At 44.1% G+C, this 57,671-nt stretch carries 46 protein-coding genes, 4 CRISPR repeat arrays and 1 riboswitch (1 of these 51 cut by a window edge); of the genes, 31 read left to right on the top strand and 15 right to left on the bottom strand.

Going from position 1 to position 57,671, the window contains the following annotated elements:
- The 8 genes from ACWXW9_RS12470 to ACWXW9_RS12435 form a co-directional block, all read left to right on the top strand.
- On the top strand, nt 1-932 hold the 3' portion of the coding sequence (locus ACWXW9_RS12470; protein ID WP_494929652.1) for an aspartate aminotransferase family protein. 427 nt of this gene lie to the left of the window's left edge; only the last 932 of its 1,359 coding nucleotides appear in the window; its start codon lies off the left edge, out of view; its stop codon occupies nt 930-932.
- A 150-nt stretch (nt 933-1,082) separates the two neighbouring features.
- A complete protein-coding gene (locus ACWXW9_RS12465) occupies nt 1,083-2,450 on the top strand; it encodes a hypothetical protein (protein ID WP_494929651.1) in 1,368 nt (455 codons plus the stop codon).
- Between the two features lie 82 nt (nt 2,451-2,532).
- Complete coding sequence (locus ACWXW9_RS12460) at nt 2,533-3,471, top strand: carbohydrate ABC transporter permease (protein WP_494929650.1); 939 nt, start codon at nt 2,533-2,535, stop codon at nt 3,469-3,471.
- 10 nt (nt 3,472-3,481) lie between these two features.
- Entirely contained in the window at nt 3,482-4,312 is an 831-nt protein-coding gene (locus ACWXW9_RS12455; RefSeq protein WP_494929649.1) for a carbohydrate ABC transporter permease, read from the top strand.
- A complete protein-coding gene (locus ACWXW9_RS12450) occupies nt 4,309-5,424 on the top strand; it encodes an ABC transporter ATP-binding protein (protein ID WP_494929648.1) in 1,116 nt (371 codons plus the stop codon). Before ACWXW9_RS12455 ends, ACWXW9_RS12450 begins: the two co-directional genes overlap by 4 nt.
- Before the next feature lie 18 nt (nt 5,425-5,442).
- A complete protein-coding gene (locus ACWXW9_RS12445; protein ID WP_494929647.1) occupies nt 5,443-6,246 on the top strand; it encodes a histidinol-phosphatase HisJ family protein in 804 nt (267 codons plus the stop codon).
- 566 nt (nt 6,247-6,812) lie between these two features.
- A complete protein-coding gene (locus tag ACWXW9_RS12440; protein WP_494929646.1) occupies nt 6,813-7,571 on the top strand; it encodes an AraC family transcriptional regulator in 759 nt (252 codons plus the stop codon).
- Nucleotides 7,572-7,672: 101 nt separating this feature from the next.
- The gene (locus tag ACWXW9_RS12435; protein WP_494929645.1) at nt 7,673-8,998 is read left to right on the top strand and encodes a prolyl oligopeptidase family serine peptidase; all 1,326 of its coding nucleotides are present in this window, start codon (nt 7,673-7,675) and stop codon (nt 8,996-8,998) included.
- A gap of 103 nt (nt 8,999-9,101) precedes the next feature.
- Here ACWXW9_RS12435 and ACWXW9_RS12430 read toward each other — a convergent pair whose 3' ends face one another.
- A complete protein-coding gene (locus tag ACWXW9_RS12430) occupies nt 9,102-9,416 on the bottom strand; it encodes a DUF4367 domain-containing protein (RefSeq protein ID WP_494929666.1) in 315 nt (104 codons plus the stop codon).
- Nucleotides 9,417-9,554: 138 nt separating this feature from the next.
- Here ACWXW9_RS12430 and ACWXW9_RS12425 point away from each other — a divergent pair, with 138 nt between their 5' ends.
- Both ACWXW9_RS12425 and ACWXW9_RS12420 read left to right on the top strand, forming a co-directional pair.
- Nucleotides 9,555-9,965, top strand: coding sequence for a YmaF family protein (locus ACWXW9_RS12425; RefSeq protein WP_494929644.1), 411 nt, complete (start codon nt 9,555-9,557; stop codon nt 9,963-9,965).
- A 370-nt stretch (nt 9,966-10,335) separates the two neighbouring features.
- Nucleotides 10,336-10,788: an SRPBCC family protein gene (locus ACWXW9_RS12420; RefSeq protein WP_494929643.1), complete on the top strand. Its 453-nt coding sequence runs from the start codon at nt 10,336-10,338 to the stop codon at nt 10,786-10,788.
- A gap of 79 nt (nt 10,789-10,867) precedes the next feature.
- On the opposite strand, the gene ACWXW9_RS12415 is transcribed toward ACWXW9_RS12420, so the two are convergent.
- The 5 genes from ACWXW9_RS12415 to ACWXW9_RS12395 all read right to left on the bottom strand — a co-directional run bounded on the left by ACWXW9_RS12415 (nt 10,868) and on the right by ACWXW9_RS12395 (nt 15,536).
- Entirely contained in the window at nt 10,868-12,328 is a 1,461-nt protein-coding gene (locus ACWXW9_RS12415; protein ID WP_494929642.1) for an oligosaccharide flippase family protein, read from the bottom strand.
- 117 nt (nt 12,329-12,445) lie between these two features.
- Entirely contained in the window at nt 12,446-13,570 is a 1,125-nt protein-coding gene (locus tag ACWXW9_RS12410) for an amidase domain-containing protein (protein ID WP_494929641.1), read from the bottom strand.
- Nucleotides 13,571-13,595: 25 nt separating this feature from the next.
- Nucleotides 13,596-14,267 carry a class F sortase gene (locus tag ACWXW9_RS12405; protein WP_494929640.1) on the bottom strand — a complete coding sequence of 224 codons (672 nt, stop codon included), beginning with the start codon at nt 14,265-14,267 and terminating at the stop codon, nt 13,596-13,598.
- 49 nt (nt 14,268-14,316) lie between these two features.
- Nucleotides 14,317-14,628, bottom strand: a complete 312-nt coding sequence (locus tag ACWXW9_RS12400; protein WP_494929639.1) for a hypothetical protein — start codon at nt 14,626-14,628, stop codon at nt 14,317-14,319.
- A gap of 116 nt (nt 14,629-14,744) precedes the next feature.
- The gene (locus ACWXW9_RS12395) at nt 14,745-15,536 is read right to left on the bottom strand and encodes a polysaccharide deacetylase family protein (protein ID WP_494929638.1); all 792 of its coding nucleotides are present in this window, start codon (nt 15,534-15,536) and stop codon (nt 14,745-14,747) included.
- Nucleotides 15,537-15,911: 375 nt separating this feature from the next.
- Here ACWXW9_RS12395 and ACWXW9_RS12390 point away from each other — a divergent pair, with 375 nt between their 5' ends.
- Nucleotides 15,912-16,307 (top strand): hypothetical protein, encoded by a 396-nt coding sequence (locus ACWXW9_RS12390; protein ID WP_494929637.1) that lies wholly within the window; start codon nt 15,912-15,914, stop codon nt 16,305-16,307.
- 118 nt (nt 16,308-16,425) lie between these two features.
- Here ACWXW9_RS12390 and ACWXW9_RS12385 read toward each other — a convergent pair whose 3' ends face one another.
- Complete coding sequence (locus ACWXW9_RS12385) at nt 16,426-16,764, bottom strand: hypothetical protein (RefSeq protein WP_494929636.1); 339 nt, start codon at nt 16,762-16,764, stop codon at nt 16,426-16,428.
- 193 nt (nt 16,765-16,957) lie between these two features.
- Between ACWXW9_RS12385 and ACWXW9_RS12380 the strand changes: the two genes are divergently transcribed.
- The 6 genes from ACWXW9_RS12380 (at nt 16,958) to ACWXW9_RS12355 (ending at nt 23,696) form a co-directional block, all read left to right on the top strand.
- Nucleotides 16,958-17,923, top strand: a complete 966-nt coding sequence (locus ACWXW9_RS12380) for a carbohydrate ABC transporter permease (protein WP_494929635.1) — start codon at nt 16,958-16,960, stop codon at nt 17,921-17,923.
- Complete coding sequence (locus ACWXW9_RS12375; protein WP_494929634.1) at nt 17,920-18,741, top strand: carbohydrate ABC transporter permease; 822 nt, start codon at nt 17,920-17,922, stop codon at nt 18,739-18,741. The genes ACWXW9_RS12380 and ACWXW9_RS12375 overlap by 4 nt, the downstream gene beginning before the upstream one ends.
- Nucleotides 18,742-18,863: 122 nt before the next feature.
- Nucleotides 18,864-20,231, top strand: coding sequence for an ABC transporter substrate-binding protein (locus tag ACWXW9_RS12370; RefSeq protein WP_494929633.1), 1,368 nt, complete (start codon nt 18,864-18,866; stop codon nt 20,229-20,231).
- A gap of 267 nt (nt 20,232-20,498) precedes the next feature.
- The gene (locus ACWXW9_RS12365; RefSeq protein WP_494929632.1) at nt 20,499-21,086 is read left to right on the top strand and encodes a TetR/AcrR family transcriptional regulator; all 588 of its coding nucleotides are present in this window, start codon (nt 20,499-20,501) and stop codon (nt 21,084-21,086) included.
- A gap of 20 nt (nt 21,087-21,106) precedes the next feature.
- Complete coding sequence (locus tag ACWXW9_RS12360; protein ID WP_494929631.1) at nt 21,107-22,471, top strand: HlyD family secretion protein; 1,365 nt, start codon at nt 21,107-21,109, stop codon at nt 22,469-22,471.
- 1 nt (nt 22,472) lies between these two features.
- Nucleotides 22,473-23,696 (top strand): ABC transporter permease, encoded by a 1,224-nt coding sequence (locus ACWXW9_RS12355; protein WP_494929630.1) that lies wholly within the window; start codon nt 22,473-22,475, stop codon nt 23,694-23,696.
- Nucleotides 23,697-23,794: 98 nt separating this feature from the next.
- Here ACWXW9_RS12355 and ACWXW9_RS12350 read toward each other — a convergent pair whose 3' ends face one another.
- Complete coding sequence (locus ACWXW9_RS12350) at nt 23,795-26,383, bottom strand: glycine betaine ABC transporter substrate-binding protein (protein ID WP_494929629.1); 2,589 nt, start codon at nt 26,381-26,383, stop codon at nt 23,795-23,797.
- Nucleotides 26,358-27,581 carry a quaternary amine ABC transporter ATP-binding protein gene (locus tag ACWXW9_RS12345; protein ID WP_404519862.1) on the bottom strand — a complete coding sequence of 408 codons (1,224 nt, stop codon included), beginning with the start codon at nt 27,579-27,581 and terminating at the stop codon, nt 26,358-26,360. Before ACWXW9_RS12345 ends, ACWXW9_RS12350 begins: the two co-directional genes overlap by 26 nt.
- Before the next feature lie 516 nt (nt 27,582-28,097).
- Here ACWXW9_RS12345 and ACWXW9_RS12340 point away from each other — a divergent pair.
- Both ACWXW9_RS12340 and ACWXW9_RS12335 read left to right on the top strand, forming a co-directional pair.
- The gene (locus tag ACWXW9_RS12340; RefSeq protein ID WP_494929628.1) at nt 28,098-28,661 is read left to right on the top strand and encodes a GbsR/MarR family transcriptional regulator; all 564 of its coding nucleotides are present in this window, start codon (nt 28,098-28,100) and stop codon (nt 28,659-28,661) included.
- Nucleotides 28,662-28,871: 210 nt separating this feature from the next.
- A complete protein-coding gene (locus ACWXW9_RS12335; protein ID WP_494929627.1) occupies nt 28,872-30,353 on the top strand; it encodes a carboxylesterase/lipase family protein in 1,482 nt (493 codons plus the stop codon).
- Between the two features lie 112 nt (nt 30,354-30,465).
- On the opposite strand, the gene ACWXW9_RS12330 is transcribed toward ACWXW9_RS12335, so the two are convergent.
- From ACWXW9_RS12330 to ACWXW9_RS12305, 6 genes are all read right to left on the bottom strand, one after another.
- On the bottom strand, nt 30,466-32,505 hold the full coding sequence (locus ACWXW9_RS12330) for a methyl-accepting chemotaxis protein (RefSeq protein ID WP_494929626.1): 2,040 nt from the start codon (nt 32,503-32,505) through the stop codon (nt 30,466-30,468).
- Nucleotides 32,506-32,746: 241 nt separating this feature from the next.
- Nucleotides 32,747-33,694, bottom strand: a complete 948-nt coding sequence (locus ACWXW9_RS12325; RefSeq protein ID WP_494929625.1) for a DMT family transporter — start codon at nt 33,692-33,694, stop codon at nt 32,747-32,749.
- A 172-nt stretch (nt 33,695-33,866) separates the two neighbouring features.
- Nucleotides 33,867-34,011, bottom strand: a riboswitch (FMN riboswitch).
- Between the two features lie 122 nt (nt 34,012-34,133).
- Nucleotides 34,134-34,829, bottom strand: a complete 696-nt coding sequence (locus ACWXW9_RS12320; protein WP_494929624.1) for an ABC transporter permease — start codon at nt 34,827-34,829, stop codon at nt 34,134-34,136.
- Entirely contained in the window at nt 34,822-35,745 is a 924-nt protein-coding gene (locus ACWXW9_RS12315) for an ABC transporter ATP-binding protein (protein WP_494929623.1), read from the bottom strand. The genes ACWXW9_RS12320 and ACWXW9_RS12315 overlap by 8 nt, the downstream gene beginning before the upstream one ends.
- A gap of 94 nt (nt 35,746-35,839) precedes the next feature.
- Nucleotides 35,840-36,784 carry a sensor histidine kinase gene (locus ACWXW9_RS12310; RefSeq protein WP_494929622.1) on the bottom strand — a complete coding sequence of 315 codons (945 nt, stop codon included), beginning with the start codon at nt 36,782-36,784 and terminating at the stop codon, nt 35,840-35,842.
- Nucleotide 36,785: 1 nt separating this feature from the next.
- Nucleotides 36,786-37,493 carry a response regulator transcription factor gene (locus ACWXW9_RS12305; RefSeq protein WP_494929621.1) on the bottom strand — a complete coding sequence of 236 codons (708 nt, stop codon included), beginning with the start codon at nt 37,491-37,493 and terminating at the stop codon, nt 36,786-36,788.
- Between the two features lie 670 nt (nt 37,494-38,163).
- A CRISPR array of direct repeats spans nt 38,164-39,579; the repeat unit is 30 nt; unit sequence CTTTAACCACAACATGAGATGTATTGAAAT.
- Between the two features lie 145 nt (nt 39,580-39,724).
- Here ACWXW9_RS12305 and ACWXW9_RS12300 point away from each other — a divergent pair.
- The 12 genes from ACWXW9_RS12300 to cas2 all read left to right on the top strand — a co-directional run bounded on the left by ACWXW9_RS12300 (nt 39,725) and on the right by cas2 (nt 54,447).
- Nucleotides 39,725-39,922 carry an MDR/zinc-dependent alcohol dehydrogenase-like family protein gene (locus tag ACWXW9_RS12300; RefSeq protein WP_007429315.1) on the top strand — a complete coding sequence of 66 codons (198 nt, stop codon included), beginning with the start codon at nt 39,725-39,727 and terminating at the stop codon, nt 39,920-39,922.
- Between the two features lie 13 nt (nt 39,923-39,935).
- Nucleotides 39,936-40,493 carry an ATPase gene (locus ACWXW9_RS12295; protein ID WP_494929620.1) on the top strand — a complete coding sequence of 186 codons (558 nt, stop codon included), beginning with the start codon at nt 39,936-39,938 and terminating at the stop codon, nt 40,491-40,493.
- A 408-nt stretch (nt 40,494-40,901) separates the two neighbouring features.
- A CRISPR array of direct repeats spans nt 40,902-41,790; the repeat unit is 30 nt; unit sequence CTTTAACCACAACATGAGATGTATTGAAAT.
- 168 nt (nt 41,791-41,958) lie between these two features.
- Nucleotides 41,959-42,273, top strand: coding sequence for a hypothetical protein (locus tag ACWXW9_RS12290; protein WP_494929619.1), 315 nt, complete (start codon nt 41,959-41,961; stop codon nt 42,271-42,273).
- Nucleotides 42,274-42,278: 5 nt separating this feature from the next.
- Entirely contained in the window at nt 42,279-42,833 is a 555-nt protein-coding gene (locus ACWXW9_RS12285; protein ID WP_494929618.1) for a hypothetical protein, read from the top strand.
- A gap of 719 nt (nt 42,834-43,552) precedes the next feature.
- Nucleotides 43,553-44,827: a CRISPR direct-repeat array (repeat unit 30 nt; unit sequence CTTTAACCACAACATGAGATGTATTGAAAT).
- Between the two features lie 380 nt (nt 44,828-45,207).
- The gene (locus ACWXW9_RS12280; RefSeq protein ID WP_494929617.1) at nt 45,208-45,912 is read left to right on the top strand and encodes a CRISPR-associated protein Cas6; all 705 of its coding nucleotides are present in this window, start codon (nt 45,208-45,210) and stop codon (nt 45,910-45,912) included.
- Nucleotides 45,913-45,933: 21 nt separating this feature from the next.
- Nucleotides 45,934-47,994, top strand: a complete 2,061-nt coding sequence (locus ACWXW9_RS12275) for a hypothetical protein (protein ID WP_494929616.1) — start codon at nt 45,934-45,936, stop codon at nt 47,992-47,994.
- Nucleotides 47,978-48,982: a type I CRISPR-associated protein Cas7 gene (locus ACWXW9_RS12270; protein WP_494929615.1), complete on the top strand. Its 1,005-nt coding sequence runs from the start codon at nt 47,978-47,980 to the stop codon at nt 48,980-48,982. The genes ACWXW9_RS12275 and ACWXW9_RS12270 overlap by 17 nt, the downstream gene beginning before the upstream one ends.
- A 34-nt stretch (nt 48,983-49,016) precedes the next feature.
- Nucleotides 49,017-49,817, top strand: coding sequence for a type I-B CRISPR-associated protein Cas5b (gene cas5b, locus ACWXW9_RS12265; protein ID WP_494929614.1), 801 nt, complete (start codon nt 49,017-49,019; stop codon nt 49,815-49,817).
- A gap of 115 nt (nt 49,818-49,932) precedes the next feature.
- Nucleotides 49,933-52,644, top strand: a complete 2,712-nt coding sequence (gene cas3 / locus ACWXW9_RS12260) for a CRISPR-associated helicase Cas3' (RefSeq protein WP_494929613.1) — start codon at nt 49,933-49,935, stop codon at nt 52,642-52,644.
- Nucleotides 52,641-53,135 carry a CRISPR-associated protein Cas4 gene (locus tag ACWXW9_RS12255; protein ID WP_494929612.1) on the top strand — a complete coding sequence of 165 codons (495 nt, stop codon included), beginning with the start codon at nt 52,641-52,643 and terminating at the stop codon, nt 53,133-53,135. The genes cas3 and ACWXW9_RS12255 overlap by 4 nt, the downstream gene beginning before the upstream one ends.
- 15 nt (nt 53,136-53,150) lie before the next feature.
- A complete protein-coding gene (gene cas1b / locus ACWXW9_RS12250; RefSeq protein ID WP_494929611.1) occupies nt 53,151-54,161 on the top strand; it encodes a type I-B CRISPR-associated endonuclease Cas1b in 1,011 nt (336 codons plus the stop codon).
- 4 nt (nt 54,162-54,165) lie between these two features.
- A complete protein-coding gene (cas2, locus tag ACWXW9_RS12245) occupies nt 54,166-54,447 on the top strand; it encodes a CRISPR-associated endonuclease Cas2 (RefSeq protein WP_452481567.1) in 282 nt (93 codons plus the stop codon).
- Between the two features lie 175 nt (nt 54,448-54,622).
- A CRISPR array of direct repeats spans nt 54,623-57,424; the repeat unit is 30 nt; unit sequence CTTTAACCACAACATGAGATGTATTGAAAT.
- Nucleotides 57,425-57,671: the final 247 nt, after the last annotated feature.

Below are 57,671 nucleotides of genomic sequence, written 5' to 3'. Positions count from 1 at the left end.
CACTAAAGCTTGCACGCAGAGCAACCGGTAAGCACAAAACCATTTCGACGTGGGATTCCTTTCATGGCGCAAGCCTGGATGCAATATCGGTTGGTGGCGAAGCTGTATTCAGGAGTGGGATTGGACCGTTGATGACTGGAACAGAGCATATGATGCCTTATAACAGCTATCGTTCAATCTTTGGTGAAGGAGAAACGGCTGCTGCCAAAAATCTGGACTACCTATCCTATATGTTGGAACGAGAAGTTGATGTGTGCGCTGTCATTCTCGAGCCTATTCGAAGCACGGATGTACAGATTCCTAGCGTTGCCTATATGCAACGGCTTCGTCAAATCTGCGACGATTATGGCGTGTTGCTCATATTGGATGAAATACCGACGGCATTAGGTCGTACAGGCAAAATGTTCGTTCACGAGCATTATGATATTGTTCCAGATATCGTCGTCATTGGTAAAGGTTTTGGAGGCGGGATTTTTCCGATGGCAGGCATCGTTGCGAGAGAGTATTTGGATATTGCGGGCGACATTTCACTCGGACATTATACCCATGAGAAAAGCGCTGTAGGCTGTGCGGCAGCTTTGGCTACCATTGAATACATCGAAAAGGAAAACCTGCTTGACCATGCGCAAAGTATGGAGAAATGGCTGCTTTTTCATCTTGGGGAGTTGCAGAAGAAGTATGCCGTAATAGGTGATGTTCGGGTTAAAGGCATGCTTGCGGCAATAGAACTCGTATCTGATCGCGAGACAAAAGAGAAGGAAGTGACAGGCGCTGAGAAAGTTCTCTATGAATGCTTGTCCCGAGGACTAAGTTTCAAGGTATCCAGCGGAAATGTCATTACGCTTGTCCCCCCACTAATTACCAGTATTACACAAATGGAGGAAGCTATTTTGATTTTGGATCAATCGCTGGAGCAAGTGTTCACAAAATGAAAACAGATTAATAACTCGTGAAAACAACATGAATACAATTAAAAATAAAATAAAACAAATAATTGATGTGTAATTGACACTGTTTTTACAATTCTCCGTTATAGTTTAGTTATGCCAGTGATAGCTGGAAAACGAGGAGGGTTTAGAAGCATGAAGAGGCTTGCACTTGGATTAGTTAGTATAATTACAAGTATTACATTGTTAGCGGGATGTAGTACAGGCTCAAATTCTGGTTCGGTTACAGAGTCTTCTAGCAATGATGGGAATATGAAAGAGGTCGTGATTTCCGTTCGTGAGAACACATGGGGAGCGCGTAAGGACAATTTTATAGAAGCAGAAAAGCGTTTGAACGAAGAATTGAAGTCGGAAAATGTGCAGATCAAAATAGACTGGTGGCCTGGCGTTGGCGATGATGAGCTGATTTTGCAAGCGCAAGCTAAAAAAGTAGCAGATGTGTTTATTAACTCCAGCGTAGATATTGGGTGGCAGTTGAACGCCGGTCTAATCCGCGATGTGGATTGGGTTGGGACATCAGATGTGTTCAAAAACATGCCAAAATCCTACGATAACATTATGAAGTACCAAAACCACTACTATGGCGTTATTCAGGATATGGACGCTTCTCCCGTATTCATTAGCCGAAAGGCACTGGAAGGCTTGGGCTGGACAGCCGCGCAAATCGATGAGCTGAAGGCTCGCGTTGATGCCGGCAGTTTTACATTCGGCGAGCTTGTTGATCTTGCAGATGCGGCTGTTAAGCAAAAGCTGGTTAAGGTAGGCTTTGGAGTTGAGGATACCCGATTTGAGGGCTGGAATTATACATTCGGCAACTTCAATTATAATGCGGAACAGAACAAGATGGTGCTGTCGCCAAATACGCAGAAGGTCTATGAGTTTTGGTATGACGCGCTGCAGCGCGGCGTAGTCACGGAGGGGATTGCTGATATTGATACGGACAAGGCTGCGGAGCTGTTCATTAAAGGCCAGTTATTCGCTGAATTTGCCCGTACTGAATTTTATCAAGTCATGCGTAAGCAACTTGGCATGGATGATGACTTGGCTGGCTATGAAAAATGGTTTAAGGAAAATGCCATCTGGATTCCGGTTCCGTCAGTTCAGCAGGGAGGAAAGCCTGTATCCTACAGCAATCCTGCGATGATCTATGTAGGAGCTAATGTGGATGATGAAAAGATGCCTTATGTTCAAAGGCTGATTGAGCATGTGCTGGATGCAGATCTGCAGATTAATCATACGCTTAAAAGCGGCAAGCTGCCTGTAACGGCGGCAGCACAGGAGGATCCGCGCTTCCAAAAAATGAGCTTCTACAAAGATCATGCTTATTTAATCGATTTTACGAAAACTCGCCCGGCTCAAATGGATTATGCGGTCTATATGAAATCTTTTACGCTTGGAATTGATGCTATTCTGACAAAAGGTCGAACAGCATCTCAAGCCTATGAGCTATTCAAAAAGGATGTACAACAAAATGTACCAGCGGACAGTCTCATTGTAGAATAACGATGATACAGAAAAGGTGCTCTGCTTGCATGAGCACCTTTTCTGTATATTTTCTTTATAGGAAGCAGGTGCAGATCTCATTATGGAGATCCCAGTGGCTTTGGCCAAGACGGCTTACAAGAAGCCTTTTACCAAGAAAGTGTACCCATATTTATTCATTATGCCCTTTGCTCTTCTGGTGCTAGTCTTTTTTATTCTTCCGGCTATTGCGACCATTATCATGTCCTTCACGGATTTGAATGCATCAATGAAAATCAACTTTGTTGGTTTGGATAATTTCAAGCGAATATTTTCCGATTACAGCATGCCTCAAATTTTATGGAACACCTTCATATTTGCAGTTATTACGCTCATGTTCTCTTTGTTCTTTGGTTTATTTATATCGATTGCGACCCAGTACTTCTTGAAGGGTAAATTTACGGCAGTCATTTATCGTGTCCTATGGTTAATTCCGAGCATCATTCCTGCTGTTGTATATGTTACGTTCTGGAAATATTTATTTGATCCTACGGATGAGGGGTTTATCAATAAGGTTCTGCTCTTATTCCAGCCAGATGGCGATCCCATTTCGTGGTTTACGAAAATCGCTATGGCTGTCGTGATCATTGCTACCATTGTATCTACAACTTCAGGCGGCATGATTCTGTTATCGGCTGCAATTAGCTCCATACCTGAAGATTTGTATAAGGCTGCCAAAGTAGATGGAGCAAGTGAAAAATCGGTCATCACTAAAATTATCCTTCCTTCATTAAAATGGCCGTTAATGTATATTACGATATCCGACCTTATCGGTTTTGTGTCCTCCTATTTCTTCATCTTGCTACTGACCAATGGCGGGCCTATGCGAGACACGACAACGTTATCTTTATATGCGTATCAGCAGGCCTTTAATTTAAAATATTATGGCTACGGTGCCGCTCTTTCTCTTGTGGTAGTTCTGATCTCGCTTATTTTGACATTATGGCTGCTGAGGCTGTTTGATTTCGATGAAATGATCAAGCCATCACGCATTGAAGATTAGGAGGGCCAAGATGTCGACAACTACTGTAAAAAAGCTGCTCGTGCACACATATCTGCTGTTATTCACCATGCCTATCGTTGGAATGATTATATGGTATTTTCTCTCGGCAACCTTTAATAGCACGACGGGCCAATTCTCACTGGAGAACTTCAATTTTGTCAAAGAACCTGTCGAGTATGCGGGGGTAAATCTACCGGCGATTTGGCCTATTGTTCTAAATACATTAGTCTATTCGTTTCTTATTGTGGTGATTGAAATTTTTATTGCCGTACCTGCCGCATATGCATTCTCCAGGCTCGATTTCAAAGGAAAGCTGGGCGCAATGAAGTTCCTGTTCCTGATGCGCTCATTTCCAGGCATTACGCTCATTATCGCTACCTTTTTCATCCTTGTTCAAATGAATATGGTGAACACGTACTTAGGCGTTATTCTTGTTGCGATATCAGGATCATTGCCAGGCAGAGTGTATATTATGAAAGGTTTCTTCGACGAGGTACCGTGGGATTTGGAATGGGCGGCTATGGTCGATGGATGTACGAGATTTAGAGCCCTCATGAAGGTGCTCGTTCCGTATGTATTGCCAGGCATCGGGGCGATTGCAGTGTTCGCCTTCTTAGGCGCCTACGGCGAATGGTTTCTATTCAAGCTTTTCATATTTGATGACAATATGCTGACGCTGGCTGGCTATCTGTCTCGTCTGGTAACGAAGGAAAATGTCATTATGAACTATGGATTGATCACGGCAATTGGTTTGTTTTACACGATTCCGCTAGTTGTGTTCTATATCTTTACTCAAAAAGTATTCCTGAAGGTCAATTTGGGAGGAGCAAAGCAGGTATGATTTCTCTTGTAAATATCGTAAAAAACTATGATGGTAAGCAAAACGAAAGCCGTGCAGTTGACGGGTTGAATCTTGAAATTGCAAAAGGTGAATTTGTTGCGCTGCTAGGTCCTTCAGGCTGCGGGAAAACGACTACACTTATGATGCTGGCTGGGTTACTGAAGCCAACTTCCGGGGAAATTTATTTTAAGGATAAGCTTGTCAATCATGTGGAGCCGAAGGATCGAAATATTGGTATGGTGTTCCAGTCCTATGCGCTTTATCCTCATTTGACGGTTCGTGACAACATCGCGTTTCCGCTTCGCGAGCGGAAAATGTCTAAGAAGGATGCGTACGAGCGTGCTCTGCAAACGAGTAAAATTTTGCAAATCGATCATCTGCTCGATCGCAAGCCTTCGCAGCTATCAGGCGGCCAGCAGCAGCGTGTCGCCATGGCGCGAGCATTGTCCAAGGACCCGGAAATTTTACTACTGGATGAGCCGATGTCCAATTTGGATGCGCGATTAAAATTGGATGTACGAGATGAAATTCGGAAAATCCAACGCAAATTAGGAGTAACGACGATTATTGTCACGCATGACCAAGAGGAAGCTTTAGCCATCTCTGATCGGGTAGCTATTCTGAACGGTGGAAAAATTCAGCAATACGCACCCCCGAATGAACTATTCCATCATCCGTCTAACCTGTTCGTCGCAAGCTTTCTAGGCAATCCGCCTATGAATTTGATTGACGGAACAGTGGAGCTGAGAGAGAACCGGCAGTGGGTGAAGACGAAACTGTTCGAATTGGAGATCCCTCCGGCGCGCAGGGTTGAGGAGCAGCACATAGGGAAAGCGGTTAAGCTGGGCGTACGTCCTCATGATTTGTTCTTTCCGGAGCAGCCCCATGAAGCATCTATTATGCTAGAAATTGATCTTATTGAGCATTTAGGTAATGGGCAATTGGTTAAAATGACGGATCCAGCTGGACAGTCTGATATTATGATTCGTTTACTGACCGATAACGAGAAACTGCTAAAGGAGCGCGAGACGGTCTCGATCGGCATTAGGCCAAATAAATTCCATCTGTTCGATATGACAGACGAAGGGCGCAATCTTTTGCAGTTTCAATAGAAATAGAAGGAGTAAAGGATGACAATACCCAATCTCTTAATCGATCAGCATGTGCATTCCTCCTATTCGCCTGACTCCAACTCAACGCTGGAGGAGCTGGTGCGATATGCGCTCGCACTGGGGAAGCCTGCTATCGTTACGACAGACCATTTAGAGTATGATTGCAAATATTTCAAGCAGGATGTTCATATTGACTGGAAGAGCTACCATAGAGAAGTGGAAGAGCTATTACTGCGTTATCCTATGGAGATTCGCAAAGGCATCGAGGTTGGCTTTCGAAGCGACTATAAAGACGTCATAAACGAATATTTGGCTCAGCGCGAGTTTGACGTCATTTTGCTTTCTGCGCATAATGATGGTTACCTTGATTTTTCCGAAAAGGCTTATCATGATCTGCCCATCCAGCAAAGGCTTAAACACTATTTTATGCAGGTAAGAGAGGCTGTCGACCAGATGGATAATTATGATATCGTTGCCCATTTGGATTATGTTACGAGATATACGACTTATCCAGTTGATGAAGAAGATATTGTGGCTTGCAAACCTGTTTTGTATGATATTTTGAAGCTAATCATCGAGAAGGGAAAGGTGCTTGAGCTGAATACGACAGGACTATATCGACAAGGCTGGATTCACCCTCATCCGTATATTCTCGACATGTATGTGAATTTAGGCGGCAGAGCGGTATCCATTGGTTCGGATGCACATCAAGTAGGGGATGTTGAGCAAGGCTTTGCGGAAGCGATAGAGCTGCTGCATGGCCTAGGCATTCAAGAGGTTGTGCAATTTAAGAGAAGAGCGCCGTATTTGGTGTCCATATAGTAATGACAACCACTGTCAATGTTAATGGCAGTGGTTGTTGTTAAGATGGCAGGAGAACTCTGGCAATTAGCAGCAGCGTTTTTTATGTGTTCGATACAGAACGTATGTTTATATATAATAAGAGCGAATGTTCTATTTTGAGGTGGTTTGAATGCAGTGGTATATCGGTGGACTTAAACCACTAAAAATAAAAAAATGAAAGCGTTGACATGGATTTCAACCCACTATATACTTAGCTTAATTTAATGATAACATTAGGATTGTTACTGTTATGCAGGCAAAACCTAAGGAACAAAATGTTAAGATCCAAGGATCTTATGTATTTTGTTATACTTAGGTTTTTTTGTTTATAGAGAGAGGAAGGTTAATTACAAGTGGTTTCGGCACTCTGCTGGAGCCATTTTCTTCTATTTATTAGTTCACATCTGAGAGGAGCGACAAACTTGGAATACAAATATGAACTAGTCCAGGCAGATAATCATTTTCCGTTAAAAATTATAGTTCATTCCTCAAATGAACCAGCATACATACCTAGGCATTGGCACGACAGCATAGAAATATCCTATGTGCTTTCAGGAAGAATCGACAATATCTATATTGATGGCGTGAATTATTGCTCCAATGAAGGAGATATTGTGCTCATCAATTTGAATGCTATTCATTCCTTTTCTGTGGCTAAGGGAGAAGGAAGAGAGGCTATAACCGTTCTGATTCCTAGTGGATTTGTTGAAGAAAATGTTAACGGCAGTAATCCCATTTCATTTGATTGTATATCCATTTTCGAAACCAACGAGCAGAGATTGCAGCAATTTGCGGAGCTGCGCGATCTGTTAAACACATTATTTGAGGCTTACCTCAACCAGCATAATGACCCTTTAGCAAATATCCATTTAACGTCCTTATCTTATAAACTGGTGTATCTTTTGTTAAAGCATTTTAAAACCGACAACGAATCTATCCGTGGCTTTAACTCCAATAAATATTTGGAACGGCTGACGTTGATAACCGATTATATCAAAGAGAATTACGATCAAAGCTTATCGCTGGATTCCATAGCCCAGGTTTTTGGGTTATCTCCTGAGTATTTGTCCCGCTTTTTTGTCAAGCATGTAGGCATGACCTTATTTCAATATATCAATGCCATCCGCCTGGAGGGATCTTTTCGTGTTCTTATGAATACGGACCATTCCATCATACAAATTGCGCTGGAGCACGGATTTCCGAACGAGAAATCTTTTACCAGGGTATTTAAAAAGGTTTATCAGGCGACACCGCATCAATACCGGAAAGGGAACAAGGGGTGTTCTGGCGCTGGGAGTCAGTAATTGACCCTAATTAGGCTAATAAAAGACAGGATGCAAATAAATAAAATCATTAAAATAAATAATGTAAGCGCTTTATATACGGACCTGGGAGGTAGGACATCATGTTTAAACGGTTTAAAAAGGCTGCAAAAACAACTATGTTATTAACTCTGGCTGTCGGTACGACCCTGGCTTTCAGTTCTGGTGCATGGGCCAAGGATGCAAAGATACAGCCCACTTCATACCGGACGGTTGCGGAGGTTAAGGATTGGGGAGCAACCATTACGAAGATCATTGTTAACCTGGGTAAGCCGGTACCCAAAGATGCGATAACAAAGGATACATTTAAGGTGCATGTAGAAAGAAGCGATAGCAGGCTGGTAAATCCCTTTGTTGAAAAAGGCAACCGGAAGATCACCAAGGCCTATGTATCGGACAAAAGCGGCAACCCTGTAAAGAAAACCGGAAACTACGTTGTATTGGAAATGGAGATCGGCCCGGCCATAAAATTAGGCTCCGCTATTCATTATGATGCAGGTTCCGGGTTTAACGGATGGAATGAAAACAAATACACGATCACGCAGCAAAAAGCTATCAAAACCCAATCAGGAACGATTTCCGGCTTGAAGATTGATACTTCCACAGGTGAGATACGGAAGCTTGTTGATCAATTTACAACTGGCAAAGCTTCTTTTGACGGGGTTACTTTAACCTATGCGGACTATACGCCGGCAAAAGACAAAGTAAAAAACCCTCTAGTAATCTGGCTACACGGTATGGGGGAAGGAGGCACAGATCCAACGATTCCGATTTCCGGGAATAAAGCAGCGAATTTTGCTTCTAAGGATATTCAAGCCTATTTTAGCGGGGCCTATGTGTTGGCACCTCAGACTCCAACCTACTGGATGGATGGTTTTACAGGCTTCGGAGACGGCACATCCAAATATGAGAAAGCATTAATGTCCTTAATTAAGGATTATGTGGCCAAGAACAAAGACATTGATACAGATCGAATCTACATTGGCGGAGACTCCAACGGCGGATACATGACTATGCTGATGATCCGTGATTATAAAGACTATTTTGCAGCAGCTATGGTTGTGTGTGAAGCCTTGAAGGATAGCCTTATAACCGATGAACAAATTAACGAAATGAAGGATCTGCCGATCTGGTTTGTGGCTGCCAAAACTGACACCATAGTACCGCCCAACGATTATATGATTCCGACCTACAACCGTTTAGTGAATGCCGGAGCAAAGGATGTTCATATGTCGTTATTTGACAACGTAGTGGATACTTCTGGTTTGTACAAGAAGAGTGACAAAACACCGTATGAATACAATGGCCATTGGTCCTGGATTTACGTGTATAACAACGAAGTGTCGAAGGTGATTAACGGAAAGAAAACAACGATGATGGAATGGCTGGCCTCCAAGACATTGGACTGAAAGGTATAGCTATGTAAATAAAATGGTTATTTATCGTTAAACAGTAAAGCCCCTTCATCAGCTTGTTAGAGTGATGGGGGGCTAGTTACTTCATAAATATTTTTTAAACAGATAACTGTTTAAGAATTTTTTCTAGGATTTCAACGGATACGCCGGATTCCAAGAACAAGGAATAGCTTTTATTGTTTTGCGTCCATGTTGCCTGGTTTACTAAATTGTTGTTGCCCTTTATTGTGATGTCAATACCATGTATATCCTTTTTGAAGACTTGACTATAAATTTCATAATTTCCGCTAATCTCCTCGCTGCCTTCCGCTACTCTATAACGTATGGTATCTTTGCCATTGCTATAAAAAACTTCAACGATTGAATTGCTTATGACTTGAATCAAATCTTGCTTGTATTCATCAGTAAGGATTGAAGGTGCATAAGTTGCAAAGCCTACAGATTTTTCAGCAGCTTGTAATGTTTTAAATTACCAATATTTCGTTTAGATTGAGCATTTACACTACCTCTTTCATAGTATGTAGCAGTTGATGAAGAGAGGAGGTTGCTGATGGAAATACCAGTAACAGGTTTTGTTGTACATTCCGGTGATTCCGACTCTGACCATTCGCATAGGCTTTTTATTACTTCGTGGGACGGTAGACCAGTTAATAGGGTTCACGTGTATCCTTTTAAAGGGACTACATCATTTGATGTGGGACACTGCCACCATTACTGTGGAGAAACAAAGTCGGCTCCAAGTGGTGTTCCGCATGTTCATCATTATTGTGTGGAAACATCATGTAACGATCAACATAAGCATCTTATTAAAGGAACAACAGGACCAGCCATTCCCTTGCCAAGAGGTGGCCATTACCACCGTTTTGAAGGATGTACCACAGTAAACGGTAGAATTCCTCACGTTCACAAGTACGGTGGAAGTACTGGAGATGAGGAAGAATGTCGACCTCAATTGTTTTGAAAAGCCCATCCTCCAATATACCAATTGCAAAGCATGGACGGCATGATGTGAAAATGCCAAAACCCCTTGTTGTAGCAAGGGGTTAGGAGATGTTAACTCTGATCAGATTTTTTGAGGCTCTCATGAGTTCGTTGAACTTTTGAGTAGCCTTTTTTCTTTGGTTTGATTACATGCAAATAATACGGCGTAAAAATGATGCTCCAACCTTTCTCTGTCTTCTGAGGAAGCGCCCAAATACTTGAAGCAGCAAAGAATCCAGATGATGATTAGCTATCACTCATTTGAGTGGCTTTTTTTATCTTACATCTTTATGGTTATAATAATGTAGACATGATCAAAATGCTGTTGGACTGAAGGGATTGAAGATGAAATGACACTACCTATTTCTTTGCCAGATCTTTCACAAAGACCGCATAATCTAACAGTGGAGCAAAAAATGGAGGCGTCCCCTGTTGTCCTGTATCAAGCGTGGACCAAGCAGTTCGAGCAATGGTTTGCAGTCCCAGGGTCCGTAATCATGGACGCCCGAGTGAATACAGCCTTCTTTTTCGAAACGCATTTTGAGGGAAAGCGTCATCCGCATTACGGAAGATTTCTAAGACTTGAACTAGATCGCCTTATCGAATTGACTTGGGTTACCGGGGAAGGGGGCACAAAGGGGCATGAAACGGTGCTCACCGTTGAGCTTAAACTCAGCGGAAATGGCACACAGCTTCGCCTAACGCACGCAGGTTTCCCAGACGAGAATTCGAGAAACCAGCACGAACAGGCATGGCCGATTGTACTTGAGCAGCTCGACAAAAGAATGATGACCAATAGCTGATTAGAAATCTGAAAGCTAATAATATTATCAAATAGAAAAAGGCATCTCACGAGTTTAATAAACTTGTGGGATGCCCTCCCTACTCTTCAAAAACGCTCTTTAATCGTACCTTCAAATACAGAGCACACCAGAAGCAGTAATGGAGTACCTCTACAATCATATGAACCGTCTCCGGCCAGCCCAATGAGGATAACGCCTTGGAACACAGCGTAACTACGATAAGAATGGCTTCAAAAACGAGAATATCCACCAATAGCACAATGCCTGCGCGGGATTTGGCTCGTTGGAAGAGCTTTAGCGTTTTGAAATTCCAGCCTGTTGCGATCAGCTCCAGTGTTATGATTCCCAGGGACATGCCAGTATACCCGAACTCGGGAATGGCAACTATGGAGTAAAGAATAATGAAATTGGCAAGTACACCTGCGCAAAGGCCAATAAAGGGAGTTTTCTTTCGATTTTGTGCCCATAAGACGCTGGTTGTGATTTCCCGCAATCCGACGAGTAACGGTAACATGGCCAACGATTTAATGGGGATTTCGGCATTTTGTATACCAAAGACAAATAGTGAGATTTCTGAGGCATATTCAAAAATGAAAAAACCTGAGGCTAATCCCCAGACCCATGCTACCTGAATGGCAGTATGGCTTTTTTTGTAGAAAGCGTTATATTTCTTATTTTGCCAATCCGAAGTTATTTTCATAGTGAGCGTATGTGTTAATGCACCTGTAATCAAAGTAGGCATATAAGCAACGACAAGGGCGATGCCAGTGACAATACCGAACATCTCCGCTGCTTCTTTGGAAGAAACTCCGGCAACCTGTAATCGTTGGGGGATGATGATCGCATCCATAAAATCGGACGCAGGGATGAGCAAGCGTGTAAGCGCAATAGCAAAGGAAGCTTGTACCACTAAAGGTAAATCTGCTCGACTTGATGGGGGGGATAAAGCTATAGAGGGACGGCTATACATAAAAAAAGCAGTAAGCACAGCAAAAGATAACAATGCGCCTGTAAAGGTTCCCAGTACCGCTCCGCCTACAGCAAACTCGATGCCGGATTGAATAAATAGTGGCACCAGCAACATTAAAGTACCAATCCGGGCGGTTTGCTCTATGATTTCCGAAAGGGCAATCGCAGTGTACCTTTCAAGCCCTTGCAAATATCCGCGCAGCAGACTTAACAAGGGAACGGCTAGTATAGCTGGGGAGAGGCATCGAATCACAAAATCGAGCTGTGGATAGCCAAGCAAATTAGCAATCGGTGTTGAGAACCAAAAGGTTAGTACACTGCACACCAATCCCGTGAGGATCATGAACACTGAAAAAATTTTGAACAACTGCCAGCCTCTTGCCGTATGCTTGGCTGTAAACATACCCAATGCTGTCGGCAATCCTCCGGAAATAATCATCAATATTAAGCTATAGAAGGAGTAGGCTAGCTGGTAGAGGCCCATTCCTTCAGCTCCAACAAGCCGTGTCATAAATACTTTTCCGACCAAACCTATGGCTTTCACGACGATCATCGCATTAGCTCTTACCATGGTTTGTTTTAATATAAGAGGAAATTTCAAATTTTTTTCACCCCATTGGAAGCTGTCCACTTTATTCCTATGACAGCAACCTCCGGGATATGAACAAGTGTTACGGTTTCAAGATGCTTAATCTTGTATATGAATCAACAAATACTTGGTGCTTTTATCCCATCCCAAGTCAAAGGGCACCCTGAAACGGTCTGCCGTATGGGAGTTGACTAAAGGATAGCCAGCCTGATCAAATCCGACAACAACGGAGAAGTGGTCTACATCGCCTTTTAATACGTAAGCAATCAAATCACCTGGCAGCAACTGTGGTCTGTTAAGGTGCTGCTGCCGATCATTCACCGAGTGCACAATATCGGAGAAGCTTCCTTGTCCTATAATTCTTCCATAGCCGGAGCGTATCAGAAAATTTTTAAAAGCGTCCGTTTGAACCCAGGCTTGGCTTCCACCGTTGCCATACAAGTAATGCCACCCAGATTTCATAGGCAGTCCTCCGCCTTCCTCCTTGTCCCCGATAACTTGGGAGGAGAAGTTGGTACAGTCGCCCCCTTTGGAGTTATAATCCAGGTATTTTTGATTATATCGCTGACGATTTCCTGCTCCCCATGTTATTCCTGCATACTTGTTAGCATATTCAACGGCGCGGGCTCTATTGTACTTATGAGTAACTTTCTCTGATGGCACCGGATCTTTATGAGGAATAAAGCTTAAATCGGACTTTTCAATCTTTTTTGAATTTTCTTCCAGAGGGTCTGAATACCATTCACGTTCTACGTACCAACGGCTATCTTTTTTTCTCAGTGTAATGCCATGACGTGTTCCAATTCCAAAATCATGCTGACCGGGATAGCTGTCGATATATTCATAACTCAATTTCAAGGACTGAACAAGTGACACCTTTGCCGTATCGCCCAACACTTCGGCACGGGCTATCCGAATGGAGCTTTCTGCATTCACGAATTTCATTTTTCGATGCTTGGCCCATTCCTGAATATATTCCGCTCTGTTCATTTCATGAAGGTACGCGTAGTTGCTTCGTTTATCCTTTAATAAATAATGATCCTCGATATGTGTTTTATCCTGATCCATCAACAACCGGGTACGATCATCAAACAACTCTTGAAGAAATGGGATAACCTCATCTTGTTTAGCTGGCTCGGCTTCTGCACGAACTAAAGAGAAGCTGTAAGCGGGTATCAATATTAAGATTATGCACAGCAGTTGCAATTTTGCGATCCTAAGCACATTTATTCATTCTCCTTGAAAATGGTTAATTGGTTTTGGAATGCTCCTTGTCTTGAACGGTAAGTTTCTCACATGCTGAATTCATGTGTGCTAATTTGGTGTAAACTACCAGTCTTCCCTCATGTTCTTTCCTGCTTCGGCTATAACGCCCTGCACAGGTAATCAAGTTTAAACGATGTTCTTCCGTAGGGCCAAAAATCGTCTGTATCGGTGCTTCTGAGGTTAAGTAAAATTGGACAGACTCTACAACAAACTGAATCTTACAGCCGTTATCACCAGTCACATACACGAAATCCCCCTTTTTCAGTTTTTTAAGAGGATAAAAAACAGCCGGGCCCGTGTATGTATCAACATGGCCGTCCATAATTGCATTACCTGCCGCCCCTGGCAATATGCCGGTAGCTAAATAACCTACTCGATTCGTGTTACCTGGAACGCCCATTTGACCATTTTCTAAGTAGCTTACCGGTTCTATAATCGAATGAATACGAACCGCAGGAATATCGAGTATATGTGGAACGATCCCTTGAAAAGGTTTATTTTTAACCTGTAAAGGCTTCGTCGTTTTAATTTGTTGAATTTCAGGCTTGGCCGGAGCTTGGATGGAGTTACGATGATGTTCAGCAGAAGATGAACAGCTCGTACTGCCCAGCAAAATCAATAGCACCACTATACGAATGATCCATGTATTGTTCATATGAAGAAAGAGAGAGGGTTTACAAGCTAACCCTCTCTTTTTAACCTCCCTAATTCATTTGCTCGCTTGCGCCACCAAATCCAGTTTTCGGTAATTTAGTAGCCTTTGCTTTCAGGCTTTTCGCATGAATGCTTTTTCCTCCAATGATTTTGCCAGGAGCAGCTTCACGTGCATGTAACTTGTGAGTTTTCTCATGTTTGCTCTTGGCGTGGATTTTGTGCTCATGTTTGGCATGAGCCTTAACCTTATGTTGGTGAATTTTGTGCTCATGCTTTTCCGTTGCGGGTGCAGCCGCAGATACCATCGATCCTGCTGACAGAAATACAGCTAGGGACGCTACAGTCAATATTGCTTTTTTCATTGTATTGCCTCCTTAAGGTAGTTGGTAATTCACTAATATATTTTCCCTACGAAGAAGGTTTTATGTAGCCAATGATTTCAAAGGAAAGGATTGGCTTTAAATTTCTTGCCAGATCTTCACTTATTGACCTCAATCAGTCCTTCGGGTGTCTCGCGATTGGCAAGCAATTCAGATACAGTGACGAAGGTAAAGCCTCTTTTTTTCAGCTCAGGTAAAATGATTTTTAAGGCTTCAACGGTTTGTGTACTTTTATATACATAATCGTGCATGAGGACGATGTCGCCGTTGCGGGCATTGCGAAGCACCTTGTTAACGATCCGGTGTACACCGGGTTTTCGCCAATCCAGGGTGTCCTGATGCCAGGACCATAAAATCATTTTCTGTCCTTTTTCTTTGGATATCTTCACGAGTGTATCGGTGTATGAACCGCCGGGCGGACGAAAAAGATGGGTTCCCGAACCGGTAGCTTGAACGATGCTCGCCTGGCCTTGGTCTATCTCGGAAAGAGCTTTGTTACGGGAAATATGCTGAAAGGATGGATGATGGAAGGTATGGTTTCCAATCTCATGGCCTTCTCTTCGTTCCCGCTTCACAATGTCAGGGAGTTTTTCTACGCGGCTGCCAACGACAAAAAAAGTCGCCTTGGCGTCATATTGCTTGAGCAAATTCAGAATGGCGGGCGTTTTGCTTTCATCTGGTCCGTCGTCGAATGTAAGGGCAATCACCTTGCGTTGGGTAGGAACTTCCCATACAATGTCGCCCCGTTCTTCATAATAGGCTCTTCCCTTTGTAGGAGCAGGGGAGGCGTGCAATGCGGCTTGTGCAGTATTGGTATAGGGTGTGGGGCATAGGCTGACACAGAACAAGGAAACAGCGATACTTGCAGACAGTAATCGGTTATATTTCATCAGGCTTCTTCTCCGTTCTGACGTTTTCTCACATTAGCTTACCAAGAAGGAGCATATACCATTCCTCGTTCCCGAAAATTACCTCCTTCAAATTCACTCCTATTCCTGTCCAACACAGCTTCCAGCATAGCTCTGACACTGAAATGATGCTTCGAAAGAGTGGTAGCTTGCTTGTTGATTACTGCCCATAGCCATGTTAAATTGTACATATCCATCCTTGTTTCAATGAGCAGTTAAGGTAGGTCTTTATCTGATTTGTGAAAGTCTTAATCTGGCTGAAAATGAATGAGGTTGACGGGACAAGCCGCAGAAGCTTATCAGAGATCATCATAATAAGCGACTCGTTCCTCAGCTTCGAACAGGAGATGAGACGGGATGAAAACAAAGGAAGAAGAGCTGCGAGCCATTAGCGAAACCTTAGAGGTGGGCGAACACATCCGGTCATGCATTTGGTGTACGCACGATGTGCCACAAAGCCTACAGGACACGACATGTTGCGGAATATTGGCGGTGACATCCAAACGACTGATTTTTTATTCTTCCACTTTTGGAATTCCATGGCTTAAGTTCATCAACTATCACCATATTTCATCGACCAGGCTGGAAAAGAATGTGCTGGATCCGGGTTCCAGTGAACATATTATTTTGATGAACCGGAATGCACGTGAAGTATTTAAGTACCTGCCGGAAGTAGATGCGTTGGAGCATTTTATAGCTGCTCTGGGTCAAGAATCGGGTATAGATGTAAGTAATCATGCATTTCATATGTAATCATTCGTTTATAAAATGTAAAATAAATACGTAAAACCTCCACCTTCGTAATAAGCCGATAGTCGGCTATTCACGAAGGTGGAGGTTTTTTTGGTTTTGGGACGGAATGGATCGAACGTTAGCTCAGCAGTGTTACTACCAGCAGATTGTACAGCACCAGCGGCAGAACGACGTTTCTGTAGGCATAGGAACGATGCGGAGCGTGGGTACCATGGGTACCGTGGGTGCCTGGAGCAGGAGCGTGGTGCGGGTGAGGAACGCTCAAATACAAGTGATCCCGGTCGATGTGGACGATCCTTCCTTCATGTACATGATGATCCATCGTTTGAACGCGGACGGTGTGATTGACGTAAGGACCCAATTGGTGATGCAGATGATCGTGGGCCCTTTTGAGTTCTGTTTGTAATTCCGGTCTCGCCTGATATAAGGTTTGCGGGTTGACGGTGTTGTACGGCATTCGCCTCTGACCTCCATACTCATATAATGATGTATCGTATGCGAGAGTCTGTGCCATTGTGCAGGTACCCAGGTGGGACAGGTTTTACAAAGGTATGAAACATTAACATTTTGCTCCAGCCCGCTTGATGTTCTCTTTACATCGAAACGATACACTTACTGAGGTTGGTTTGAAAAGAAAGGGGCGCTCCGTTTTGGGTGAGCTTAACAAATCTTTGGGACTCGGGACGAGGAGCCAGCAACAGGCTTCGTCTAAAGCCCGCATACGCACGGGTTCGCTAAAAATTCAGAGACTGCGCGAAAACGCGCTGGCGTATACGTTTTTGGCTCCATCACTTATTTTGTTTGCTTTATTCATGTTTTACCCGATGATCAAGTCGGTTTATCTCAGCTTGCACTCTACAGATCCGGCAGGAAATGTTGCAGCTTATGTTGGGTTAGACAACTTTGCTACGCTTTTCAGCTCAGGTCAATTCCTGCAAGGAATCAAGGTTACTCTCCTGTTTGCACTGCTGACGGTGCCTCTAGGCATTCTACTGGCGCTGGTACTGGCTGCACTCACACATAGCAAGCTGCGAGGGATGCGCGTCTTCCAGTTCGCATTTTCGCTGCCGATGGTGTTGTCGGTCGGTTCATCTGCGGTCATTTGGAAATTTCTGTTTCATCCGACATTGGGGATGTTCAACTATGTGCTTTCCCTGTTACATATCAATCCGGTTCCGTGGCTGACCAGCCCGGATTGGGCGTTGTTCTCTGTAGCGATTATGACCATCTGGATGAATCTCGGCTTTAATTACATTATTTTATCAAGTGGACTTCAAGGGATTCCAGATGACATGTATGAGAGTGCCAAAATGGACGGGGCAGGCCCGCTGGTAACATTCTGGCGTATTTCCATGCCGCTGCTGTCGCCAACGATTTTCTTTGTAACTGTAGTATCCATCATTGGAGCTTTCCAGTCCTTTGCTCAAATTAACATTTTGACCAAGGGCGGTCCGGTGAACAGCACGAATGTGTTCGTGTATTCCATTTATCAGGAAGCCTTTGTTAATTTCCGATTCGGAACGGGCAGCGCACAGGCGATTGTACTGTTTGTCGTCATCCTGTTGCTTACGATGATCCAGTTCAAATGGGTGGAAAGAAAGGTGCATTACCAATGAAACGACATCTTAATTCAACGCTGCTGTATGTGCTGCTTACGATTGCGTCTGCTTTGATTTTATATCCGGTCATTTATACATTTTTTATGGCTGTTATGTCGCCAGAGGAAGCGAGTGCCTATCCACCAAGCTTTTTCCCGCATTCCTTTCATATGGCCAATTTTACCGAGGTGTTTGAAATCGTTCCGATTGCTGCATTCATCGGTAACACCTTTCTCATTTCGGGGCTGACGATGATCGGTCAGTTGATTACAGCCAGCTTGGCGGCATATGCCTTTGCCAAAATGGAATTCAAGGGGAAGAACTTCATATTCAGCATGTTTGTCGCTACCATGATGATCCCGTGGGAAGTGACCATTATTCCGAACTATCTGACCGTACGTAGTTGGAATTGGCTGGATACCTATCAAGGGCTGACGGTTCCGTTTCTGGCGACGGCATTTGGAACGTTCCTGCTGCGGCAATTTTTTCTCCAGCTTCCCAAGGAATTGTTCGAGGCGGCTCGTATGGACGGGTGCGGACATGTCCGTTACTTCCTGTTCCATGTGCTTCCGCTATCGCGCCCGGCGCTCGGAACATTGGCTGTGTATTCGTTCCTGAATATGTACAATTCGTACCTGTGGCCGTTGTTGATCACGAACAGCGAGAATATGCGTACGGTACAGATCGGAATTTCCATGCTCGAATTTCAGGAATCCACCTCATGGAATCTTGTGTTCGCGGGTACGGCCCTTGTCATTTTACCGTCTCTGCTTCTGCTGATCTTTGGTCTGAAGCAGTTGGTACGCGGGATGGCAGCGGGTGCGCTTAAAGGCTAAACAAGCCCACAAGTACAGTAACACCTGCGCAAGCAGCCTATATACAGAGCTTTATCACCAAAGAATATTGCAAGAAAATCTGTATGCGAGAATCATTTAATCAAAGGGAGAGAAGAGAGATTATGAGATTTTTTCGTCTGAAAAGTGCTTTGACCTTGCTTATCCTCACGGCAATCGTTGTTGCAGCAGGTTGTAGCAATAACACGGCGGCTGAGAAGCCGAGCAACGGTAATGATGCGGGAGCAGCAGCAGGTTCTCCGGTGAAGCTGACTTGGTGGCATTCCATGTCCGGTAACGGTGAGAAAGCAATCAAGCAAATCGCCGCAGACTTTAACGCCAGCCACAAGGACATTCAGGTAGAGCCGGTATACCAAGGCAAATATGATGACAGCTTGAACAAGCTAAAAGCGTCGCTGGGTTCCGATAGCGGCCCGGACATCATTCAGGTGTATGAAATCGGCAGTAAATTCATGATTGACTCCAAGATGATCACTCCTGTACAACAATTTATTGATGCAGACAAGTTCGATCTGTCGCAGCTTGAGCCGAATATTACACGGTATTACACCATTGACGGTAAGCTGAATGCAATGCCATTTAATACGTCGAATCCGATCTTGTACTATAACAAGGATGCTTTTAAGGCGGCGGGACTTGATCCGGCTAATCCTCCGAAAACCTATGATGAATTCGAGAAGGCTGCCAAAGCCTTGAACAAGGACGGAAAATCCGGTGCATCCATCGCCATCTATGGCTGGTTTATGGAGCAGTTGTTTGCTAATCAGAATGCGGATTATGTGAATAATGGCAACGGACGCAATCAGGCGGCAACAGAATCGCTGCTGAATTCGGATGCAGGCGTGAAAACCCTGACTTGGTGGAAGAAAATGATCGACGAAAAGGTTGTATCCAACCTGGGACGTAACTCCGATGATACTGCGAAAGCTTTTTCTGCAGGACAAATTGCTATGACACTGGATTCCACCGCTTCGCTGCGTAATATTGTGGAGCAGGTTGGCGATAAATTTGAGGTAGGCACTGGCTTTCTGCCAAGAGCGAACGAAGCAAAAGAAGGCGGCGTGGTTGTAGGTGGCGCGAGCTTGTACATCATGAACAACAAGCCTGAAGCCCAGCAAAAGGCAGCGTGGGAGTTCATTAAATTCGTTGCTTCCCCGGCTGTACAGGCACAATGGAGCGTGAACACGGGATACTTCCCGATCACCAAAGCGGCTTATAACGAGCAGGTACTCAAGGACAACATGGTGAAATACCCGCAATTCCAAACCGCTGTTGACCAATTGCATGCATCTGCGCAATCTACCGCTACACAAGGCGCAGTGATGGGCGTATTCCCGGAAGCGCGTCAAATCGTGGAGGGTGCAATTGAGGCCGTCCTGAGCGGACAGCAACAGCCAAAACAGGCATTGGATCAGGCAGCACAAGAGATTACAGGCAAAATTGCGCAATACAATCAAACGGTAAAAAAATAATCGGCCTTCCCTTAAAAGCGGCTGGTAAACTTAATACGCGACCCCTTTACCAGCCGATTTTATAAAATAACGGACCGAATAAGTGACCCCCTCACTTGTTCGGTCTGTTTTTTTGTATGTCTGAATTCTCCCGTTTTTAGAACGTCCGTTTAGACGAACTGTCTAAAATTGTTTATTTTGTACATTTCCTATTGCTGGATAACTAAAAATGGGCTTATAATGAATACATATTTTTGTACTGGACGGTCAGTTCAAAAAGGAGGAAGCATGAAAAACCAGACGAAGGAAATTATTTTTAACGGTGCGCTTAAGGCTTTTTCCGAACGTGGCTTCAATGAAACCAATATGGAGGAAATCGCCAAGGTATGCGGCATTGCTAAAGGGACCCTCTATTACAACTTCAAAAATAAACAAGATCTGTACATTTATATTTTGAAGATGGGGATGGAACGCTTTGTTCAGGATATCCGTGAAGCCATGTCTCAGGTTCCGAAGGATCAGGTAGAAACGAGGATTCACAAGCTGATTCAAGTACACGTTGAGTTTATTGGAAGAGAGCCGGATTTTTGTCGTTTGCTGGTTAGCAAGGGATGGGTTTCGCAGGAGCAGCATTTTAATATCAGGCAGGTATTGGCTGACTATTTTGATTTTATGGAAGCAGAGATCGACTCTGGTAAGTTTTACGGGAAAATTTCGAGTAAGCTGGATGCGAAAACGACGGCAAATTGCTTATTTGGTATTTACATTTTTGCACCAATGCGATCCATGGTTTGGGGCGAAACGATGAACTTGCAGGAAGTTCGGGAGAGTATTGAAATTTTTGTTTGTAATGCGCTGGGTATGCATCATAAATAGACAGATGGAGTGATGAGAACATGAAAGCTAAAAAATATACGATTTACGCCGTACTTATTGTTTTAATCGCTATAGGGATTTATGCTTTGACCGCTTTTCAAAAGGGTGGCAGTAGCTTGTCTGCGGATCAGTCCTCTTCTATTCCAACAGCTTATGTAGAATCGGATACGCTCAATGCCAGCTTTAAGATGGCGGGACGTATTGATCAGATGCTCGTGAGTGAGGGCGACAAGGTGAGAAAAGGGCAGGTGTTAGCCCATCTGGAAAGCCGTGAGCTGGAAGACAAGGTGAAACAGGCACAGGCGGCATTGCTGGCAGCCCAGAGTAATGTGTCCAAAGCGAAGGCTGGCGTATTGCAGGCTCAAGCGGGAGTGGGGCAGGCACAGGCTACCGTGAGTGCAGCCCAGGCCAAAAAGAGCCAGGGTACCACGGCAGTGGGCGTGACTGCACAGGCTTCCTCCAGCCAGATCGAACAGGCACAAGCGGCTGCGGCTGCGGCCAAAGCGAAGCTGGATGCCCTCAAGAGCGGCGCAAGACCGCAAGAGCTGGAGCAAGCACAAGTGAGTGTGAAGGCTGCCAAGGAAACGCTGGATTTGACCACTAAAAATCTGGAGCGCGCCAAAAAGCTTCAAGAAGCCGGGGCAGCAACCCAAGCCTCACTGGATCAAGCGACGCTGGACCATCAACAGGCGGAAGCCAAGTACAATTCAGCATCTCAGCAACTGAATATGGTACGCGAGGGAAGCCGCAAGGAAGAAATTACGGCAGCTGAAGCACAATACCGTCAGGCATTGGCTGCGGTGAAGGAAGCACAGGCAGGAGCAGGCAAGGTTACTTTGCAGCAGGAGGATGTCAAAGCCGCGCAGGCTTCGGTAGAACAGGCGCAATCCGCTGTGAAGGCGGCGCAATCCACGGTAGAGCAGGCACAGTCGGCGGTTGCAGGTGCCAACGCACAAGTAGCTCAGGCGGAAGCTGCCCTTCAGGAAGCCCAGACCTACTTGAGCTACACCACGCTACGCGCATCTGAGGACGGCATTGTAAAATCCAAATCGCTCAGCTTGGGCGAAATGGCCAGTGCAGGCTTCCCGGTCTATACGATTGAAACTTCGACGCAGCGTTGGGCTAAATTCTATGTGCCGGAAACGTCCTTGAATGGTCTCCAGGCAGGGGACACTGTGCAAGTTAAACTGCTGTCGGGCGGCAAGGAGCTGAAAGGTAAAGTTATTTTGCTGGAATCGGCTGCCGACTTTGCTATTCAAAAACCGAGTCAAAGCTCCGGTGATAAGGATGTACGTTCCTTTGGCGTTAAAGTAGCATTGCCCGATCTTGCGGCTTCGGTTCCGACAGGCTCCACGGTTCTGTTTACAGGCAAAGGGGCGCAGTAATATGCAGGATCAACAGGAAAGACTTCGTATCCGCGATGTGTTTCGTGAAGAATGGCTGAGCATTTTCCGGGATCGACGCTTTATGGCTATTCTGCTGATTACGCCGATTGTGTATACCATCTTGTTCGGCTTCCTGTATTCTCATCAGCGGATTACCGAGATGCCTGTCACGGTGTATGACGGAGACAATTCACAGCTCAGTCGCCAGATCATTCAGGCGTTCGATGCGACAGATTCGTTTGCCGTTACTCGGCAGGCCACCAATCAGGAGGATGTGGTTCGTCAGGTGGAAACTGGGGAAGCCAAGGTCGGCATCGTCATTCCCGACAATTTCACCACCCGGCTTAAGCATGGGGAGAACCCGCCCGTGCTGACCCTGATTGACGGAAGTAACATGATGTATTCCAACAGCGCCAGCCGAATTGCCAATCAGGTCATTAGTAGCGTGAGCGCCGGGGTATCGGTCAATTCCATGAAACAAAAGGGAATGAACGCCGATCAGGCCGCCTCGACGCTGAGTACCATTCCGTTCCGATCCAGAGTGCTGTTCAACCCGGTATATGATTACAAGCTGTTCATGCCGTTAGGGGTCATTTCTGCGGCTCTCCAGCAGTGCTTGCTGCTCGGTATTGCGTTGTCCTGTACACGGGATAAGGAATCAGGGACTTGGGGGAGATTCGCCGCATGGAAAAATACCCCTTGGCGTCTCGCGATTGCCAAGCTGACACCATATTATGTGGCGGGAGCCTTTAATGTGCTGACTGTATTCAGTATTAGCGCCTTATGCTTTGATATCCCGTTCAGGGGGCAGGTGCTGCCACTGATTCTGGTGTCGCTGGCCTTTAACTTTGCCTTGTGTGGTTTAGGGTTCCTGTTTAGTCTCTTTTCCAAGACCAGAGTGGATGCGACCCAAACCCTCATGTTGATTGCCGTTCCTTCCTTTATGCTGTCAGGCTATACGTGGCCGCTGGAAGCGATGCCCGGCTTCTTGCGGGGGCTTGCCGAAATATTGCCACTGACGTATTTTCTGGATGCTGTACGAAATATTACCCTTAAAGGGCTGGATATCACGTTCGTTATCAAGGATACGATTGCGCTGGGCGTTATTGGCTGTGTAAGTCTGCTGGTATCCTTTGCCATCTATCCGCTATTCTTTAGACAGCGTCAGACAGCAGACCAACATACTGATGTACCTGCTCAAGAGGGAGTTACGCTTAAAGGCTAAAAGTAACTAAATACGCATATCAAAAAAGGCAGATCAGGTTTTTACTCCTGATCTGCCTTTTAGTTTTAAGTGCTATATCGTACTGGTTAAATGAAATATTATTGCGTCTTTAAGTCTTCAATAGAATCAATGGGTACGTAGGATGGAACTACGAGTCCGGACATAACGCCGGTCATGCTGGTTCCAATGTCGTCCACCTTATCCTTGTATTTTGCCCAGTAATCAGCATGCGTCAGTGGAAGCCAGGCAGCAGCGGTAGCATCCACACTCCCGCCTGCAACGCCTGTCCACATGGGGCCGATTTCTACCTGAAGGGCAGTCACTTTGTAGCCCAATTTTTGCTCCAATACATACTTCAATACATTCGTACTGGCAATTTCAGAATCCCATGCAGCATAGCTAAGCTTCAAAGGATCGCCATTGACAGGCTGCAAGCCCTTTATCCATTGTTGCACCTTCTCAGGATGCTTGTCAGCCCAGCTCTTGGCAGCTTGTTGTGGATCAGTACCGTCTTGAATGGCGATCATCACTTCACCCATATCTTCGGCAGTCCACTTGAAGCGGCTTAGAAATTCATAAGCAACAGGAGCATCCTGTTTCAAGCCTTTGCGGGCAAGTGTATGGATTTCTTCCTTATCACCATAAGCCTTCTTAGGGTCCTTCAAGTATTTTAAATCATACTTATTGAACATCCAGTGAGGAGTCCAGCCTGTTACAACGATGGGCTGCTTGGCCTTGATCGCTTTATCCAGTGTAGCTGTCATAGCAGCCCCGGAGCTTTCAAGCAGCTTCCAGTCAGACAAGTCGTATTCCTTCATAGCTTTGGCAGTCAGCTTCATGAGACCGGCACCGGGGTCGGTACCGACAATACGGTATCCGACCTCCTTGCCAAAGTCTCCATTAGCGGCGGAAGCCGGAGCGGCTCCGTTGCCTTGCAGATCCGTAATGGATTTGACATTCATATAAGCTGGAACGACCAATCCCGTTTTGACACCCGTCATATTAGCTCCCAGATCATCAAGCTTATCCTTGTATTTAGCCCAGTAATCCGCATGTGTCAGTGGCAGCCATGCCGCCGGAGAAGCATCCACATCACCACTGGCGACACCCGTCCACATTGGACCTGCTTCAACTTGCAACGCGGTTACTTTGTAGCCCAATTTGTTTTCCAAAATATATTTCAGCAAATTCGTGCTGGCAATTTCAGAATCCCAAGCCACATAACTCAGCTTGAAGGTGTCACCATTGACAGGTTGCAGTCCTTGGGTCCATTCCTGCACCTTATCGGCATGCTTTTCAGCCCAATCCTTGGCAGCTTGCTCAGGGCTGGTTCTGCCTTGAATAGCAACCATCATTTCACCCATGTCTTCCGGTGTCCATTTGAACCGTTTTAGAAACTCGTAAGCAATAGGAGCATCCTGTTGCAGTCCTTTACGGGCAATCGTATGAATACCCTCGGCCTCACCATAAGATTTTTTAGGGTCTTCCAAATATTTGAGATCATACTTGTTGAACATCCAGTGCGGCGTCCAACCTGTAATAATGATCGGTTTTTTCGCTTTTATGGCTTTGTCCAGTGTTGCAGTCATCGCTGCACCGGAACCTTCTACCAGCTTCCAGTCGGACAAATTGTAGTCTTTTAACGCCTTGGCAGTTGATTTCATAATACCTGCCCCGGCATCAATTCCGATAATTTTGTAGCCGACTTCTTCGCCAACCGGGTTGGCAGCAGCGTTTCCTTTGCCAGATGCAGAATGATTCGATCCAACAAAATATTGCGATGCGCCAGCGATCAGAATGACAGCCGTAACCGCAGAGGTAATCCATACCTTTTGTTTGGTAGATACGCGGCTTTTGCCTCTTTTCGCTGGTTTGAACAGGTTCTGCGTGAAACGGTCAAGCACAATAGCCAGAACAACGACAGCCAATCCGGCCTCAAAACCTTTACCAATTTGGAGCTGTGTCACGGCACGGTATACAACGGCACCAATACCTTCCGCACCGATCATAGAAGCAATAACAACCATAGATAGTGACAACATAATCGTCTGGTTAATACCAGCCATCAAGGTTGGCATAGCCAGCGGCAGTTGTACTTTGAACAGCTTTTGCGCCGAGGTTGAACCGAATGCGTCGGAGGCTTCGACCAATTCACCCGACACTTGCATAATCCCCAAATTCGTCATGCGAATGGTTGGAGGGATCGCGAAGATAACAGATGCGATTACGCCCGGTACAACACCAAGGCTGAAAAAGGTAACCGCAGGCAGCAAGTACACGAACGCAGGCATCGTCTGCATGAAATCAAGCAAAGGCGTAATAATGCGTGACGCCGTTTTGCTATATGCACACCAGATCCCGATTGGAATCCCGATGACAATGGATACGAGTGCGGACGTGATGACCAGTCCGAGCGTATTCATCGTTTCGCTCCAATAGCCCAGGTTGTCAATCAGCAGGAAGCCGATGACGGTAAACAGCGTAAGCTGAACCCGACCGATCATAAATGCGATAATCCCGATGATCACGATGAACACCAGAGGGTGCGGAAGCATGAACAGGCCAGAGAAAAAGCCTACAACAGCTTCAATAACAGAAGAGATAACATTAAACAATCCAGCCAGATGAATACCCATCCAGTCTACAATGCTTTGAATCCACTCAGCGATTGGCAGTTTCGGAATCAAGGGCATTCACCTCCTTCGTGGTGGTTACATCTCCGCCAAGTGCGCCCAGCAAAGCTCCACGGACGATAACACCTAACAGCTTCTGTTTGTCATCGACCACAGCCAGAGGGACCTTGGACGAGCTTGTAATTTCGAACAAATCATTAATGACCGTTTCCGCAGCAACTTGCGGTCCGTCCGTCATGAGAATATCTTCAATCTTCAAATTATTGCGCAGTGCATGGACAGCATCTTCAGCATTGATAACGCCCAACAGCTTCTTGGTACGGTCAATGACGAACAGATTGGAAATCCCGCGTTCCCGCATCAATTCCAGAGCAACACGCGGACCGCGATCCATTGTGATCGTTTCTGGACGAAGCATGACATGAGCAGCCGTCAGTACCTTGGACAGATCCACGTCCTCGACGAAGCGGGCTACATAAGAGTTAGCCGGTTGGATCATAATTTCTTCCGGTGTACCGATCTGCACGACCGATCCGTCCCGCATCAATGCAATCCGGTCACCGATCCGCAGCGCTTCATCCAGGTCATGGGTAATAAACACAATCGTTTTCTTCATTTTATCTTGAAGCTCCAGCAGCTCATCCTGCATGTCACGGCGAATGAGGGGGTCCAGTGCGCTGAATGCTTCATCCATCAAAAGCACTTCAGGGTCATTAGCCAGCGCCCGTGCCAGACCGACCCGCTGCTGCATACCGCCACTCAGTTCATCGGGCATTTTATCGCCCCAGTTTTTAAGACCGACCAGTTCCAGCGCTTGCTGTGCCTTTTCCTGGCGCTTCGTTTTTTCTACCTTTTGAATTTCAAGGCCGTATTCTACATTTTCCAATACAGTTCGATGTGGGAACAGGGCGAATTTTTGAAAAACCATACTGATGGTTTTACGGCGAACTTCGCGGAGTTGTTCTTTGTTCATCTTGCGGAGATCCTTGCCGTGTACCAGAATTTCACCGGAGGTAGGTTCAATCAAGCGATTTAGCATTCGTACTAAAGTGGACTTGCCACTGCCCGAAAGGCCCATAATAACGAAAATTTCACCTTGCTTAATTTCCATGTTGGCCTTGTTGACACCAACGGTAATTTGTTTTTCTTTGGCCAGCCTTTCCTTGCCCCAGCCTTGCTCCAGGAGCGGAACACCTTGCTCTGCGTGAGGACCAAAGAGTTTGCTGACATTTTTGACTTCCAAAATCGTCATACATACACCTCTTCTTTCTATACTTTGCTTGGTATTAACCCCGTGTTACATTAAGGAATGAGTATAAAAATCAACATTTTGAACATCCTGAACGGTTAATGACAAAATTAATTGTAACAGAAGCATTGCTTACTTTTCAAATAAAAAACTGTTCGTAAAGTACGTACAGAAAAAACTGTACAAAGTTTCCTGCCATATGCTCCTTTGTTCTTTAGAATGCTCAAACATCCGGAACTTTACAACCGATAGCTCTTTTTTTAAAATAGACAATGAAATATAACCATAAGCAAAAGATTTATGTATATCCATAATTTTAAAAGTTTACTATCATTAGCAATTTTGCGAATTGTGATTTTGAACGACCCATGCTGTTGTAATATAGACAGAAGCTTTGTTTTTGAAACATTTCATTTTTAATTGAAAGATTTCATGTGTTGCGTCAAAGCCAATCGATTACGGGTAAAAGTCGTTCATACGATCTTAGGCAAAATGCTCTAAAATTAGGAGGTTGCAAGCATGAGCTTGTACCAGTTAGGTGATGAGCAGCAGGCTTCGCTGCAAAAAATTCGCAAACGTGTCATAGAAGCTATAGGTAAAAATATGGACTTGTATGGGATCACCCTGTCTGCGGGGCATTTGTACGGTTTGCTTTTTTTTGCGGATAAACCGATGACGCTGGACGAAATGGGCCGTGAAATGGAAATGAGCAAAACGAGCATGAGTACCGGTGTCCGAACACTGCTGGATTTGAAAATGGTCAACAAGGTGTGGAGCAAAGGCTCACGCAAGGATTTGTATGAAGTCGAATATGACTGGCATCAAACGTTCACAGACTTCTTTGCAATTAAATGGAGAAAAGCGGTTGAAACGAATTTGCTGGTGCTGCGCAAGGCCATTGAGGAGCTGGACAGATTGCTGGAGCGGGATGGGGAATATGAGGAATTTAAGGCTGTTCTCCAGCAGGATCGTTTGAAAATGAAGCAGGCTGTGGCCTATTACAAGTGGCTGGACCGACTAATTGATTCGATGGAAAGCGAAGAATTATACAAGCTGATCCCGAAGGAAGAGGTTCGTGATTAATCGCTTATCCTCTTTTGTTTCCATAAAAATGCCGGAGCGTAGAAAGCGTTCCCGGCATTTTTTTGTGTTTGGTTTTGTTAATTTTGGATTAGCTTTGTTCGATTTTTGGTTTGGGCCTGCGCAAAGGGTATAATAGAAATATGAAATGATTGATATAACGCTGTGTTGAATATTTAATACTGAACATACAGGTTAAAGGAGGCTTCATATATGGAAAGTATTACAGTACATACCCGCCTGGGTCAGCTTCGTGGGGAAACGGTGAATGGATATCATGTATGGAAAGGCATTCCATATGCACAGCCTCCTGTGGGGGAACTGCGTTTTCACGCGCCTCAGCCTTTGAAGCCTTGGGAAGAGGTACGAGATGCAACGCGCTTTGGGCCGATCTGTCCGCAGCCTATGCCATCTGCTGAGAGTATGACCGGGAATCTGGTGGAACCGCCTGAGCAGTCGGAGGATTGCTTGTACCTGAACGTCTGGACGCCTGCTTCGGAGGCACCTGCAAAGGGACGACCCGTGATGGTGTGGATTCACGGCGGAGCCTTTGTAACCGGGTCGGGAATTATTCCATTATATGATGGGGCACGGATGGCGGAAAATGGCGATGTTGTCGTCGTTACGCTCAATTATCGACTCGGGCCGTTGGGCTTTTTGCACCTGACTCCACGGGGAGACGGACTGACCTCTAATGCGGGGCTGCTGGATCAGATTGCTGCTTTGGAATGGGTCAGGGACCATATCGCCGCATTTGGCGGTAACCCGAACGAGGTGACGGTGTTCGGTGAATCAGCGGGAGCTATGAGCATTGCTGCGTTATTGGCTATGCCGGCCGCAGAGGGCCTGTTCCAGCGTGCTATTTTACAGAGCGGAGCATCGCAGGTGCTGCCGACTTCACAGGCGGAGCAAGTCACGGCTGCATATCTCCAGCAGTTGGGGGTGGACACCCTGCATCCGGAACGATTGTTTACACTGCCGACGGAGGCGCTCATGCTTGCCATGGCCAAGACGCATGAAATGATCGGCCCGGGACTGGCAATGCTCTATCAACCTGTTGTGGACGGGGTGACCTTGCCTGACGTACCTTTATCTGCGATTGCCAAAGGATCAGCTAAGCAGGTATCCGTTCTGATCGGAACGAATTTGCATGAGGGTGCTTACTTTATTCGCAAGGAATCCCATCTGATGAACAAGTCGACGGCGAGTCAGGCATTGGAAATGATGACGGGTATGTCAGATGTTGGCGAGTTGACGGAGCCTTTTCCTGTTACGATTGAGGGACAAGCGCAGATGCTGACCGATCTGTTTTTCTGGCGGCCTGCGCTTGCTCTAGCGGTTGCACAAGCGGTTCATGCCCCGGTGTGGATGTACCGTTTTGACTGGACGCTGCCGGGGCATCCTGTATTCGGACAAGCAGTTCACGGCGCGGAAATTGCGTTTATTTTTGATAATCTGGAGCTGCTAGGCAAGCTCGGATTGGACGTTCATCCCTCTATGCGGACACTGGCTCACGGTATGCAGCAGGCATGGGTTGCTTTTGCACGTGACGGAAAGCCTGTACTGCCAGAAAGGGAGTGGCCGGTATACGACAGGGAAACACGGGCCACGACCATTTTTCATCAGGATATCTCAGTTCAGCATGACCCGGAAGGGGAAAGACGCCGCCAGTTGACCGGACAGATGAGTATTTGATCCAAGTATTGAGATATCGTCTAATGCCCTAACATCACAAAAGCCTTTGCCCGTATTGTGTATACGGACGAAGGCTTTTTTAGATTGAACAGATGTAGATGTATCGCAGGAATTAAATCTTGAATCGCTTCACCAGCTCTTGCAAATCCTGCGCCATGTTGGACAGCTCCTGAGAGGAAGAAGCGATTTCTTCCATCGCCGCCATTTGCTCCTGAACGGCTGCGGAGGTCGTCTGTGAGCTATCCGCCGAATTGCGGGACAGGCTTGCCAGATGGGTAACAGTAGCCGAAACTTCCTCTGTGCTAGCCGAAATTTGTTCAGCGGCTGCGGATACGCTTTGAATCTGTTCCACAATATGAGATGTGGAGCGCTCAATATTTGTGAAGGCACCTTCTGCATCTTGGCTAATACGCAGTCCCTCGCCCACCTGGTTACGAACATTACCGTTCATCGTAGCCGTGGAACGCTGGATCAGATCCAGCATCTGTGTAATGATTTGGCTGATGGAATCCGCGCTTTCCTTGGATTGCTCCGATAGCTTGCGAACCTCGATGGCTACTACGGCGAATCCACGCCCGGCTTCGCCTGCTCTGGAGGCTTCGATTGACGCGTTCAGCGACAGCAGGTTGGTCTGCTTGGCAATGGCAGCAATTGCGCTATTCATCTGCTTCGCATCGTCAGAGAGCTGTGACAGCTCGTCCATCAGGCTGGCTGTTTGGGTCACAGCTTCCAGAATGCGGTCCATCTGTGTGCGAACGCTGCCGATCATTTGGCTGCCTTTGGCTACGTCTTGCTCAGTCTGTCCTGCTGAATCTACGATGGAGCTTGCCGATTCTGCAATGGTGCTGACACCCTTCGCCATTTCCTCGACGGCATTGGCTGTTTGTTCGGATGCCTCTGCACTGGTGGTCGCATTTTCTGCGGATTCCATAACCGTTTCCGCTACATGCTGTACGGATTCCGTCGTTTGCTCCGTGCTTTCCTTGATCATCAGGGAGGAGGACGCGAGTCGGGACGACGTTTGGTTGACCTCGGAAACCATCGTATGCAGTGCATGTGTCATCTGGTCAAAATTTTGCGCCAGCTCGCTGAATTCATCCTTGCCGGACAGATTGACCCGTGCGGTAAGGTTGCCGTCACGAACCTCGCGAGTTCCATTTTGCAGCTTGCCCAGTGGAATCAGGAACGAGCGAATCATCAGGATAATAACAACAGCAGCAGCCAGCACGGATATAGCGATAACGATCAGGCTTTGTTTCAAGATCGGTTGGGCTGCATCACTGTAATCCTCCAGATCGGACAGGGCAGTAATGTTCCATCCGGTGAGGGGATCTACGATTGAGAAAGCTTCCACGGTTCTATTCATAAACTGAATTTGTTTCATGGAAGGAGCTTCTTGAGATTGTCCTTGAGCTGTTTTTGGCAATTCAGGTAATCCGGTAATGGTGTCTGCCGGTTTCTTACCCGTGCTCTTGAACGCTGCTCCGGCCCCGGATACGAGCTTGTGCTCAGCATCCACAATAAACAGTCCACCACGCTGACCAATGCTGATGCCGTTCAAGCTCTCGCTCATCTTATCCAGACTCAAGTTTAGTGCTATGGCCCCCTGTCCCTCCGTCAGGGTTCTTGATATAGTGACTACCAAATTACCCGTGGAGGCACTCACCGCAGGAACTCCAACGATTACTTTACCGTCCTGTGCTGTAGCCAGCTTGTACCAAGTTTTTTGTCGGGGATCATAGTCTGTGGATTCTTTTTTCGGTGAACGGATGTATTCGCCCTTCGCATTACCCAGAATCACACCATCCAATTCAGGGTGAGCCTTGGTGATTAGATCCAGCCTGGCCTGAATAGTGTCAGCGTTTGTGATAAAAGAATCGGATTGAAATTCAGATGCAAATACATCCATATCCTTCATAATGGGGGATACATACTGATTAATATTGCCTTGGATCAAATTCAAGTTCGTATTGACCGAGCTGCCCATCTGTTGGCGAAGCTGGGTTTTGGCGCTTTGATACGAAAAGTACCCAATTAGAATACTTGGAATCAATAGAACTGCCAAAAAAGATACAATCAATTTTGTCCGCATTAAATAGAACTGTTTGAGAAACCTGCTCCACCATGGAACTGTTTGTTTTGCTTTAGTCATAGTTCTTGCTCCTCTGTGTCTTAATGATCACTACATTGTTTTATTCGACAAAAGCCAATGGATTTTATAGATGTAATCTTTGGGAAACGAGGAATAGTTGCTAGTTTTACACGCTTTTATTTAAAAATAGTTCTAAAGTAGCATATTAAATATTAATACTTATACATAAAAAGCCAAATCATGAGATGCAAAGCATCTTCTCGATTTGGCTTGGGGAAGTAAGTAACGGACATTGAACCTGTTAGTTTTTTTGCTGACGAGAAATCATAAAGAGCGTAATCCAGATGAGCATAAAGCCAGTCAATTGCGATACCGTAACGATCTGCTGGAATGCGATCCAGTTAATTACAACGCCGACCATCGGGAAGCTTAGTTCTGCCATTGTGGCATAAGACGCCTTGGTCGTACTGAGGCCCTTGTAATACAGTAACAGGCTGAGAAGACCGGGGAGCAGCGCCTGCAGCAACAGATTGATAATCACGGCTGCGCCCGCCCATGTGCCAGCAGGCATATTCCAGGGTGCATGCTCCACAGAGGTGAGAACGATCAGCAGAGGGAGAGCCACCATGAAGCGCAGGGAGGTCACCGTCTCATATTTCATCGAACGAAGCAAGTAGCTTCCCATCACTGTCGAACCGCCCCACAGGACCGCTGCTCCTAGTGCAAGCAGGCTGCCGACGTGGACGAAATCATTAACATGTCCAAAAGGGAGCGACCAGCCGAAGGTAAGAAGATACGTCCCGAACAGAGCCACGACAATTAATATTCCAAAATTACGCGGCAGCATTTCCTTCAATATAACGCGGGCCAGAATAATAGCGACCAACGGTTGAAGCTTTTGGAGCAGCAGCACAGCGTTAAGATCACCGTTGCTGAGTGCCATCGTGAAAATCACGCTAGCTAGAGCCGAGCCGCCCCACGAAACGAACAAAATAGCCAAAATCTGACGAAGCCGTACCGCTTTAAGCTCCTCGCGACGCTTCCACAGCACTGGTGCCAGGGCGATAAAGAGCAGCACATGCTCCATCAGCACAATTTGTGTAGAGGTAAATGATTTGAGCAAAATAATGCGAAACAGCGGGTCCGCGCCCCACAAGGCCGCTCCAATCGCGACTAGCCAAAAACCGCTTTTCATGTGGGAGCTACGATCAAAACCTTTGGATGTTAGTACAGTTGATGATTGACTCATACTCAATTAGCTCCTTGCGAATACAGGACCGGTGGCACAAAAACCCCCGTCCATGGCGATAAGCCATGCAAGACGGGGGTTGATCAAATAAACTTGCCGCTTTATGCAAGTTAAATGAAGCTGCTGCAAAACCAATAACACAGCATTCATCCACTTTGCGGCATGTTCATGCTTCGATCTTCTTCCATCCGGACTTTACCGTCGGCTTTGGCATCTCACCAAATCAGTCCGTATCCTGTTGCCAGATACAGAGTCGCGGGCTTAGCTCCATGAGCCATACCGCCGGTTGGGAATCACACCCTACCCCGAAGATCCTTATTCCGTTTTTTAATTTCTCCTATAGGATATACCTGTTTTAGAATGAAGTCCAGTGAAAAATATGTGTACATCGAACAAAGGTTTTCATTTATTTTTTGAAAGCGTTTTACAAAATTACATATTACGAGGTAATATCTTTGTACTCGATACGGCGGATGGCCGCATAAGCTACGAGCATTCCCAGCACGGCAAAGCCGATCTGTACAAGTGCAATGGAGCTAAGCGTAGCGCCGTTATTATTCGAGAAAAGCAGGGCTACGATCAGGATCGAGCTCACAATGGTGGTAGGTATCGAGTATTTTCGCATCCCCATGTATAGAGGAACCAGCCCCATAAAGCTTGCTGCAACCGCATTGATCAGTGTCCGCACTGATTGCTGTCCTAGTATAGTGAGGCTAAGCTTATCCGGTACAATAACGACGAGCTGATTTAATAGATGAAGGGCTGCCGTAATGATGATTTCCGATAAAATAATGGACAGGAACGTAAACAGCAATACGATCAAGAGTTTGGCGACCATCAGCTTTTTGCGGTCAATCGGGTACATAAACAAAATGTTAATCGACTTGGACTTAAATTCGCTCACAATAAAGCGGCACAGCAGGACGGAGGCAAAAATAATAAATGTGGCTCTGACCATATAGTCCAGGAGGTCCAAAAGCTCAGCGTACCGTGTAAATTCGGGCACTCCTTTACTTTGGCTGTCCAGCGCAATAATGATGAACAGGCCAAAAATACACGCGTTGGCGATCAACGCCGAACGGATATATCCCGCCAAATGAAACTTTTTCAGCTCCAATTGCATCAGTTTAAGCATGGAGTTCACCTCCATGTAACAGCCGCACGAAGTAGTCTTCCAGCGTACTGTTTTTTTGGTGGATGGAATCCACCTCTACATCATTTAAAATGAGCGTTTTTGTAATTTGTTTCTGTGGTACACTTGTATCGTAAATGCGTATATTCTGATCATTCAGCACCCGGATATTCGTCAGATTCAGGTGATGGGAGAGGACATAGGCCGCTTTTTTGCAGTCATTGGTCGTAAATTCGATGTATTCCGTATTGGTTTCCCGCACCTGTTCCATCGACACTTCCTCAATCAGTCGACCGTGATTAATCACACCCACCGTATCAGCAATTTGCTCAATTTCCACTAAAATGTGGCTGGACACAAGGATCGTCATGCCATATTCCTTGCACAGCATGTGGAATAATTGGCGGATTTCCTTGATCCCCACCGGGTCCAATCCATTAATGGGTTCGTCCAGAATCAGCAGCTCCGGCTTGGTCGCAATCGCCCGGGCGATCCCGAGACGCTGCTTCATCCCCAGAGAGAAATCCTTTACCGGCTTGTCATCTGCGTTTCGCAGGTTCACCAGCTCCAGTGCATCCCGAACAGCCTGTTTGTTATAATAGCCCATGTATTCACAATGAAGTTCGAGATTTTGTCGGGCGGTCAGCCTGTCATAAAAAATCGGATATTCAATAATCGAGCCCATCCGGCCGAGCAGGTGGTACGACTTTGGCGTTAATTTTTCACCGAACAATTCAATCTCACCCGAGGTCGGCTTGAGCAGGTTCGTAATCATTTTCATAATCGTCGTCTTCCCCGCCCCATTAGGACCGAGAAAGCCATAAGTTTCCCCCTGGCGCACATTCATGCTGACCCCTGTTACAATTTCGTTGTTCTTCAGGGCTTTGGTCAGTTGATGCGTCCGTAATATGTAAGTCATGGGTGTTCTCCCTTCGTATACTGTTGATAATTCAAGGATAAAGGGCGAAATGTTCATTTTTCTTTCCCGATTCTTACAAATTTATTAAGTTCGATTAATAGTTGATTTTTTTCAATGTAAAAGAGAAGACCGTCCGCTCATAAGGTATGCTGCTCAAATGAATCTCTCCGTTCATCGTCTCAACCAGACGTTTGGCAATCGTAAGACCCAGCCCGCTGCCCTGTATCGCCTTATTGCGGGAATCCTCAAGCGTGTACATACGTTCAAAAACCTTGTCCTGCTCAGGCTCCTGTATGCCTTGCCCCCGATCCCATACCTCTATACGCACCGTGTCCTGCTGTTCCGTTAGAGTCAGTCCCAGTGTCCGACCATCGGCACCGTAGCGAATCGCATTCGAAATCAGATTGTTCAGCACCCGCCCAATCGCTCCTTCGTTCCCCAAGGCATGAATGGGGTGCTCCGGGATATCAATATGCACAGCAAACCCCTGTGCTGTCAGCAGATCATAAAACTGCAAAATGCTGCGTCTGCACAGCTCCCCCACCTCCAGCCGGGTCAACGGAATGTCCGTATCATTAGCCTCCAGCTTCGCCAAGCTAAAAAAGCTTCCGATCAGCTCAATCGCTTCGCTTGTCTTCTGATGAATCCTGGATAGCAGCTTTGCACGTTCTTCCGGCAAAATATGCGGATCGGCATCCAGCATCTCGGCATACCCGAGCACCACCGTCAGCGGGGTCTTGAGGTCGTGGGAAATGTTTGAAATCATTTTGCGCATGGCGATTTGGCTTCGGTTGTAATCCACAGACACTCTCAAATTCAAGTCCAGCAGACGGTTAATTTCCGTCATGAGCCTTTGCAGCTCGGTATCACCTGTGACATATAGCAGCTTTTCCGCATGATTAACGGTTACAATCCGTTCCAGTGCGTTTCGGATATCCTTTATTTTGCGCTTTTGGGCCACACGCTCCCGCCAGAGCCATACAATAACGATGGACAGGATGAGGACGACGATCCATTCAGAAAAGCTCTCGATGTTCATATCACCCGTTCTCCCATTTATAGCCGATGCCCCATAACGTCTTGATATGAACGGGGTGGGAGGGGTTTTCCTCGATTTTCTCACGCAAGCGGCGAATATGGACGTTAATCACATTTTCGTCACCCATATAATCCTCTTTCCAGATAAACCCGTATAATTGCGCTTTGGTAAATACACGGTTCGGATGGGTGACAAATAGCTTGAGAATATCAGATTCCTTAGCTGTTAACTGAATTTGGATTCCGTTGCGGGTGACCATAAAATGATCAAAATCAATGCGCAGATTTCCGTAGGTCAGGACCTGTGCTTTCGGCTGTTCCTCCTGCTGTTGCTGCCGCGCATAGATAGTGGATCTGCGGATAGCGGACTGAATGCGTGCCGTCATTTCTACCATCGAAAAAGGCTTGGCGATATAATCGTCTGCCCCGAAGCCCAGTCCAAGCGCTTTATCCACGTCGCTGTCCTTGGCTGACATAATCAGAATCGGCACAGCGCTGTGGGTACGGATTCGACGGATGACCTCCATACCATCCACCTTCGGCATCATCAAATCAACCAATACCAGATCGTAGGTATGACGTTCAAAGGCAAGCAGCCCTTCTTCCCCGTCATAGGCGGTGGTTAATTTGTAGCCTTCCTTGGTGAGCGCTTTGTGCAGCATTTCGGCAATGGAAGTATCGTCTTCGATGAGAAGTATGTGAGGGTTCATAGGTGTGTGTAGCACCTCCTAATTTTGGGGATAAATTCACAATCTTAATTGTTACATGAACTGATTATATAGCGGTTTGGAGAGGATTTCCAGATATATTTTAGGACATTAAAATCAACAATGAAATACAAGGAATTTTAAAATCAATTTAAGAAAACATAACGAAATAATAATAGAATATCTGAAAGAATAATTAGTTTGATGTTCCGAAATGGAAATTAATAGATGATTTAGGAAGGTATTGGAAATACATCAAATGTTATGGTTTGAGTCGAAACTTTATTAGATTCAACAAAGAATTACAAATTTAAATACACCAAGTGTTAATGTAAATGTATTTGACTAGCAAATACATTTACATTATACCTTCAAGAAATCCATCACAATACAGACTAAAGGTCTATTTTTGAGGACGGATTCCAATATTAAAAATAAAAAAACGTAGTCTTTGAAGTTGCTTAAAATTTGAGAAGGGTTGGGGCCAGGGAAGAACTTTTTTCCCAACCTCTAAATGGCATGATACAGGGAATTACTTAGAGCCACAAGGGATACAGCCGTTTTTGTTTACATTTGGAAAGAAGCGACCTACGGTTGGGAAAAAATTGCGAAACCCTTGTGGCTGTAGTAAAATATGTACATTGTTAAAATGGAAAAGCTTGATTTTACTAGCCTTTAACCACAACATGAGATGTATTTAAATTACAAAGATACCGTTTTACCCGTCCAGCTACCGCCTCTTTAACCACAACATGAGATGTATTTAAATTTATTTTCGTCAGTAGTAATTTCTTTAATATTTTCCTTTAACCACAACATGAGATGTATTTAAATTTACATATTCGTTCGTCGTCAGCTCCTTAAACTTTCCTTTAACCACAACATGAGATGTATTTAAATGGGGCTTAGTTACTTCCAGATCGACATACTGGCCTACTTTAACCACAACATGAGATGTATTTAAATTTTGATGAAAGAATGCTTGTCGTTGTGCCGGTGAACTTTAACCACAACATGAGATGTATTTAAATAACCACAAGCCGAGATTAAACCGCAAGAAGAAATCAACTTTAACCACAACATGAGATGTATTTAAATTTGGAAGATTCCTTCAAAAGTGTTTCTCCATCTTCTTTAACCACAACATGAGATGTATTTAAATAGGGTTCGCTTCGCCGCTACGCGCCCTGGACGGCTGCCTTTAACCACAACATGAGATGTATTTAAATACAGGCTGGATTACATGATATAGCCCAGTACGCGCAGCTTTAACCACAACATGAGATGTATTTAAATAGCAGCTGAGGATGGTTTAGATGACGTCTGATTTGGCTTTAACCACAACATGAGATGTATTTAAATCTCTTTTTGTATACGGAAATGAACGGCCATTTTTTTACTTTAACCACAACATGAGATGTATTTAAATAAGAGAGGTATATGTACTTGATGCGGTATGACGTCTCTTTAACCACAACATGAGATGTATTTAAATTTGTTATCATCCTCTCTCCCGTGTACCTTACTTTACTTTAACCACAACATGAGATGTATTTAAATGCCAGAAGCATAATCCAGCACCATCAATATAAGCAGCTTTAACCACAACATGAGATGTATTTAAATCAGGCAAGGATACAGCCTTAATCGACACCGTATCACTTTAACCACAACATGAGATGTATTTAAATAAGGTAAACCACCGGATAAACAAATAGGAGCCTAACACTTTAACCACAACATGAGATGTATTTAAATGAACGAATGGATTGCTTAGCTTCCAGTAGGCAAATTCTTTAACCACAACATGAGATGTATTTAAATCCACGAATACCATTAAGCATACTTGGTAACTTTTCGCTTTAACCACAACATGAGATGTATTTAAATGACCGTCTAATGAACTATGCCTAATCAAGCGATTAGTCTTTAACCACAACATGAGATGTATTTAAATAAATGAAGTTCAAAGAAGGTGTTCCAGCATAATCTTCTTTAACCACAACATGAGATGTATTGAAATAAGGGAAGTTGCAGCCGAAAAACTGGTCGAACGGACCTTTAACCACAACATGAGATGTATTGAAATGTGGGTAGGTATGTGGTTGATTGGCATTTCTCATCCTTTAATCACAACATAAGATGTTGGGGTGTAGCCAATAAGTCTCGTACTTAATAAATGTTTTTCGGTTATACTAAAAAGATTATTGCTGACTTATTTAGGAGGAAAGAATATGCATACGAATAGGGAAGAACTTCAACGAATATTAAAACAAGCAAATGAATTTGCCCGTAAGCAAGCAAAGGAAGCAGGAGCTTCTATTTACTATATTAAAAATGGCAAGCGTGTACGTGAAGATGCTAATGGGCAGAAGTATGAAATCGTCTTCGATACTTTGGGAATTCGTAAAGAGTATGAATTCCATGAATAGTTCCACACCTGCAATGACAATTTTTGCTGGAACTAATGGTGCAGGAAAAAGTACAATCAGCTTACAAATGAAAGATTGGATCGGAACAATTATTGATCCTGATCAGATTGCCAAACAATTAAAGCCGGAGAACCCTAGAGGTGCAGATTTATCTGCCGGAAGAGAAGCAGTAAGGAGAATAAGATCCTTAATTAAAAACAAGGACAACTTTGCCGTTGAGACTACTTTATCAGGTACATTTGCTTTGAGACATATGCAGATTGCAAAGGATCATCATTATAAAATTGTTATGTACTACATTGGACTTCAAGATGTACAGATGCATATTGACCGAGTTGCTTCACGTGTAGAGCAAGGAGGTCATTGGATCGCGGAAGAAGACATTCGTTGGCGCTATGGGCAATCTCTCAAGAATTTGAAACCAGCTCTATCTATTGCTGACCAGGTAACTATTATAGATAATACATTTGAACCTGAGATTATAGCGGAAGTAGTACAACATAAATTGGTCTTTTGTGCAGAAAATCCACCAAAATGGTCTAAAGATACATTGGCTTTATTTCAAGAATGAATCGGATAGTGTACATCCTGGTGATGTACACTATCCGATTTTTGCTTTGTAACAAGGCAGAAGTTGAGTAACTGCGTGTTTCTCATTCTTTAAGTAAGAAAAGATGGGAATTATCTTGATATCAGAAAAATTAATAAATTAAGGTATTTCATCAAGCGGTGTAGGTAATTTCTCCTCTTATGCCTTACGTTTTATCCTAAGAAGCGATTTCGCCATAGCGGAAGGGCTATATTTTTCCCAACCTCTTAAAAGGTAAGAGACAGGAAATTCCTTAGAGCAACAGGGGATAAAGACGTTTTTCTTTACTATCAGAGGGCAGTGGTCTTACGGTTGGGAAAAAATTGCGAAACCCTTGTGGCTGTAGTAAAATAAGCACATTGTTAAAACTGAAAAGCTTGATTTTACTAGCCTTTAACCTCAACATGAGATGTATTGAAATTCTCTAAACGTGCATGATGCATCCGATGGCGGTACCTTTAACCTCAACATGAGATGTATTGAAATTGGACTTTCCTTGAGCCTTTAAACCTTCCGCATCTGCTTTAACCTCAACATGAGATGTATTGAAATTAAGGTTTTATTGAATATTTTGGTTATGTAAAAAAGCCTTTAACCTCAACATGAGATGTATTGAAATTATAACCCATCGCAACAAGGTGAGGCACACCAGCCACTTTAACCTCAACATGAGATGTATTGAAATTAAGGATTGGGGCGGTGAGAGTAATGAAAAATAGATACCTTTAACCTCAACATGAGATGTATTGAAATTTTTTAAGTATGACAAAGCAATGCCGCAAGCATAAACTTTAACCTCAACATGAGATGTATTGAAATTCTCCTATATGGCATCGACTTCCGGGGCCTGTTGCTTTAACCTCAACATGAGATGTATTGAAATACGGGAACAGAATGCTTTCCAACACTTCGTCGGTGTCTTTAACCTCAACATGAGATGTATTGAAATAGCCATTAATGGCATCGCTTAAATCAGATATTTTTTCTTTAACCTCAACATGAGATGTATTGAAATTGACCGGGAACGGGACCAGTAGGAGTATTCCGAACCCTTTAACCTCAACATGAGATGTATTGAAATGACGTTGAATCACTTGCATAAGGCGTCCTCCTTCCATCTTTAACCACAACATGAGATGTATTGAAATAAGTAAATGACCGGGATTAGCCGTCCATTATCGGGCTTTAACCACTATATGTGATGTATTGAAATGGAGTATCATCGAACGCACGGAATAGAGGAATACAGCTTTAACCACAACATGCGATGTATTGAAACAACACCCCCTTTTGAACACTACACGATAATTGCCAGCTGCAATTATACTCCATTTTTTATAATCCACTTAAATAAGTTGATAATCGACAAAAATTCGGAAATTTTGATTGATATTTAGGAAGAATACATATAAAATTGGATTAAAATGTAACCAAGAAGGAATTGCGTGTGAAAGAATTTGACTTTGATGAAGTAACAGATCTTGATTCCATTGTCGGAATGCTTAAAATGGCTTTTTCGCTTGAGGAATGGGAACAAATGATTCAAATTGCAGACCAACTGCATACTCAAGCTTATAATGTATATGACCAGCAGCAGTTGCAACGTACAGAAGGTGGACAGCCTAGAACCATACATATGAAACGACCACTGGTATATTATTTAGGGTTTAACCAACTGACGAAGGGTTTAGCGTACCAAAAACTGGGTAAATATGAAATCTCAAGAGACTGTGTTGAGCAGTACGCTGAACTTGTTGGGTAAAGGACGTGGGCGATCTTGAATCACAGGAGGTAGTTGAGCACTTCCGCATGTTAGCCAAAGCGAATACATACACCCTAGACTTACTACAAGGCAAAGAAGAGGTTCTACCGGAATATATTCAGTTTTTACATGAACATTCGGCTGAAGAGGTAATTCCGGGCATGATCACGATTCTAGAATCGGCAATTATGCATAATTACGACATCAATCCTATCTTGAAGGACTTTGCAGAAAGAGTCGGGGAACTGGGTGGTTTCTATAGAGAACCCCAAAATTTGAACTATTACGTTGAATTCCTTTATCAGCTCGCTCTTTATAGATTCAAGGAGGGCAAATCTGACCTTGGGATTGATGCCGTCCTAAGAGCAATGGAGTATGCCCACAGCTTAAAAGACGATATGATTTTTAAAAAATGTGTTGCCTTATTTGAATCCCATCTTAGTCTTGCAGTTAAGCACCAGAAAAAAAGGTACAAATCCATTCAAAATAGCATTTTAGGGCTGGAAAAAGATCCTGCTAAAAATGCTATTTTCGATGACTCACTGATCCGAATTGTTTAGCTTTATTCTTCCATGAACTCCATTCCTATTTATTATTGAAAAAGCAAAAACCTCCTAAACCACTTAAAATGGTCAGGGGGTTTTTTACATTTACGCGTATTTTGGTTCTAATATACTTTTTAAATCTCAAATTCTGAAAGGATGATTAATATAAAGAACTTCAGAAAAGTAGATTACATTGTCATTTTTATAATTATATTTGTAGGCTTTTTAGTAAACATCGTGGATATTTCAAATCAATCAATATTGCCTATTATTTTAAAATCGGTGTTTGCTTCTTTTTTGGTAAGTTTGGTATTAGGTTCAATTACTAATTGGCTCTTCAGAAAGAAGTAGCTCACAGCCATTAGCAAGAATATTTCCGAACAAAAAGAAAAGGAACATCGGATGTTATGGTTATAGTCTGTTTTCCAGCAGTTGTAAACTAGAATTAAAAATTTCAATACACCAAGTGTTTGATTTAATCATATGGAATTTTTTCATTGGTACATCTTACATTATACTCTCAGGTAAGCGATCCCAACATAGACCAAAGGTCTATGTTTTTTCCCAACCTCTTAAATGGCGTTAGACAGGGAAGTTCTTAGAACCGCAAGGGATACAGGCGTTTTTGTTTACATTTGGAAAGAAGCGACCTACGGTTGGGAAAAAATTGCGAAACCCTTGTGGCTGTAGTAAATTAAGCACATTGCGATTTTAAAAAGCTTGATTTTACTAGCCTTTAACCACAACATGAGATGTATTGAAATTACTGTAGCCGATCCCCCGTTGGCAATGATCTCCTTTAACCACAACATGAGATGTATTGAAATTCGCTGTACCATTCCGCGTCTGCAAGTCGAAAAGCTTTAACCACAACATGAGATGTATTGAAATGACAAGCGTGGCATTCGGGTGAGATGGCCAGTGGCTTTAACCACAACATGAGATGTATTGAAATGGAGCTTCACGTAACTTAATTTCAAGTTCGATAGTTCCTTTAACCACAACATGAGATGTATTGAAATAAATTATTACTTACTCGGTGTTCCTCTACTCGTCCTCTTTAACCACAACATGAGATGTATTGAAATGCCGGTGGACGTGGTAAAGCGGGCGGTGTGAAGGTCTTTAACCACAACATGAGATGTATTGAAATACGCTTTAAAGTTAACTATTTAATTATAATCACTTTCTTTAACCACAACATGAGATGTATTGAAATACAGCAAGGCAGAGGGCAGAGGCTGCTTATATTACACTTTAACCACAACATGAGATGTATTGAAATGCCGAAGCAGGGTGTTTTTAAAGATAATGGCAGTGCCTTTAACCACAACATGAGATGTATTGAAATATGCTACTCCTACTTCGGCTACTAGTTTTAACATGCTTTAACCACAACATGAGATGTATTGAAATAAAACTCCAACATAATACCGCAATGCATAGAGGCATCTTTAACCACAACATGAGATGTATTGAAATGTTCATCACCCGGATTCTGCCGGGTGCATTGGCTGCCTTTAACCACAACATGAGATGTATTGAAATTCTAAAACATAGTTCGTAGCTTGTCGAACGTCCTCACTTTAACCACAACATGAGATGTATTGAAATATGGTAGCGTGGCCCTGGATGAATGGTGTGACGCTGCTTTAACCACAACATGAGATGTATTGAAATGCGGCATGCATAGATGAGTTGTTACAGAGCGATGTCTTTAACCACAACATGAGATGTATTGAAATTGCCAAACAAATTGGACACCAAGCAGCTGCTACTTACTTTAACCACAACATGAGATGTATTGAAATCTGTATCGCCCACCACAACTTTGCTTTTGATACCTTCTTTAACCACAACATGAGATGTATTGAAATGTGGGTACAGGCTTGTAAGAGTACAGCCGGCAGCCTCTTTAACCACAACATGAGATGTATTGAAATAAGATTGAATATGAGAGAAATGTAGAGGTCACATATCTTTAACCACAACATGAGATGTATTGAAATAACGAAAGTGGAGGGCATCCGTTCCTCGCGGAACTCTCTTTAACCACAACAATGAGATGTATTGAAATAATAAATTGTACGTGTCATTTATTTTGGTTGCTATCCTTTAACCACAACATGAAATGTACCAAGCCCTAAGTAGCGGAGCGGACAGAATTGTTCTGGAGAAGCGTAAGCGGTTGCCTTTATCCCCGGATTTTAACTTTTCAAGGGTTTATATAATCCTAAAAATTCGGGGGATAACAGCAATCGGAAGAACAATCTGCACGTGTAGCGGTCCAGGTACCATCGCAGCCAATCCTAAATTAGAATTAAAATGATGGTTTACAAATCATGGAGTGAGGTCTATACTCTATATATCAGGTTAGGAGGTGAATACATTGTATTATGAAATTCACATAACAACGTTAATGAAACAATCAACTCACCATCTGGAGATGCCCGAGCGAATCGGAGCGTGGATGGGTCGGGCGGGGTTGAAGGACGAAGCGTTGAAACAGACGCACTACGACAAGGACTATAAGCATTACACATTCGGATCGCCTTTTCCGCGTGAAAAGGAGGGGGTATACAAGCAAGGCCGTGTATACGTCATTACGATTCGCAGCTCCATAGAGCTTACGTTACGTCGAATATCCGCAGCATTGCAAGCCTTGCAGGAGGATGAGTATTTCCAGTTTATCGCCGCATCCCCTGTGCAGTCCAAGAAGATGGCGCATATTACCGAGCTCACCGCCGTTACCCCTGCAATTGTTACGATTGAAGGCAAACCGTGGGTGCCGGGTCTGAGTGTGGAGCTTTTGCTACAACGGATTCATGCTAATGCGGAGAAAAAATACAATCATCTATACCCGGATCAGCCTATTCGTTTGGAACAACCTTTCATCGAAGGGATTCAGGTGTTGAACCATAAACCGATTGCCTTGGCCTATAAAGGACGTAAGCTATTAGGTAATAAACTGCGGCTACTTATCAGAGAAGATGAATATTCACAGAAGCTGGCGAATGTGGTATTAGGCTCAGGAGCGGCAGAAAAGAATAGCATTCTTGGAGCAGGCTTTTGCATCGCCAAGGGACTGGAGTAACGTGGAAAGGAGGCGCAAGGTATGCTGAAGGATTTGACGAACAGCTATCTATTGGCGAAGAATGACTTCCCCAACATTGCATTTCAAAGACACCAACCCAAGGAAGGGCTGTATATCCGTTTGCGGCTGGACCAAAGCTGGGATGAACAGGTCAGGCAGTTTGATAGCAAGTATATGATCATTACCAAAGAAGAACCCGATCCAGCACACAAGGAGCTTTTTGAATGGTTCCAACAAAAAGATTATGTGAGTTCTCTGGTCTCCATGAACAAAGCCGTAGATCCCGGCAAACAGCTTCATTCCAATAACCCGTACACGCTATACGCAAAAAGGGATGTGTTTTTAGCTGAGGCACAGGCAGATGGAACCACCGCGATGAACACGCATATTGCCCGTTTTCTGGACAAGACTCAGGCATCTGAGGTGCAGAAAAAGTGGGATGAGCTAATAGGTACCAAGAAGACGAGCAGCAAGAAAGCTGGCAAGGAAAGCAGTACTGAGACCATTTTCACAAGTCCTACGCAGCAATTTTTCTCTGGAACGGATTATGCTCCTGCACTGGAATATCTCATAAGTGAGGAACGCCGGACACGTATTGCACAGATTGAACAATGGTACGCTACCAACCTGTCCGCTTTGATCGAACATATCCGAACGATTCCTTTTAAGAATTACGTTAAAATCTTTTTCACCTCAGAATCTACTCCACTTCACTCCTTAACGAATCACCCGAATAACGAATCTTCCAGCTTTTATTTATGGGACGAAATGTACGGCTATGAATATTTGCTATATACCATCCCAAAAATCTTTAATAGTAATGACTATAACCAAATGGTAGACGGAGCTTTGACAGGTCTTCCCGGTTTTAATATGAGCATGAACAGCAAGAAACCGTATTTGGAGCATAAAACGATGCGTGTCGGTGCGCCTGTCCGTTTCTCTCTGGAGGAAGCGTTGCTGGTGAAGGAAGCGTCTGAATGGCTTCTTTCTCAGCCCAAGTTTCGAACGAACAAATTTGGCTATCATACGGATTTTAGTAAAAAGGTCGTGGACGTAGCAGAAGGCTATTTTTTTGTGTATGTAGATGGCAAGGATAACGAGGTACAAGACTTTGAAAATGTACCTTTTCCCAAAAAAGTTCATATCAATATTCGACTCAAGAATGTACTGGGGCTCATGACCAAAAATAAGTCTGGTGAAGAGTTTGTTAAGGATTATGGTTATCTGGAAAATGTAGAGCAACTGCAAAAAGAGATTAGCAGACAATTTTTTCGCAATCGGATGAACGGTGACTTTCTTCGTGATGAGCCGAAGGCGAGAGAAAAGGATTTTACGAGTGTAATGGTCGCGTTGTTTATGCAGAGTAAAAAGGGCTTCTATGACTGGATTTTCAAAGGAACGACCGCCACGATCCGCCCTCAATTTGCACGAGTGACGCTTCGACTCATAGAGGAACAGCTATTACGTGTGGAGCCAGCAGGACAAGAGAAGTCGAGGTTGGATCTACGTGGGTTGGCCGATGCGATGAATGTAAGACTTTCGCTAATGGCTTATTTGGAAGGAGAGGAATACACAGATATGGGAAATCGTTTGGTCGCAGTGTCTAATGGACTGAAAGATAAACTGGATACGTTGGAAAAGCGGAAACCCAAGGAAACCGTGGATGGAGCAGGGCAAACGGAACAGACAGCCAATCCAGATCCGGTCTATGTAGAGACGGATGATGAGTTTTATTATTTGGCCGGGCAGCTTGCTTTTTACTTGAAAAGCCAGTCCGAAACCCAACAGAAAAAGGGAGATCTGCTCGGACCGTTTTTTATGGCCAAGCGCAGCTCACAGCTCAAAAGAAGGATCGAGGAAGCGTATCAATTGCACCGCCACAAAATACTGCTGCATTATACCAAATTAAATTGGGCTTTAGCGAATGTGAACGCCTATCAGCCGGACAAGGAATTTCTGCATGAAGATGCACGTGAAATGTTCTCGGCGGGGTTATTTTCAGACAATTGGTTCTGGAAGAAGGGCGAGAGCGAGAAACCAAACAGCGAAGGGGAGAACGGACATGGCGAAAAAAACTAATCGTGTGGTGGGGCTGATCGGGATTGTGAGCCGGATGGCGAACTGGAATGCGGACTTTAGCGGACAGCCAAAGACGACTAGCACGGGCGACATTTTTGGCAGCGATAAGGCGTTAAAATATAGCATCAAGCGCTTATGGGCAGAGGAAGGACAGAAGGTGCTGTACATCCGTTCGTACAAGGTAAGCAGTGCGAAGGATAAGAAGGCGGACAAGGCGAAGGATGGGGACAAAGGAAAAGAAGAGAAGCTCCAGCCGCGAAATCTTGCAGAGCGTTATGAATATCTTTTCGGTGAAGAGGTATCCAAAAACTCGCGTGAAGTGTTGAGCAAGCTGTTCCAGTGTGTGGATGTGATGAATTTTGGCGCGACCTTTGCGGTGAAGGATCAGAATATTGGTCTCGCTGGTCCGGTGCAGATTGGTCAGGGTTTTAATAAATATGAGTGGTCTAATCTGGAGGTACAGGATATTTTATCTCCGTTCCGTAACTCGAATGAAAAGAGCGAGGACAACGACGCCACCTCCATTGGTAAAAAGAGAACGGTGGATGAATCCCATTATGTATATCCTTTTTCCGTCAATCCAAAGCATTATGATAACTATCTGGAACTGTTGGAAGCCGAGGGCTTTGAAGGGTACACAGAGGAAGCATATCAGGCTTTCAAAACGGGAGCTTTGACCGGGGCTACGCTGCAAAATACCAACAGTAAATCTGGTGCGGAAAATGCTTTCGCCCTGTTCGTGGAATTTAAGGCGGGTAGCCCGGCGTATTTACCGAATCTGGACCCTTATGTGAAAGTAGATAAGGACAAGGGCGGAGAGCAGACGGTTTATGATCTGTCGGCCCTTGCACCACTTTTGAACGATGTAAACGAGGAGATTGAAACGGTAGAAGTATACGTTAATCCGTATGCATCGCGTGTGGAACTGGATTTTCCGGGGCTGCGTACGTTTAACATCTTTACGCGCAGCGAGCTGCCTCAAGGCTAGAGGATGGCTACATCGGGGAAGGAGGGAAGCGATCATGCAGGCGTTACGCTTTGAGTTGAGCGGAGAAACGGCTTTTTTTAAAAAGCCGGACGTTAACGTATATGCGTATTTTACATACAGTCATATTCACAAAGTTGCATTATATGGCTTGCTTGGCGCCGTACTTGGACTTGGCGGCTATACGCAGCAGTATGAACGGAATGTGGCGTTGGGCGGGAAAGGTAAACAGGATAGTCCTGCGATGCCGTACCCTGAATTTTATGAGGTGTTTCGTCATGCTTCGGTGAGCATTGTGCCACATGGGGACCGGGGATATTTTGCAAAAAAAATTCAGATATTCAACAACACGGTCGGTTATGCCAGCCAGGAAGAGGGTGGTGTACTGAATGTGCGAGAGCAGTGGTTGGAGCGTCCACGCTGGACGATCTATGTGGCAGATGATGGGGGCGTGGATCGGGAAGTATTTGATCGGCTTGCAGATTATGTACAGCATTCCAAGGCCGAATACATTCCGTATCTCGGGAAAAACGATCATCCGGCTACGATATCCAAGGCTCGGTTGGTTGAACTGGAGCCAGCGGGCGAACCGGAATATATCGACTCTCTTCGGGCTACACATGTACCTGTGGATACGGGAGGATATGTGAAAGATAAGCAGATGCAATCCTTTTTGCAGGAGTATTTGCCTGTCGGACTGAATGCTGCGAACAACGGTTATATACTGGAGCCGCTTGTATTTTCTAATCAGGAAATAGATGCTGATGAGCTAAAAGCCGAGGATCTACAAAAAATATACCTGGATGACGACGGAAAACGCACCTTGTATTTCATCTAAGGACAGTCATCTTCGAGGATGGAATCAACACCGGGTATTCTCCATTGCAGGGATGGGGGCACCCGGTTTTTTTATGTGGATTTAGTTTGGTTGTTCGATAAGAAAGGAGTAAAATATGCTCACACATGTATCCATACAGAATTGGCTGACAGAGGAAGCGAAGGGACTATTAAAGGCACATACGGCCAAGGAAGGCAATTTTCAACAGGATGAGATGCTGGAGGAACATAGTGATCTGGTCATGCACCATGCAGAGGTATTGATGAAAGATAACGGTGTAAAAGCGGCGGTATATAGGGCATTAGATCGCTTAAGTGTGGATGGAGAGCCGTTGGATGAATCGGTGCGCGAACTGATGATGTACTTTTTTAGACAAGCTATTTATTTGCATGATCTGGGTAAGGTGAACCCGGCCTTTCAGCGTATGAAAATGAAGAATACAGAAGTTAAACGGAACGCAGAGCTGGGAGACAGTAATCATTCTATGTTATCGGCGGTACTTTATTTACATATTCATTTACGGCATGTGCAGGAATGGCATGATACCACAGAGCTATATCCGAACCGTAAAAAGCACAAGCGCAAAGTGCTTGCGTTGCTACGTCATATACTCTATTCGTTCGCGTATACGATTTCCCGCCACCACACACATCTGGGTAATATGGATCAAGATACTGGAGGGCAGATCAGCGAATTTGAGTTGAAAATAAAAAATCAATATAACCGAATCAAAGAGAACCCTGATTATATCCGCTATTACCGCGATCAGCAGGATCTAATAGAGAATGATAACGTATTTGAGGACATCCGGCTGGAAGGCAATAAACGTCAGAATAAAATACACAGCCCTTTTCCTTTCTATGTGTTGGTTAAGCTGTTATATTCCACGATGGTTGCATCGGATTTTCGGGCCACATATCAATATATGGAGCAGCAAGCACCGGAGATGCATTATTTTGGAGACCGTCTACCACTGGAGCCAATGCTGGAGGCCTATCGTCAGACGGGAATTGTGCAAGGGATTCAAGCTTATTGTCAAAATCCTGAGAAATCTAGCTTATCTATGATGAATCAGTTACGAGCGGAGTTATTTGTGGAAACACAAACCCGACTACTGGATCGGCTCCAAGAGCCTGTTTTTTATCTCGAAGCTCCTACAGGTTCAGGCAAAACAAATATGTCTATTAATCTGGCGCTGCATTTACTGAATAGTGGTTTAGGACTGAACAAGCTGATCTACGTGTTTCCGTTCAACTCCCTGATCGAGCAGACTCGGCAGACGCTGGATGGAATTTTCTACAAGGTGAAGAATCACGGATATCAGGTAGAGGTTATTAATTCCATCACACCAATGGTGACCACAGAAGAATCACAAGCAGAAGCTTCTTCGGAATGGAAGGACAAGGAGCCGGACAATACGGATTACAAAAGAGTGCTGCTGGAGCGGCAATTGCTGCAATATCCGGTGACATTGACTTCTCACGTGAACTTTTTTAATTATCTATTTGGGACAGGACGAGAGGTCAATCTAGCATTCGCGCATTTGTGTAATAGTGTCATTGTATTGGACGAAATTCAGAGTTACCGGAATGAGCTATGGAAGGAGATTATTCATTTTCTACGCTCTTTTGCAGATATTCTGAATATTAAAATCATTATCATGTCTGCCACATTGCCGAATCTGGATCTATTAATGGAACAGCAGGATCATGAGAAGCCCATTCAAACCTATTCACTGGTGCAGAACCGGGAGCGTTATTTTACACATTCGTTGTTTAGGGATCGTGTGAAGCTGGATTTTAATTTGCTGAAACGGGGCAAGATGCTGCCGGAACAAATTTTGGAGCATGTTCAATCTGTAATAGAGCAGCGAAAACGGGATGGACAAGGGAACAGAATACTGATCGAGTTTATTACCAAAAAGACCGCACGCCAATTTTATAACATGCTGCTGGAGCAGGATTTGGGCTTAGAGGTCTATGAACTTACCGGGGATGATAGCTCCTCCTATCGTCAAGAGCTGTTAGAGAAATTGGGGAAGGACGCACAAGGGAGCTTTTATCTGAGTGATGTGATCGTCGTTGCAACACAGGTGATTGAGGCCGGGGTAGATATTGACATGGACGTGGGCTTTAAAAATATTTCTTTACTGGATAGCGAGGAGCAATTTTTGGGCCGACTGAATCGTTCTTGTCTGCGTGACTATTGCCAGGCTTATTTCTTTGATTGCGATGAGGCGAGCGGTGTATACAGAAAAGACTTGCGCATTACATTTGATCTCAAGGAAGAAGCGTATCAAAAAATGCTTGAAGATAAGGACTTTAGTGGATTTTATGAGCGTGTTATTCATGAAATCAACAGGTCTCGTGAAAAGCCGGATCAGCAGTATTGGGGCGAGTTTACTGAAAAGGTACAGAAGCTTGAATTTCCAGATGTACAAAAGCATATGAACCTCATACCAGATCAAAGCGTGACGCTGTTCCTGAACTATACCTGTCCAATGAAAGACGCTCCCCCGCTTAACGGTCAAGACGTATGGGATGAGTTTGTTAGATTGTCAGACAAGCGGTTAGGGATGGACTATTCCGAAAGAATGATCCGCTTGTCAAAGGTGCGTGCTCAAATGAATAACTTTACTTTTATTTATCCAGTTCCCCAAATGTGTATAAAATGGGGAAAGGTAAAGCCGGGGATATATACCCGCTGTATAGGTACTTTGTATTTCGTGGAGCACGGTGAACAATATATGGAATGGGATGAACTAACTAAAACCAAAAAGTTTAATCGTGCCAAGTATACTGAGGATGAAAAGGGGCTTTTCCTATGAGAATTACCGGAACGATGGTGAACTATTATGTACACTGCCGTAGACAATGCTGGTTATTTGCCAATGGAATGGGTTTTGAAGACGATAGCGAGGATGTACGGATCGGCAAGGTCATGCATGAGCTACAGAGTGAAGGGAAGAAAAACCGCGAAGTCGCTATTGAGGGTATCAAAGTGGACAAGTTGACCAGTGATTATGTGACTGAGATTAAAAAGTCTGACGCCGATGTTGAAGCTACTAAATGGCAGACGCTGTACTATATGTATGTACTTAAACAAAAAGGAATGGAGCGCAAGGGTAAAATTCAGTTCAGCGAGCGTAACAAGCAGGCCAGTAAAACCATAGAACTGGAGCTGGACGAAGCAACCGAACAGGCCATGACCCGGTTGCTTCATGAATTAGAGCAATACTTGGGGCAAGAGCAGCCTGACCCGGCGGTACGAGAGAGAAAATGCACTCGCTGCGCATACCTTGCCTACTGTTTTCTATAAGAAAGGAGAACAAATATGTCCAAAACAGCATCATCTACCAGATATATACGCACGCCGGGCACTTTGGGCCGGGAAGATAATTCGCTGACCTTTCGGAGTGAAAAAGGAATTACCCATCTGCCTATTCATGGTTTGAAGGAACTGTATTTGTTGAATGAAATCTCACTGAACAGCAAGCTCCTTTCTTTTCTGTCTATGGCGGGTATTACAGTTCATTTCTTCGATTACTACGGTCATTTCAGAGGTACCTTTTATCCGAAGGAGGCAAGAGTGAGTGGTAAGGTCAAGCTTTTACAAGCTAAAGCTTGTCTGGAAAGAAGAATACCTATTGCTGCGGCTTTCATCGGTGCGATTGCAGCTAACATCCATGAAGTACTGTATCATTATTACAAACACGGGAACAAAGAGATCAAGCCTTATTTGGATTGGCTAAAGAAGGACGTACCTCGGCTTTTGGAGAAAATGGAGGATATCCCAAGATTGATGAGTGTAGAAGGAGAAATATGGAGACGGTTTTACGATACCTTCAAAACTTTTCTGCCCGAAGACTTCCGAATGAACAAACGAGTCAAACGCCCGCCAGATAACCCGTTAAATGCGTTGATTAGCTTTGGAAATACGATTTTGTATACCAAAACGATTTCACAGATTTACCACACTCATTTGGATCAAAGTATCAGCTTCTTGCATGAGCCGAGCGACCGTCGTTTCTCTCTCAGTCTTGATCTGTCTGAGCCGTTCAAGCCATTGTTAGTATATCGTACTATTTTTGAGTTGGTGAACAACCGCCGAATACAGGTGAGTAAGCACTTTGAGAAGGATTATAATTACTGTATTCTGAACGGAAAAGGTCGGGATGTGTTCATTACGGCGCTGGAGGATCGGATGAAGCAAGTATTTGATCACAGCACACTCAAACGGAAGGTCAGCTATTTATCTGCTATTAAATATGATGCTTATAAGTTGAAAAAGCATATCGTTGAAGGAACGCCCTTTGTCCCTTTCTTGGAAAAGGAGCAAAGATAGAACTATGGCGAAAAATTATAACTATGTTATCTTGGTCTATGATATCGGAGAAAAACGGGTGGGTAAGGTATTCAAAATATGTAAAAAGTATCTCGTCCATTTCCAAAAATCCGTATTTCGAGGCGAGATTACACCCGCCAATTTAATTCAACTACGTGCGGAGTTAAAAAAAGTAATTGATGAGGGTACAGACTTTGTAGCTGTGTTTAAGATGACAGGGGATTATGTCTTCGATGAAGAAATTATCGGTGTCCGTATGAATGATTCCGAGTCCTTATTGCTGTAATTTTCCCAACCGTCCTAAAAGGAGGACAGCATGTTAACCTTACAGCGCCAAGGGTTTGAGGGGATTTGTTCCATTATTTTCAACAGGCCCTCTTCGGTTGGGAAAATTTTGTGAAACCCTTGCGGCTGTAGTAGAATAGGCATATCAGCATTTAAAAAACGTTGATTTTACTAGCCTTTAACCACAACATGAGATGTATTGAAATCGCCGTTACGACGCTAATCGTTTCGGAGATGTGCGCTTTAACCACAACATGAGATGTATTGAAATGAAAATTTGTAAGAGACGACTGATGAAGATCACGAACTTTAACCACAACATGAGATGTATTGAAATTACAGAGATACCGTTTTACCCGTCCAGCTACCGCCTCTTTAACCACAACATGAGATGTATTGAAATATTGCTGGTGGAGTGCTTTTAATTGGATTAGTGTACCTTTAACCACAACATGAGATGTATTGAAATCGGTGACAGTGAGTATGGACAGCAATATAAAGCGGTCTTTAACCACAACATGAGATGTATTGAAATATTTCTGTCCATTCACCTTCTGGCATAGATATTGTACTTTAACCACAACATGAGATGTATTGAAATTGATATGGCGGTGGTGGCGTAAACGACCAGTAGTAGCTTTAACCACAACATGAGATGTATTGAAATTAGGATAGCGGTGTGAACCCATTATATAGGCTCTCTCTTTAACCACAACATGAGATGTATTGAAATTATCCCCGGACTAATCCGGGAAAAAGGTGTTATTTCCTTTAACCACAACATGAGATGTATTGAAATACAGACAGGTCACGGTGCGCTTTAAAGTTGTGCGCCCTTTAACCACAACATGAGATGTATTGAAATTAGAGTGCGAACACCGTATCTCCGTCCTCGTCTACGCTTTAACCACAACATGAGATGTATTGAAATATTCTGAGTGGCAGTGGACTGGCGATAACTTAGTATCTTTAACCACAACATGAGATGTATTGAAATCGCCGAGCATCCATGATGTTCAAATGGTTGAGGGAGCTTTAACCACAACATGAGATGTATTGAAATTGTGCAGGACCTGCGTACTGAAATTGCTATTGGAGCCTTTAACCACAACATGAGATGTATTGAAATAAATGTTTATTTGTTATGCGAATTTTTATTCATAACCTTTAACCACAACATGAGATGTATTGAAATAGGCAGCTATCAGGGATGAGGTCGCACATGGGTTCACTTTAACCACAACATGAGATGTATTGAAATCATTACGGCAACGGATGTTGTGACGAGTCAGGTTATCTTTAACCACAACATGAGATGTATTGAAATACATTTAGGCTACACCTCTCCATAATGAACATATCACTTTAACCACAACATGAGATGTATTGAAATTGGTATTATGGTTTGAGCAAAAAAATCAGAAACTGCTTTAACCACAACATGAGATGTATTGAAATCTTGGTCTACAGTAATCCCATATTTGTCCGGATTCTCCTTTAACCACAACATGAGATGTATTGAAATTATCCGACCTTGAAGGTAGCCAGTCCCCTATAATATCTTTAACCACAACATGAGATGTATTGAAATAAAGAACTAACCGAAAAGGATATCAAGCTAATTAAACTTTAACCACAACATGAGATGTATTGAAATTCCGTAATGATGTGGAAGTTGTCCGGCTTCGTCCGTCTTTAACCACAACATGAGATGTATTGAAATTTTGCTTCGACTTCACTTCGAGACCGACGCGTAAGACTTTAACCACAACATGAGATGTATTGAAATTTTGAAAATAATATATTAGATGGAACATTTTATGAACTTTAACCACAACATGAGATGTATTGAAATGTGCCGTTTCTCTTCTTGCCGTGTTTCATTCTGTAGCTTTAACCACAACATGAGATGTATTGAAATGAGTGTACAAACTGCTCGAAGGAAATGCCTATTTAGCTTTAACCACAACATGAGATGTATTGAAATATCCAGACTGGGTGGAATGCTTGATGGGCTTTCCTCCTTTAACCACAACATGAGATGTATTGAAATTTTAGTAATCCACCGCCGATAGTTGTATCCCAGAAGACTTTAACCACAACATGAGATGTATTGAAATCCATCGAAGAAACGAAGGAAACATTTTTTGGAATCATCTTTAACCACAACATGAGATGTATTGAAATTCGACTTCAATCTCTTCTTTGTTAACTTTGACTCTGCTTTAACCACAACATGAGATGTATTGAAATAAGACAGGCGCAGGTACAAACGCAGTCGTCGCGCTGCTTTAACCACAACATGAGATGTATTGAAATAGGAAGCTCAAAAACCTGACCGAAAATACACATGATCTTTAACCACAACATGAGATGTATTGAAATTTCGATGCTCGCCTCCTTAATCCCACCACGGTATCCCTTTAACCACAACATGAGATGTATTGAAATTGGGCCATAAGACGCTAGAAATGGTGAAACTGTATGCTTTAACCACAACATGAGATGTATTGAAATATAGGTCGGAGTATGCTCGTTTACTGAGGGATAGCGCTTTAACCACAACATGAGATGTATTGAAATAAAAATATAACGTAGCGCCTGATTTCGGAACGTGGCCTTTAACCACAACATGAGATGTATTGAAATTGTTTTGGGCTGCTGCCTGCGCTCGTTTAGCCTCGCTTTAACCACAACATGAGATGTATTGAAATTAGTGAGGTGTATACATAACCTCTTCTAATTTGATTCTTTAACCACAACATGAGATGTATTGAAATCAAGAATCCAACCAGCAAAGCGCCGAAAAATTGAAACTTTAACCACAACATGAGATGTATTGAAATTATAAGCAGCCTTTGCCCTTTGGCGCGGGCTGGCGTCTTTAACCACAACATGAGATGTATTGAAATCACTATAATGTTGATACCTTGATCTCCCTCAGCCGACTTTAACCACAACATGAGATGTATTGAAATTGTGTAGTCACTGGATTACGGGAGTATTCAATGATGTCTTTAACCACCACATGAAATGATCTGAATATTCTCAGCCTGAAGGCACTGAAGTAGATTTTTTATCCATCCCCAGCATAAGATGTAATCAAATTACTGGAAATTCGCCACCTTCCTATATTATACTGAAAGAGTTTACAATCCGATATTTGGAATACGGTGTTATGATAATCGGGACATGCCTTATACGAAAGATTGGACATGATCGAAA

The organism is Paenibacillus sp. LT-B23 (genome assembly GCF_059417685.1).
This window is presented reverse-complemented; position numbering and strand designations above follow the sequence as displayed.

Excerpts from the sequence above, each read along its gene's own strand:
- ACWXW9_RS12465 (WP_494929651.1), top strand. The coding sequence starts at position 1,083 with ATGAAGAGGCTTGCACTTGGATTAGTTAGTATAATTACAAGTATTACA.
- ACWXW9_RS12460 (WP_494929650.1), top strand. The coding sequence starts at position 2,533 with ATGGAGATCCCAGTGGCTTTGGCCAAGACGGCTTACAAGAAGCCTTTT.
- ACWXW9_RS12455 (WP_494929649.1), top strand. The coding sequence starts at position 3,482 with ATGTCGACAACTACTGTAAAAAAGCTGCTCGTGCACACATATCTGCTG.
- ACWXW9_RS12450 (WP_494929648.1), top strand. The coding sequence starts at position 4,309 with ATGATTTCTCTTGTAAATATCGTAAAAAACTATGATGGTAAGCAAAAC.
- ACWXW9_RS12445 (WP_494929647.1), top strand. The coding sequence starts at position 5,443 with ATGACAATACCCAATCTCTTAATCGATCAGCATGTGCATTCCTCCTAT.
- ACWXW9_RS12435 (WP_494929645.1), top strand. The coding sequence starts at position 7,673 with ATGTTTAAACGGTTTAAAAAGGCTGCAAAAACAACTATGTTATTAACT.
- ACWXW9_RS12425 (WP_494929644.1), top strand. The coding sequence starts at position 9,555 with ATGGAAATACCAGTAACAGGTTTTGTTGTACATTCCGGTGATTCCGAC.
- ACWXW9_RS12420 (WP_494929643.1), top strand. The coding sequence starts at position 10,336 with ATGACACTACCTATTTCTTTGCCAGATCTTTCACAAAGACCGCATAAT.
- ACWXW9_RS12415 (WP_494929642.1), bottom strand. The coding sequence starts at position 12,328 with ATGGTAAGAGCTAATGCGATGATCGTCGTGAAAGCCATAGGTTTGGTC.
- ACWXW9_RS12405 (WP_494929640.1), bottom strand. The coding sequence starts at position 14,267 with ATGAACAATACATGGATCATTCGTATAGTGGTGCTATTGATTTTGCTG.
- ACWXW9_RS12400 (WP_494929639.1), bottom strand. The coding sequence starts at position 14,628 with ATGAAAAAAGCAATATTGACTGTAGCGTCCCTAGCTGTATTTCTGTCA.
- ACWXW9_RS12395 (WP_494929638.1), bottom strand. The coding sequence starts at position 15,536 with ATGAAATATAACCGATTACTGTCTGCAAGTATCGCTGTTTCCTTGTTC.
- ACWXW9_RS12390 (WP_494929637.1), top strand. The coding sequence starts at position 15,912 with ATGAAAACAAAGGAAGAAGAGCTGCGAGCCATTAGCGAAACCTTAGAG.
- ACWXW9_RS12385 (WP_494929636.1), bottom strand. The coding sequence starts at position 16,764 with ATGCCGTACAACACCGTCAACCCGCAAACCTTATATCAGGCGAGACCG.
- ACWXW9_RS12375 (WP_494929634.1), top strand. The coding sequence starts at position 17,920 with ATGAAACGACATCTTAATTCAACGCTGCTGTATGTGCTGCTTACGATT.
- ACWXW9_RS12370 (WP_494929633.1), top strand. The coding sequence starts at position 18,864 with ATGAGATTTTTTCGTCTGAAAAGTGCTTTGACCTTGCTTATCCTCACG.
- ACWXW9_RS12365 (WP_494929632.1), top strand. The coding sequence starts at position 20,499 with ATGAAAAACCAGACGAAGGAAATTATTTTTAACGGTGCGCTTAAGGCT.
- ACWXW9_RS12360 (WP_494929631.1), top strand. The coding sequence starts at position 21,107 with ATGAAAGCTAAAAAATATACGATTTACGCCGTACTTATTGTTTTAATC.
- ACWXW9_RS12355 (WP_494929630.1), top strand. The coding sequence starts at position 22,473 with ATGCAGGATCAACAGGAAAGACTTCGTATCCGCGATGTGTTTCGTGAA.
- ACWXW9_RS12345 (WP_404519862.1), bottom strand. The coding sequence starts at position 27,581 with ATGACGATTTTGGAAGTCAAAAATGTCAGCAAACTCTTTGGTCCTCAC.
- ACWXW9_RS12340 (WP_494929628.1), top strand. The coding sequence starts at position 28,098 with ATGAGCTTGTACCAGTTAGGTGATGAGCAGCAGGCTTCGCTGCAAAAA.
- ACWXW9_RS12335 (WP_494929627.1), top strand. The coding sequence starts at position 28,872 with ATGGAAAGTATTACAGTACATACCCGCCTGGGTCAGCTTCGTGGGGAA.
- ACWXW9_RS12330 (WP_494929626.1), bottom strand. The coding sequence starts at position 32,505 with ATGACTAAAGCAAAACAAACAGTTCCATGGTGGAGCAGGTTTCTCAAA.
- ACWXW9_RS12325 (WP_494929625.1), bottom strand. The coding sequence starts at position 33,694 with ATGAGTCAATCATCAACTGTACTAACATCCAAAGGTTTTGATCGTAGC.
- ACWXW9_RS12320 (WP_494929624.1), bottom strand. The coding sequence starts at position 34,829 with ATGCTTAAACTGATGCAATTGGAGCTGAAAAAGTTTCATTTGGCGGGA.
- ACWXW9_RS12315 (WP_494929623.1), bottom strand. The coding sequence starts at position 35,745 with ATGACTTACATATTACGGACGCATCAACTGACCAAAGCCCTGAAGAAC.
- ACWXW9_RS12310 (WP_494929622.1), bottom strand. The coding sequence starts at position 36,784 with ATGAACATCGAGAGCTTTTCTGAATGGATCGTCGTCCTCATCCTGTCC.
- ACWXW9_RS12305 (WP_494929621.1), bottom strand. The coding sequence starts at position 37,493 with ATGAACCCTCACATACTTCTCATCGAAGACGATACTTCCATTGCCGAA.
- ACWXW9_RS12300 (WP_007429315.1), top strand. The coding sequence starts at position 39,725 with ATGCATACGAATAGGGAAGAACTTCAACGAATATTAAAACAAGCAAAT.
- ACWXW9_RS12295 (WP_494929620.1), top strand. The coding sequence starts at position 39,936 with ATGACAATTTTTGCTGGAACTAATGGTGCAGGAAAAAGTACAATCAGC.
- ACWXW9_RS12275 (WP_494929616.1), top strand. The coding sequence starts at position 45,934 with ATGCTGAAGGATTTGACGAACAGCTATCTATTGGCGAAGAATGACTTC.
- ACWXW9_RS12270 (WP_494929615.1), top strand. The coding sequence starts at position 47,978 with ATGGCGAAAAAAACTAATCGTGTGGTGGGGCTGATCGGGATTGTGAGC.
- cas5b (WP_494929614.1), top strand. The coding sequence starts at position 49,017 with ATGCAGGCGTTACGCTTTGAGTTGAGCGGAGAAACGGCTTTTTTTAAA.
- cas3 (WP_494929613.1), top strand. The coding sequence starts at position 49,933 with ATGCTCACACATGTATCCATACAGAATTGGCTGACAGAGGAAGCGAAG.
- ACWXW9_RS12255 (WP_494929612.1), top strand. The coding sequence starts at position 52,641 with ATGAGAATTACCGGAACGATGGTGAACTATTATGTACACTGCCGTAGA.
- cas1b (WP_494929611.1), top strand. The coding sequence starts at position 53,151 with ATGTCCAAAACAGCATCATCTACCAGATATATACGCACGCCGGGCACT.
- cas2 (WP_452481567.1), top strand. The coding sequence starts at position 54,166 with ATGGCGAAAAATTATAACTATGTTATCTTGGTCTATGATATCGGAGAA.